Origin of the sequence: Yoonia sp. R2-816, assembly GCF_046762905.1 — a bacterium.
GTDB lineage: Bacteria > Pseudomonadota > Alphaproteobacteria > Rhodobacterales > Rhodobacteraceae > Yoonia.
This window is the reverse complement of record NZ_JBKQXN010000182.1, coordinates 225,569-280,490: the sequence shown is the minus strand read 5'-3', so window position 1 is coordinate 280,490 and position 54,922 is coordinate 225,569. Positions and strand designations below refer to the sequence as shown.

Sequence of the window (54,922 nt, the reverse complement as noted above, 5' to 3'; positions counted from 1 at the left end):
TCGAGGTGCGCCCGGTTGCCGCCTGACGTCAAGCTGATTGCATTTGATACATCGGCGGCGCATTGCGCCGCCGCTTTGCTGTTGGGCGATAGCATCGTGACCCGAGTTGATGAAATGGCCAAGGGACAGGCCGAACATTTGATGCCCATGCTGGAGCAGATGGTGGCAAAGGCCGGGATTGGCTGGGCCGATCTTGACGGCATTGGTGTCGGGACCGGCCCGGGGAATTTCACCGGTATTCGCATTGCGGTTTCCGCCGCCCGTGGGCTGGCGCTTGGTCTGGGTAAACCGGCTATCGGGGTCGATGGGTTTGCGGCGCGTGCCTATGGTGCCACACGGCCCTTCACGGCGATTATTCCGGCCCCGCGCGATCAGGCCTATGTCCAGTTTTTTGACGCAGACGGTAGTGCGTCCAAGCCAGCATTGATGGGTAAGGATGCATTGCCTGCGATGATGTCACTGTCTGCGCCCGCCAAGCTGATCAGCGCGGTGGCCCGGATTGCCGCAGAGCGGTTGGGGGACGATAATCCGCGACCCGCGCCGCTTTATATACGTGATGCGGATGCCGCCCCGCCACGCGATCCGGCGCCCACGATCCTGCCATGACGCCCGAGACACTGGCGACGCTGCACGCAACCGCCTTCAGCGCGACGCGGGCCTGGTCAGAGGCCGAGTTCGCGGCCCTTTTGGCCCAGCCCGGCACAGTGGCGTGTGGTGATGACAGCTGTTTTGCCCTGATCCGCGTGACGCTGGATGAGGCGGAATTGCTCACCCTCGCCACTCATCCCGCGCGCCGGCGGCAAGGTCTGGCCCGATCCGTGTTGAACATGGCAGAGATCGCAGCGGCGGATGCTGGTGCGGCATCCATGTTTCTGGAGGTGGCCGAAGACAACACGGCGGCCAGAGCGCTTTACGATATCGCCGGCTATGCCCAGGTCGGCCGCAGGCCGGGCTATTATCTGCCCAAAGATAGCGCGCCTGTGGCCGCGCTGGTGTTGCGCAAACAACTGATAGGTGATTGACCAAAGGTCAGCCCCCAAATAATGGGCATTTCCGGGCTCGTTCCTGCCTTGTTCACCAAAAACCGGTTGATATTCCCCGCGTAGACAGGCCTTATCCTGTGATGGACCGGCAACGACCGGCTCGACTTTCATCGGGGTGACCGGCAATGGTCACGGGTCACCCTGTAGTTCAACGACCTGGGAGACGATAAATGACCCTTATGCAAAAATTCCTCGGCGCTTCTGCCGCATTGGCCCTGTCGGCCGGTGCCGTTGCAGCCGACCCTGCCATCCTGTTCGATCTTGGCGGCAAGTTCGACAAGTCCTTCAACGAAAGCGCCTATAACGGGGCAGAGCGTTGGGCGCAGGAAACCGGTGGTTCCTATGCCGAAGTGGAAATCCAGTCTGACGCCCAGCGCGAACAGGCGATCCGCCGTTTCGCTGAATCAGGTGCCAACCCGATTGTTATGGCCGGTTTTTCATGGGCGACACCGCTGGCCGAAGTGGCCGCTGACTATCCCGATACCAAGTTTGCAATCATTGACATGGTTGTTGATGCGCCAAATGTCCGCTCCGTCGTGTTCAACGAACATGAAGGGTCTTATCTGGTTGGCATGATGGCGGCGATGGCGTCTGAAACCGGCACGGTCTCCTTTGTTGGTGGCATGGACATCCCGCTGATCCGCAAGTTTGCTTGTGGTTATGCCCAAGGCGTCAAGGCGGTGAATGCAGATGCAAATGTGATCGCAAACATGACCGGCACGACACCGGCCGCCTGGAACGACCCGGTGAAAGGGTCCGAACTGACGCTGGCCCAGATCAGCCAGGGTTCTGACGTTGTGTTTGCTGCCGCTGGTGGTACCGGCGTCGGCGTGTTGCAGACCGCTGCTGACGAAGATATCCTGTCCATCGGTGTGGATGCCAACCAGAACTACCTGCACCCTGGCGAGGTTCTGACATCGATGATGAAGCGCGTGGACAACGCGGTTTATGAAGCCATGTCACAGGGCGCTGACCTTGAAACCGGCTTCAACGTTATGGGCGTGGCCAACGAAGGTGTGGGTTATGCGCTTGACGAATTCAACGCAGAGCTTGTGTCTGACGAGATGAAGGCCGCTGTCGATGCTGCCGCTGCAGAAATGGCGGCCGGTACGCTGGTTGTGCATGACTATTCCAGCGACGAAAGCTGCCCAGCTCTCGACTTCTAAGACTGCCTTCTAGGCCAAGACAACGAAGGGCCGCGCTGGGAACAGCCGCGGCCCTTTGCACAGCAAACGGAGCGATGAGATGGCAGATAGCATAACGATATTTTTCGAAGCATGGGGAATGTCAGATCATGACGCGCGCATTTCAGCCATTCAAAGTGCCGTTGATGCCAAGGCCCTCTACACCGATCCGCGCACCGAGGCACCGCTGTCCGGCCCCGACGCCATCGCCGAATATGTCGGCATGTTTGCAAAATCCGCACCGGGTGCAGTCGCAGAGGTCGCTGACGCGTCTGAGCGCGATGGCGTGACCCGGGCCACGATCCTTTTCAAGATGTCTGATGGCATGCAGCAGACCGGCCAGTATTTCGTGGAACGTGGCGATGACGGGCTGATCACCCGCATGGTGGGCTTTGTCGGAACAGGATTGCCATCATGACCGAACAAGCGCCCGCCATTGAACTGAAAGGCATTTCCAAGGCGTTTGGCCCGGTCCAGGCGAACAAGGATATTTCGATCCGGGTGATGCCCGGCACCATCCACGGCATTATCGGAGAGAACGGCGCGGGAAAATCAACCCTGATGTCGATTTTGTACGGGTTTTATAAGGCTGACGCGGGCGAAATCTTTATCTCCGGTCAGAAAACTGCAATTCCCGATAGTCAGGCGGCCATTGCTGCGGGCATCGGCATGGTGTTCCAGCACTTCAAACTGGTCGAAAACTTCACCGTGCTCGAGAACGTCATTCTCGGCGCCGAGGATAGCGGTCTGTTGCGCCCTTCGCTGACCCGGGCGCGCCGGGAATTGAAGAACCTTGCCCAGGAGTACGAACTGAATGTGGATCCGGATGCGGTCATTCAGGATGTGGGCGTGGGCATGCAGCAGCGGGTGGAAATCCTCAAGGCGCTTTATCGCAAAGCCGATATCTTAATCCTGGATGAGCCGACCGGCGTACTGACCCCCGCCGAAGCCGACCACCTGTTCCGCATCCTTGAAAACCTCAAGCGCGAGGGCAAGACGATCATTCTGATCACGCACAAGCTGCGCGAGATTATGGAAATCACTGACACTGTCAGCGTCATGCGACGTGGCGAGATGACCGCGACTGTCAAGACGTCTGAAACCAGCCCGCCGGAACTGGCTGAACTTATGGTGGGCCGCAAGGTCCTGCTGCGGGTCGACAAGGCCCCGGCCCAGATCGGGCGCAAAATCCTGGAAGTGCGCGACCTGAACGTGACCGACGAAAAGGGCGTGCATCGCCTGAAGGGTATCAGTTTTGATGTGCATGCCGGTGAAATCCTCGGGATTGCCGGTGTGGCTGGGAATGGGCAGTCAGAGCTGCTTGAGGTTTTGGGCGGTTATGAAAGGGCGACCGGGTCCATCAGAGTCAATGGGGAAGAAATTGACCTGACCGGTGCCAAGTCCGACGGCCAAAGCCGCCGCCTGCGCGGGATCGCCCATGTGCCAGAGGATCGGCAGCGCGAAGGGCTGATCATGGACTATACAGCCTGGGAAAACACCGCTTTTGGCTATCACCATGCCGATGAGTATCAGAAATCCCGGCTGTTCATGGATAACGCCGCTATCCGGAAAGATACCGAAGAAAAGATGGCCCGTTTTGATGTGCGCCCGCCCGACCCGAAACTCGCCGCCAAGAGTTTTTCCGGCGGAAACCAGCAGAAAATCGTGCTCGCCCGCGAGATTGAACGCAATCCTGACCTGCTGCTTGTGGGCCAACCGACACGAGGTGTGGACATTGGTGCTATCGAATTTATCCACCAGCAGATTGTTGCACTTAGGGATCAGGGCAAGGCAATCTTGTTAGTTTCTGTGGAGTTAGAGGAAATTTTGTCGCTCTCGGACCGGATCGCCGTTATGTTTGACGGAAAAATGATGGGCGAGCGGATGCCTAACGAAACGAACGAAAAAGAGCTTGGTCTTCTCATGGCAGGGATGACGACCGAGCCGAAGGGGCCATTGCACGAAGCGGTCGAGGGCAAACTTGCCACCGCTGGCAGTGTCGCGGCCAAAGGGGTCTGAGGCATGGATGTGATGCCAAAATGGGCCGATGTCGTCCTGATCCCGCTGATTTCGATCCTTTTGGCGGCGATCCTGTCTGCGTTAGTGATCCTCGCCATTGGTGAAAATCCATGGGAAGCGCTGAAACTAATGGTATCGGGGGCGCTGGGGTCGACCTATGGCTGGGGTTATACGCTGTATTACACGACCAACTTCATCTTTACGGGGCTGGCTGTCGCCATCGCCTTTCACGCCCGCATGTTCAATATCGGCGGTGAAGGCCAGGCGCTGCTGGGTGGCCTGGGTGTGGCGGTTGTCTGTCTGTTCATTCCGTGGCCACATTGGACGCTGGCCTTGCTGGGCTGCATTATCGGTGCCGCTCTTTTTGGTGCTGCCTGGGCTGCGATCCCCGCCTTTCTGCAGGCCAAACGGGGCAGCCATATCGTGATCACCACGATCATGTTCAACTTCATTGCAGCCGCCCTGCTGAACTATTTTCTGATTGGCGCACTCAAGGTGCCGGGATCAATGGAACCGGCCTCTGCCAAATTCCCCGAGGCCACGCATCTGCCATCCTTCCAGGACATGTTCAGCTCTGGCGAAGCCACGTTGTTTCGCGGTGCGCCTGCAAACGTCACGTTCTTTGTGGCTCTGGCGGCCTGCGTTGGCCTTTGGGCGCTGATCTGGCGCACACGGCTTGGCTATGAAATCCGGGCTTTTGGGAATTCGGAATCGGCCGCGAAATATGCGGGCATCAGCCCGACCAAGATCATCATGGTCTCCATGCTTATCTCAGGCGGGCTCGCCGGCATGATGGCCATCAATAACGTACAGGGCGAGGCCGAACGGCTGGTTCTGAACGCAGTCGAGGGCGCTGGCTTTATAGGCATCGCCGTCGCACTCATGGGGCGCAGCCACCCGTTTGGGGTGTTCCTTGCGGCCCTTCTTTTCGGCTTTCTATATCAAGGCGGCGCAGAACTCGCCCTATGGACGTCGATCCCCCGGGAACTGATCATCGTAATACAGGCATTGGTGATCCTGTTCACGGGCGCACTGGATAACATGGTGCGCATGCCGCTCGAGCGGCTATTCCTATCAATGAGGAGAGCAAAACAATGATGGCAGGACCATATAAAATCGGTGTCGAGGATGACACCGGTGCCGATCTGGGCTTTGTGCTCAGTTGTCTGGCACTTGGCATGATCACGATGGACGAATTCCACCAATGGATTCACCACGTGATCGATCAGACCCCCGGCGGCGACGTGCCCCCACATCTGGTGGCCCTCTTGGCCGTCAAGAACCGGACCAATGTCTTTCGCCCCAATCAGGCTGTGATGCGCCGTATTCCGCATGATCCGTTCATCACCGATGACCGGTTCGATGCAATGCTGGGGCTGCAGTTCTTTCTGCGGGTCGATCGCACGCAGGCCAATGACATCACCCAGGCCGAGGCTGAAGATGCGCTGCGACGCAATCCAGAGGTGGCTGACCGGTTCTTTGCCCTGTTCCCGTTCCTGATGGAGAAAGTGGCCTAAATGGACTTTGCGACCCTTCTGCAGATGCTGGACGCCACCGTGCGTCTGGCAACCCCGCTTCTGCTGGCCTGTCTTGCAGGCCTTTATTCAGAGCGGGCCGGTATCTTTGATATCGGGCTGGAAGGGAAAATGCTGGCGGCGGCGTTTCTGTCGGCAGCTATTGCCGCTGTTTCCGGCAGTGTCTGGCTTGGTCTTTTGGCGGGCATTGGCGCGTCGATCATTCTGTCTATTGTGCATGGTCTCGCCTCGATCACGTTTCGGGGCAATCAGCTGATTTCCGGTGTCGCGATAAACTTTCTCGCCGCAGGGCTAACGGTTGTGATTGCGCAAAGCTGGTTCCGTCAGGGTGGGCGCACCCCGCAGCTGGCGGGCGATGCGCGATTTAATCCCATTGAACTGCCCTTTGCCGAGGCGCTGCGTGACGTTCCGGTATTCGGCTCAATCTATTACGAACTGATTTCGGGCCATACGATCCTTGTCTATATTGCAATTTTGATGGTGCCCCTCACCTGGTGGATCCTTTTTCGAACCCGCTTTGGCCTGCGCTTGCGCGCAGTTGGCGAAAACCCGGCTGCCGTCGACACCGCGGGTGTTTCAGTGGTCTTTCTGCGGTACTCGGCCGTCGCGATCTGCGGGATTCTCTGCGGGATTGCCGGGGCCTATCTGGCGACAGCTCTGCAGGCCGGTTTCGTCAAGGATATGAGCGCCGGACGTGGCTTCATCGCGCTAGCCGCCCTGATTTTCGCCAAATGGCGTCCTTGGTATGCACTTTATGCCTGCCTGCTGTTCGGCTTCCTGCAGGCCATGTCCCTGCGCTCTGACGTGATCGAAGGTGTGCTGGGGTTCCAGGTCAATGGTCAGCTTCTGGACGTTCTGCCATACATCCTGACTGTGGTTATCTTGGCCGGTTTCGTGGGCAAGGCGATCCCACCGCGCGCTGGGGGCGAACCTTATGTCAAAGAACGCTGAGGCGCTTGCCGATCAGATCAGGCAGGTGGCGGGCGATGCGCCGGTTCGCGTCGGTCTGATCCTTGGTTCGGGCCTTGGTCATATTGCGGACACTGTCGATGGTGTCGCCATTCCCTATGATGAGTTGCCCGAATTTCCCCATGCTGGCGTGTCCGGCCATAACCCCAATCTGGTGATTGGCGAATTGGAGGGCGTGCGCGTTGCCGTTTTTGGCGGGCGGTCGCATTACTATGAACGAGGGCGGGCCGATGCGATGCGGCTGCCGCTGGAGGTGCTGCGCGCGCTGGGGGCCGATACGGTGATTGCGACCAATGCGGCGGGCTCGATGCGGACTGATATGCCGACCGGGTCGATCATGTGCCTGTCAGACCATATCAATTTCTCCGGCCTGAACCCGCTGATTGGGGAACCGACAGATGCCCGCTTTGTTCCCATGAAAGACGCATATGATCCTGACATTCGGGGCGCCCTACGGGCGGCTGCCGATGCGACGGGTACCAACATGGCAGATGGTGTCTATGCCTGGTATTCCGGGCCATCGTTTGAAACCCCCGCCGAGATTAAGGCGATCGCCATGCTGGGGGCCGATGCGGTTGGCATGTCGACCGTGCCAGAGGTGATCCTGGCTCGGTTTCTCGGCCTGAAGGCCGCTGCAATTTCGACCATCACGAATATGGCCGCCGGGATGAGCGATGAATCCATCAGTCACGAACACACCAAGGCAATGGCACCCATCGGGGCCGCAAAGCTGGAGAAGGTGCTGCGCAGGTTTCTGCAAGACCTGAAGTAGGTCCAGTTTTGCCACAGTGATGACTCCACGTGGCGGAAATGCTGCGATTGCAGCATATTTCCGCGAGCGGGATTTGACAGAACGGTCACAAAGGTCTTTGTTGCGGCCAGCGGCACAAGCGCCCCGGACCAGTTCATGCAGATTTACCTTCCCATCGCCGAGGTCTCGGTGAATGTCTTCCTGTTACTCGGGCTGGGCGGCATTGTGGGCGTATTATCGGGTATGTTCGGCGTGGGCGGCGGCTTTCTGATGACGCCACTCTTGTTCTTTATTGGCATCCCGCCGGCCGTGGCCGTGGCGACAGAAGCCAACCAGATTGTGGCCTCGTCTTTTTCCGGTGTTCTCGCCCACCTGAAACGAAAAACTGTCGATCTCAAAATGGGGACGGTGCTGCTTATCGGCGGTCTGATAGGGTCGGGCTTGGGGATCATTCTGTTCAATTACCTCAAGGCGCTGGGTCAGGTCGAACTGCTGGTCCAGCTTTGCTATGTGGTGTTTCTTGGCATGATCGGCTCTTTGATGTTTATCGAAAGCCTTAACGCGATCCGCAAATCCAAGAAACCGGGGGCGAAACCCACACGGCGCAAGCATAACTGGGTGCATAACCTGCCCTTCAAGATGAAGTTCCGGGTGTCGGGCCTTTATATCTCGATCATTCCGCCGCTGATGGTTGGCGTGCTGGTCGGTGTTCTGGCCGCGATCATGGGTGTCGGTGGCGGCTTTATCATGGTGCCGGCCATGATCTATCTGTTGGGGATGCCCACAAAGGTGGTTGTGGGCACGTCGCTGTTCCAGATCATCTTTGTCACTGCGTTCACCACTTTGTTGCATGCAACGACCAACTATACCGTGGACGTTGTTCTGGCGGTTTTGTTGCTGGTGGGCGGCGTGATCGGCGCACAGATCGGCACCCGCATCGGGGTCAAGATGAAGGCCGAACAGCTCCGCATTCTGCTCGCACTGATGGTGCTCGCGGTTTGTGGCAAGTTGGCATTTGATCTGCTCGTGCAGCCGGCAGAGCTTTACTCCCTGGGAACAGGGGGCCATTCATGATCCGCCTCATCGCTCTGTTCCTGATACTCGCATTGCCCGCCAAAGCCGAAGAGATCGTGCTGGGCCTCAGCCGTGATCAGGTCGCCATCACGGCCACGTTTGAAGGGTCCGAAATTTTGATCTTTGGCGCGATCAAGCGTGAGGCGCCGATCCCTGACAAAAGCGAGCTTGGTGTGATTGTCACTGTCGCGGGTCCTGATCATCCGGTCATGGTGCGCCGCAAGGATCGCAGGGTTGGCATCTGGGTGAACACCGACAGTGTCGAGGTGGATGCCGCCCCATCATTCTACGCAGTCGCCACGACTGCCCCGATGCGGGATGTGCTGCGCGATATTGAAGATCTGCGCTATCGCATCACGATCCCGCGGGCGATCCGGTCTGTCGGGGCCGAAGTGGGCGATAGTGAGGCATTTACACAAGCCCTCATCCGCATTCGTGCGGGCAATGATCTTTATCAGGTTCTTGAAGGTGCGGTTGATCTGGAGGATGAGACGCTGTTTCGGACTGCGATCACCCTGCCAGCAAACCTGACCGAAGGGGATTATGAGGCGCATATCTTTCTGACGCGCAATGGTCGGGTCATTGATGAATACATCGCCGTTATTCCGGTGCAGAAAGTCGGGCTGGAACGCTGGCTTTACAACCTCGCCCATGAAAATGCGCTGATCTACGGTCTGATGTCGCTTTCGATTGCAATTGCTGCGGGTTGGCTTGCGTCGGCCGCGTTTAGCCTGCTGCGCCGTTAACCCCGGCCGATATGTGGCATCTTGGTCGCCATGATCATCATGGATTGCACATTCGCCTCTGGCGGCAAAGACGCCATGTGAAATACGGCCCGCGCCACATCTTCCACTGCCATGCTGGGCAACGGATCAAGCCCCTGGGCGGCGCGTGTTTTTTCAAGAGTTGTCACCAGATCGGTCCGGGCGTTGCCGATATCAATCTGACCGCAGGCGATATTGAAGGCGCGGCCATCAAGCGACAACGTCTTGGTTAGCCCAGAGACGCCATGTTTGGTTGTGGTATAGCAGGTTGACCCCTCGCGCGGGGTATGGGCCGAGATTGACCCATTGTTGATAATCCGCCCGCCTTGCGGCGTCTGATGCCGCATCTGGCGAAAGCCAGCACGGGCACACAGGAACATGCCCGTCAGGTTCACATCGACAACCTTTTGCCAATCAGCCAGCGCGATTTCATCAATCGTTGTCTGCGGGCCGAACATGCCCGCGTTGTTGAACAACACATCCAGATATCCGAACCTGTCGAAAGCCGTGTCGACCGCCGCCTCATCCGTCACATCGCAGGGCAAAGGAACGGCGTTGTCATGCGTGATGTCGCCAAGCACATCCGCACGGCGCGCGATCAACCCCACACGCCATCCATTCGCCAGAAAATGCTCGGCTGTCATACGGCCAATGCCGCTGCTGGCCCCCGTGATGATGATGCTTTTCATATCTCTTCACTCTTCAGTTCCAAGGCGGTCGCCGGTGCTTCCAGATCATCCACCCGCAAGACGCCCTGTGGCCGCGCCAGACGGTTCCGCACAACCCAGCGCAACTGCGTCTCCGCCCGCGTAATGGCCACATAGGCAAGGCGTTTCCACAATGGTTGCCCGGCCTCGACCCGGCCCATGCGTGATGCGGCGTAGATATCAGGGGCGAAGACCTGCACTGTGTCCCATTGCGACCCCTGTGCTTTGTGAATGGTCACTGAGGCGCCGTGCAGAAACGTCGCCCCCATGCGGGCGGCGAAAGGGATGAACGGCTCTTCCTCCCCTTCCTGTTCGATCTTGACGATGCTGGCGACGCCAACCTGCGGGTCTTCGGCACCCATGACAAACAGCTTTGAGAAACCCGGGCGTTTGCCCGGCCCCAGATAGATGACCTGCGCGCCCTTGATCAGTCCGCGCGCCTCAAGGTCGAGCCGCTTCTTGCGATGTTTGAGCGGCAATTCAATGCCGTCGCAAATCAACGGCTCGCCCGCAAGCAATTCGTCAGGCGGGGCACCAAAGGCTGCGCGGAACGCATGGATCAACCGGATACGTGTCGCGTTGCGCCAGACCAGACAGGGGGAACGTGCCATCAGATCAGCCTCGACCCGCTGTGCCATCACGACACGTTCGTCGGATTTGGCGGCATCTTCGACCATGCGTTCGAAGGCATGGAAATCAAGCTGAGGGTCAGCCAGCGCATGGGCCAGATCAAGGATCGGGTTGCCAGCATCCTGCCGGTGAATGCGATTGAGGCTCAGAACCCGCTGTTCCGGCAGGGTTTCAAAAACCATGCCTCCGGTGGACTGAACCGGCGGCAGCTGTGCGGGGTCACCGAACAGCAGCAACGTCGGAAAGATCTCTTTGAGGTCCTCGAACTGCTTTTCATCCAGCATGGAGCTTTCATCGACAAAGCCAATGTCCAAGGGCTCTTCACGACGCTTCCAGCCGGTAATGAAATCACTGCCGCGCAACCCGGCAGCGGCCAACGCCGCCGGAATGGACTTGTTGGTCTGATACGAGGCATGGGCGCGATCAAGGGCGACATCGGTCAGCCCTTCGATTTCGGGCCGGTCGCCATGCCCCGCCAGCCACTCTGCCACCTTTTCATATTCCGGGTCATAGACAGGCGTATAAAGAATACGGTGGATTGTCGTTGCCGGCACGCCACGATTGCGCAGGACGCTGGCGGCTTTGTTCGTGGGCGCAAGGATGGCAAGCGTCCTGCGATCCCGGCGCTTGCGCCCTTCCCAATCGCCGGAGATAACATCGACGCCCGCCTCATCCAGCGCCTGATAAAGCCGGGCCAACAACATGGTTTTGCCCGATCCCGCCTTGCCAATAACAGCCATGACCGAACTCGCATCGGATTGCGGGGGCTGTAGCAGGCTGTCTTCCAGATCGACGCCCGCCTGTCGCAAGGCAACGGCAACACTATCCCAGGCCTCTGCCTGATCGTCAGAAAATGTGATGGTGGGCGCGTTCATGCCGCGACAGTATCTGGACCGTCGCGGCGCTGCCAGTGGATTAGGCGGCCTTCTGCAATTCCAGCACCGACCGTCCGAACGAGCGGTTGAACCAGTGTTCCGAAATCTCGGACGACAGCCCGGCGCGGCGCAGGACCTTGACCCGATCCTCGGCCCGGAACGGCCACAATCCGACACTGATCTTGTCGCGGCCTTCGCCAGCACTGCCCAATATTTCGGGCGAGGCGCCAATCATTGAATAGATGCGCACCATTCTGGGATCAAATACGCCGAGCAGATGGGTTAATGAAAATGCCCGCATCAATTCACCCCCCGCCAGCATCATCGCGGCAGCCACACGCGGGGTGGATTTCTGACCAAGGCAGAAACGGGTACACTCCCAAATGAATGGGCTGCGGATGTCTTCACCATTCAGCAGTTCTGCGAAATGATCATTGACCATGGTCCGCTCTGTTGTTGGCAGGAACCGCATGGATCCGCCATGGGTACCGTCGGGATTGGCCCAGATCACGTAAAGCGGGTTCATATCGTCATATTCGTCACGCTCCCATCCCATTTCATCGACCGTGACAGCCCATTTCAGACGTTCTGAGAATTGGACGGCCCGGTCACGATGCATGGATGCCTGCAGAACCGGAAACTGAGACAACTCATTAGCGTAGATATAACGAAGCATGCTGCTACCCTTTGAACGATTACCGAATGGCAACAAGGTAGGATGCCGGATCACATCAACGGTTAACGGCCCGGGCGCCGTGTTAACGAATCATTAAGGATTGTTAACCAGCCGCAGACTTGGCGATCTTTTCGCCCTCTTCCCGGCCAGGCCAGCCGCCGGCCGCTGCCCGCGCAGCACCGCCGACAACGATCAGACCTTCAGTGATTGCCCGTGCGACTGCATGGGTCGTGTTCAGCGCCCCGAGTTTGAACCGCGCGCTTTCGATATAGGCGCGCAAGGTGTGTTCCGAGATATTCAGCAGATCGGCCACCTGTCCGCGGCTATACCCCATGCCCAGATAGGTCAGCGCATCTGTTTCGCGCGGTGACAGCGCCCTGACCGGTTCTGGTGTCCGACCTTTTTCAAGCTGCAGGGCTTTCTGATTGAGGTAGTGGGCGATAAGAATCCATTCGCGTTGATGGGCTTCCATGAATTCCGCCCATGATTCATCATCGGTGGTATGCGATGCGGTCAACAAGGCAAGTTGCCCATTCGGGCCGCGAATGGGAATGGAAAATCCTTGATTTCCAACACCATGCGCAATTGCATCTTTTCGAAAGGCCTGCGCGGCCTTTGATGACCAGTCCAGCCTTTTCCAGTCCACCGGATCAAAGCGCTGAAAGCAACCGACGATCACCGGATCTATGCGCAAGTATTCCTTTTCGGAGTAGCGCTGTGCCCAAGCCGGATCGTATGTCCCAAATCCGTATTGTTCACCATCCGCGCTGACCCAGTGGTACACCACATGATCAATCTGAAACTGGTCACGCAGCCCCACTGTCAGATCATGGATCTGTTCAAGCGCGTCTGCCTGCTCCAGTGCTTGTAAAAATTGGTCGAGTTCCAGCACAATCTCCTCGCGTCATTGGAGACGTGTTTCCAACCACAGTTGCGATCTCTGCCGACGCGACCAGCGCTGTATCTTCGAGTTGAACTGCCAACAAAGGCAGGTCATTTTGCTTAGCGAAGGATTTCAAGTCGGCGAGAACGTCGATGATCCATTCATGTCCCATTACTAGTCTCTCTATTAATGATTAACGGAGCGTTAACAACTTATAGTAGCATTTAGACTCTGTAATACTTACTCGCATCTTCATACCCCCCAAAAATAGCGAGTAGACAGCTCCGTTGTTCAGAATCGGCCAAATTAACCAATAAATAAGGGGCTCAGGACGTGATATCCTAAGCCCCTGATGCTTTGGCGGCCCGCATTCAGCGGTTTTGCGACGCCTCGACAGTATCCTCAAACGTGCGCAGCCCCACCTGTGGTGATTGCACAAGCACCGCCATATTGCCGGGCTTATGTTCGTTCTTGCGCATCTTGGTGTGGGCCGCTGGAATTTCATCCCAGCTAAAGACTTCTGACATGCACGGGTCCAACCGCCGCTCGACCATCAGGTTGTTGGCCGCACTGGCCTGTCTGAGATTGGCAAAGTGGCTACCTTGCAGCCGTTTCTGATGCATCCACATGTACCGGGCATCCATGGTCAGGTTGTAACCAGTGGTACCAGCGCAAATCACGACCATACCGCCGCGTTTGACCACAAAAGTCGACACCGGGAACGTTGCCTCACCTGGGTGTTCGAACACCATGTCCACATTCACGCCCTTGCCGGTGATGTCCCAGATGGCCTTGCCAAATTTGCGTGTTTCCGTGAACCATTCCTTATATTCCGGGGTGTTCACCGTCGGCATCTGGCCCCAACACTTGAAATCATTCCGGTTGATGACCCCTTTCGCCCCCAGCGACATCACAAATTCCCGTTTGCTTTCGTCGCTGATGACACCGATCGCATTTGCACCTGCGGTGTTGATCAGCTGGATGGCATAAGAGCCCAGACCGCCCGAGGCCCCCCAGACCAGAACGTTCTGGCCCGGCTTGAGGTCATGTGGTTCATGGCCGAACAGCATCCGATAAGCCGTAGCGAGGGTCAGCGTGTAGCACGCGCTTTCCTCCCAGGTCAGGTGTTGGGGGCGTGGCATCAGCTGTTGGGACTGCACGCAAGTGAACTGTGCGAATGACCCGTCAGGTGTCTCGTATCCCCAAATCCGCTGGCTCGGTGAATACATCGGATCACCACCATTACAGTGCTCGTCATCGCCGTCATCCTGATTGCAATGAATGACGACTTCATCGCCCACTTTCCAGCGCTTGACCTTGTCGCCGACCGCCCAGACAATACCGGACGCGTCAGAACCAGCGATATGGTAATCAGCCTTGTGGACATCAAAGGGGCTGATCGGAATGCCCAGACCGGCCCATACTCCATTATAATTCACACCGGCCGCCATGACGAGGACAAGAACCTCGTGACTGTCCGGCTTTGGGCATTCCACCACTTCGACCTCGAACGCTTTTTCCGGCTCACCGTGACGCTCACGGCGGATGGTCCACGCATACATCTCTGCCGGTACATGGCCCAGCGGAGGCATCTCGCCCACCTCATACAGGTCTTTTTGCGGGGCAGTATAAGCTGCCGCCGGGGCAGATTGATCAAGGGCCATCTGTGTCTCCATCACTAGGGTTCCATGTGCATTGCCGCACCGCAGAATCGGGTGCTTTCCAGTTGGATATATGATGGAAGGGTAACTATGCAATCATTTTTGATAGTTTTTTGTAATTTAATTACCCAGCAGTTGCAGCATTTTGGTCCGTTTTTGCTGCATCTGCATCAAAATGATGCGAAATCGAGTTGGCGTAATACACAAGCACGTCTCGTCCCGAGGGTGTCACGGTCAATACCTCACCAGTTTCCTCCACCAGCCCGCGCGCAATGAGGCGATCCAGCGCGTCATTCACGACCTCTTCCGGATCACGACGTGGAAACGGCACCTTTCGATCAGCCAGTGTCGCCACTGATGCGGTCACCTGCTGCGCCAGCCCCGCCCGATCAATGCCATCGTTGGCAAGCAGATGTCGCGATACCAAGGGAACGCCAAGAACCGGGATGACGATATTGATGCGACGCATCAGTTCTTCCGCCACTGCCTCTGTAGGATCGCTGGTTTCGGGACGCACAAATGCTGATAGCTCCAGTGGCTCCCCGAAACTGACCGATGCCGTGCCAAATCCCTTGAAACGGCGCAGCAGACGCTGCACCAGATGACCGCCGACACCGCGAATGACCGTCCAAAGCGGCGGTCGAAACCGGCGATTGGCGTTTTTGTCAGCCGCAATCAGGAACGTATCTTCCAGCACGCGATCATAGTTCAAGGCGACAGGGACAAAAATCACCTCGCGTTTTTCGGGATCAAAGTCGTCAATGATATAATTCAGCAAACCCAGCTTGGGTGGGGCGGTCCTGCCCGTCAGGCTCAAGCCGCCTTCGGGGAATACCGCCTGGCTGACACCACCACGCGTCGCCATCTGCACATAGCGGGCCAGAACCTTGCGATAAAGGGCGCCGCGCGATCTGCGCCGGATGAAATAGGCCCCCATCGCACGGATCACACTGGACAACGGCCAGACCCGCGCCCATTCCCCCACGGCATAGGACAAGGCCCCGGCATTGGCCGCAAGATAAGTCACCAATACATAGTCCATGTTGCTGCGGTGGTTCATGACAAAGATGACGGTGGCATTTGGGTCAATCTCGGCCAGGCGCTTACGGTCCAGTGTTCCCAGCTTGATCCGATAGAGTGATTTTGACAGCCAGCGGGCCAGCCTGATCCCAACGCTGAAATAGGCGGTCGCCGAAAAGGATGGCACGATTTCACGCGCATAGCGGCGGGCCTGTTCAAACGCCACATTCTCGGGCACTTTCTGGGTCTGGGAATGTTCGACAATCGCCTGCGTGACTTCCGGGTCATACAGCAGCCGCTGGATCATGTCATAGCGGCGCGCCAGCTTGAACGGCTCGATCGGGCGCTGCAAACGTTGATTGACCCGTGCGATTACCCGCTCTGCTCGCTTGCGAAAAAACCATCGGACGGATGGAAACAGGAAGTGCGATGCAAAGGTGACACCCGCAAACAAGATAATCAGTACAAACGCCCAAAGAGGCATGGAAACGGTCTGCGTCATAATGGAACCGTGACAGGGAACGTCGCGATGGTAAATCCCGTCATGCCGCAACGCAGCGAATTGACAGCGCCATAAAATGTCCGATAATGGACATCATCGCGCAATTTAGTTGCGCCGCGTGATTCAGGAGACCCCGATATGTCGCAGACGCAGAAAGACCGCCCTTGGCTGTTTCGGACCTATGCCGGGCATTCAACCGCTGCCGCGTCGAATGCGCTTTATCGCGGCAACCTCGCCAAGGGGCAAACCGGGCTTTCCGTCGCGTTCGATCTGCCGACCCAAACGGGCTATGACAGCGATCATGTGCTGGCAAAAGGCGAGGTTGGCAAGGTTGGCGTCCCCATCAGCCATCTGGGCGATATGCGCACCCTGTTCAAGGACATCCCTCTGGATCAGATGAATACGTCGATGACGATCAATGCCACTGCTCCTTGGCTTCTGTCGCTTTATATCGCAGTGGCCGAAGAACAGGGCGCCGATATCAGCGCCCTGCAAGGCACCGTTCAGAATGACATCATAAAGGAATACCTGTCGCGCGGGACGTATATCTGCCCGCCCGAACCATCACTGCGGATGATTACAGATGTCGCGGCCTATACCCGCGAGCATCTACCCAAATGGAACCCGATGAATGTCTGTTCCTATCACCTGCAGGAGGCCGGTGCGACGCCGGAAGAGGAATTGGCATTCGCGCTGGCAACGGCAACGGCTGTGCTGGATGATCTGAAAGGTAAAGTGCCACAGGAGCATTTCCCGGCGATGGTCGGGCGCATTTCTTTTTTCGTGAATGCGGGTATTCGGTTTGTGACCGAGCTGTGCAAAATGCGCGCATTTGTCGAATTATGGGATGAGATTTGTGCGGCACGCTACGATGTCGAAGACGCTAAATACCGGCGTTTCCGTTATGGGGTGCAGGTCAATTCACTGGGCCTGACTGAGCAACAGCCAGAAAACAACGTCTACCGCATTCTGTTGGAAATGCTGGCTGTGACCCTTTCCAAGAATGCCCGGGCCCGCGCCGTTCAATTGCCAGCCTGGAATGAGGCACTCGGGCTGCCCCGGCCATGGGATCAGCAGTGGTCGCTGCGGATGCAACAAATTCTGGCCTATGAAACGGATCTGCTGGAATTTGACGATCTGTTTGATGGCAACCCGGCTATTGACCGCAAAGTCACTGCCTTGAAAGAGGGTGCGCGCGCAGAATTGGTGCAGATTGATGGTATGGGAGGCGCGGTAGGGGCGATCGCCTATATGAAGTCGCGGCTTGTCGAAAGTAATGCGGCCCGGATTAATGCCATTGAAAACGGCGAAACCACAGTGGTCGGCGTGAACAAATGGCAAAGTGGCGAACCATCGCCACTCACTGCTGGTGAGGATGCCATTATGACATCTGATCCCAAGGCCGAAGCCGACCAATTGCGTCGCCTGCGTGAATGGAAAGCGGATCGGGATGGTGAGGCCGTTGTCAAAGCGCTGACAGACCTGCGCCAGGCTGCCCAGGACGGAAGCAACGTCATGCCGTCGTCTATTGCCTGCGCCAAAGCTGGTGTCACAACGGGGGAATGGGCAGATGTGATCCGATCTGTCTTTGGTCAATACCGCGCGCCCACCGGCGTCAGCAGCAATCCATCCAACCGGACCGAAGGGCTTGATGATCTGCGCGAGCAGGTTGATCTTGTCAGCACCGCGCTTGGGCGGCGGTTGAAGTTTCTCGTGGGCAAGCCCGGTTTGGACGGACATTCAAACGGGGCCGAACAAATCGCAACACGCGCCCGCGATTGCGGAATGGATATCTCTTACGAAGGAATTCGGCTAACGCCGGATGAAATTGTGGAGGCCGCGCTGAATGACGACGCCCATGTGATCGGGCTATCCATTCTTTCGGGGTCGCATACTTCGCTGGTGCGCGATGTGATTGCCAAACTGAATGCGGCCGGAATCGGACATATTCCGGTGATTGCCGGCGGAATCATTCCCGATGAAGACGCCGCGGAATTGCGCGCCATGGGTGTTGCAAAAGTCTACACGCCCAAAGATTTTGAGTTAAACAAGATTATGGGTGATATCGTTACCCTCGTGGATCCGCGTCGCGTGGCCGCTGAATAGGCAATAATCTTCCAGTTTTTGCACTTTAGTACAACAGTCTACCGATTTGGGCTGCGGTCACTAATCTCGGCTGCTAAGCCCACAATCAGTTAAAGACTGGAGACTGAAATGAAACCTGATCTGAAATCCATGACCCGAAAAGAGCTTGAAAAGCTCAAATCAGACGTGGAAAAGGCCCTCGCCAAAATCAGTGTAAAGGAAAAGAAAGCTGCCCTTGCCGCAGCAGAAAAAGCCGCCGCGGCCCATGGGTTCAGCCTGGCGGAGATCACGAGTGACGCCCCGGTAAAAGCCAAGACCCGCAAGGCCAAGACCGGCCCGAAAACGGTATCAAAGCCAAAATACCTGAACCCCGATGACAAGAATCAAACCTGGACTGGCAAGGGCCGCCAGCCGGAGTGGTTCAAGTCAGCAATCGCAGCCGGAAAGTCCCCGGACGATATGGAAATCTAAATCGTTGCTTGTTGCTGCAGCCAAATGAATATGGCTGCAGCGCCTCCTGGCTACTCCACCTTTTGATTTCCCCGGCCTAAGGTAGGGTCAAAATCGAGAGGACCCGACCATGACCATCCACATTGGCGCAAAAAAGGGCGATATCGCCCCCACTGTTCTTATGCCCGGCGATCCCTATCGGGCCAAGTGGGCCGCCGAGACCTTTTTGCAGGAGGCCCGCTGCATCAACGAAGTGCGCGGCATGCTGGGTTTCACCGGCACGTGGAACGGACACCCGGTAACGATCCAGGGGTCGGGTATGGGCATGCCCTCCCTGTCGATCTACGCCAATGAACTGATCTCAGACTATAACGCCCAAACCCTGATACGGATTGGGTCCTGCGGTGGCATGCAAGACCATGTGGGCATTCGCGACGTGATCCTCGCGATGACCGCATCCACCCTGTCCACACCATCGCGCGGGATTTTCAAGGAACTGAATTTCGCGCCGTGCGCTGACTATGGCCTCTTGGCTGCCGCACATAAGTCTGCGACCGACAAGGGCGTGCAAACCCATGTGGGTGGCATTTATTCTTCGGATGTTTTTTACGACGAACGGCCCGATTTGAATGAGCAGATGATGCGCCATGGAATCTTGGGTGTCGAAATGGAGGCGGCAGAGCTTTACAATCTTGCAGCCCGACACGGTCGTCGGGCGCTTGCCGTGTTGACGGTGAGCGATCACCTGATCACACATGAGGCATTACCAGCTGAAGATCGTGAACGGTCTTTTGGTGATATGGTTGAAATCGCGCTGCAGGCAGCCTTTGCATGAAAAAGCGCCGGTTAGGATCAACCGGACCGCAGGTTGGAGCCATTGGCCTTGGCTGTATGTCCTTTGGTGGCCTTTCAGGCCCAACCACTGAGGCGAAAAGTTTTACAGCACTCAACACGGCTTGGGACATTGGACTGACCCATTTCGATACGGCGAATATCTATGGCCCGTACATCTCGGAACAGGTTGTTGGCAAATGGATCGCCGCCACCGGAAAAGCGCCCATCATCGCGACCAAGGCAGGCATTCAACGGGACCCGGATCACCCTGTAAACAACGACCCGGCCTATCTTGAGGCCGAGTTGGATCGCTCGCTCCAACGCCTTGGCACAGATCACGTCGATCTGTTCTATATCCATCGCCGCGAACAGGCCGTCCCGGTAGAAGATGTCGCGGGCCTGATGGGACGTCTGATCGACAAGGGGAAAATCGGCGGTTGGGGGATGTCTGAAGTGTCACCAACGACGCTTCGCCGGGCGCATGCAGTCACGCCTGTGCGGGCCATTCAAAACGAATATTCGCTTTGGACGCGCCAGCCTGAACTCGGCATGTTGCAGGAATGTGGGCGTTTGGGTGTTGCCTTTGTCGCCTTCTCTCCGCTGGCGCGTGGTGTCTTCGGTCGGACGATCATCGACCCTGACCACCCGGATTTTGGTCAGTTTCGGGCGCAGATGCCAAGATTTCAGCCGGACAACTGGCCGCATAACAGAAGACGAGCGGAAGCATTCCATCTGTTGGCGAATGAATATGGGGTGGCCCCCGCAGCGCTAGCATTAGCCTGGATACTGGCGCAGGGCGATCACATTATTCCGATACCCGGCAGTAGAACAGCCAATCACATTTCAGACTGGCAAGGGGCGGATGCAATTGACGTGACGCCAGACCTGATGGCCAAGATCGCCGCAATCCTGCCAGTCGGTTGGGCCTGGGGTGATCGCTACAGCGAAAGCCAATCGCGGGCACCGGAACGCTACTGTTAGGCCCAAATAAAAACGCCGCCACGAGGGCGGCGTTTTTTTGTACGCGCGACGGTCTGTCAGACGACCCGCTCGACCATCATCTTTTTGATATGCGCGATCGCCTTGGCGGGGTTCAGACCCTTTGGGCAGGTCTTGGCGCAGTTCATGATGGTGTGGCAACGGTAGAGCTTGAATGGATCTTCCAGCTCATCCAACCGCTCACCCGTCGCCTCGTCGCGGCTGTCGATGATCCAGCGATAGGCATGCAGCAAGGCCGCCGGTCCAAGATAACGGTCCCCGTTCCACCAATAGGACGGGCAGGATGTCGAACAGGATGCGCACATCACGCATTCATAAAGCCCGTCCAGCTTCTTGCGGTCTTCAATGGACTGCTTCCATTCCTTGGCCGGGCGGTTCGTCTTGGTTTCCAGCCACGGCATGATTGATGCGTGCTGCGCATAGAAATGGGTCAGATCAGGGATCAGATCCTTGACCACTGGCATATGCGGCAGCGGGTAAATCTTCACATCACCCTTGATCTCGTCCATGCCGTAGATGCAGGCCAGCGTGTTGATACCGTCGATATTCATCGCACAGGACCCGCAGATGCCTTCACGACAGGATCGGCGGAAGGTCAGCGTTGGATCAATCTCGTTCTTGATCTTGATCAGCGCGTCCAGAACCATGGGTCCGCAGGTATCCATGTCCACGAAATACGTATCCAGCGACGGGTTCTTGCCGTCATCGGGGTTCCAACGATAAATCTGCACCTTGCGCAGATTTGTTGCCCCCTCCGGCTTTGGCCAGGTCTTGCCAACCGTCATGCGGGAGTTCTTGGGAAGTGTCAGCTGTACCATTTTCGTATTCCTTACGTCTGGAGCAGACTTGCCCCGAAATCCTTAAAGTGCCCGCAACCGTGGCGGTCTGATCGGCGGCTGCCCGGTCATTTGGATGACACAAGTCTCGTAGACCTCCAATGGGTCACGACCGCGCAGCAGGTCACCGCTGAGGCTGATATTGCCGCTGGCAAACGGTCCGCCATCGCTGCTTGCCCCGATCGTCACACCGACCTCGGGCGCCTGAGCGGCCCGCGCGCGTTCTTCGCAGCGCTGTGCCGCTTGTTCAGGTGTTGGTGGCGTACAGGCCGCAACCGATATGGCCAAAGCAACCAACGACCAGCGATGCATCATCCGGCTCCCAACAGAAATGCGCCCAGCGCGTTATCGGCAGCACAGCCAAGCGTATCGGGCCGCCGCGCGATATCGAGGATCAGGGTGGATGTCTGCGGGGTCGGCCCCAGAACCGCGGCCTCGGCGATCTGGTAGACCTCGGTGATGCTGGCATTGTCGATGATGCAATCGGTAAGCAATGCCGTGTTGGTTCCGGGAAAGCGATTTTCCAGCACTCCATTCACCACGCCTTTGGCTGTGTCGCGCGCTACGCGATCAGCCTCGCCAGAAACCTCAGTGCAGGCGGCCAGTATCGTCAGACCGGCGGCCATCAGTAGGGGAAAACGCATCAGAATGTCCTTTCTTTTGGAGCAATCTTATCAGCGTTGATCCCCCCCTGCGCCTCTGTCGTCAGCGGATCGGTGATAACTGGCCGATAGCTGAGCTTGACCTTGCCGCCATCGACATTCGCGATGGTATGCACCCGCCATTTTTCATCATCCCGGTTGGCATAATCCTCGTGCGCGTGGGCGCCACGGCTTTCTTTGCGCGCCTCGGCACTGACGATTGTAGCCAGTGCGTTGGGCATCAAGTTCGTCAGTTCCAGCGTTTCCATCAGATCGCTGTTCCAGACAAGGCTGCGATCCGTCACCTTCAGATCGTCCATCTTGCCTGCAATGTCCGTCATCTTCTTGACACCCTCGCCCAGCGTCTTGTCGGTCCTGAATACGGCGGCATCTTCCTGCATGGCCCGCTGCATTTCCAGACGCAGCTCTGCCGTGCCGGTTGTGCCATCTGCATGGCGCAGCCCATCGAACCGGTCAAAACATGCGTCAATGGACGCCTGTTTCAGTGTCGGGTTTGATGCCTCGCGATCGACCACCTTGCCCGCCTGGATAGCAGCCGCACGGCCAAAGACCACAAGGTCGATCAGGCTGTTCGACCCAAGCCGGTTCGCCCCATGGACCGATGCGCAGCCCGCCTCACCCACAGCCATCAGGCCGGGGACCACCCGGTTGGGGTCCTTCTTGGTGGGGTTGAGAACCTCGCCATGATAATTCGTCGGAATGCCGCCCATGTTGTAATGCACCGTCGGTAGAACAGGGATCGGTTCCTTGGTCACATCGACGCCTGCAAAGATACGGGCGGATTCGGAGATGCCTGGTAACCGTTCTGCCAAAGCCTCTTTCGGCAGGTGGTTCAGGTTCAGGTGAATGTGATCACCATTCGCCCCCACACCGCGACCCTCCCGGATTTCCATCGTCATACAGCGGCTGACATAGTCGCGCGGGGCGAGGTCCTTGTAGTTGGGCGCATAGCGTTCCATGAAACGCTCGCCCTCGCTGTTCGTCAGGTAGCCACCTTCACCGCGCGCGCCTTCGGTGATCAGACACCCCGCGCCATAGATGCCGGTGGGATGGAACTGCACGAATTCCATATCTTGCAAGGGAAGCCCCTGACGCGCGACCATGCCGCCACCATCGCCGGTGCAGGTATGGGCGGATGTCGCAGAGAAATAGGCCCGGCCATAGCCGCCTGTGGCCAACACAACTGTCTTGGCGTTGAACACATGCATTGTGCCGTCATCAAGCTTCCACGCAATGACGCCCTGACAGATGCCATCATCCGACATGATCAGATCCAGGGCGAAGTATTCGATATAGAACTCAGCCTGCTGTTTCAGCGACTGACCATAGAGCGTGTGCAGGATGGCATGACCGGTCCGGTCTGCGGCGGCACAGGTGCGCTGCACCGGGGGGCCTTCGCCGAATTCAGTGGTATGGCCGCCAAACGGACGCTGATAAATCTTGCCCTCTTCCGTGCGGGAAAATGGTACGCCGTAATGTTCCAACTCGTAGACAGCCTTTGGAGCCTCGCGGGCCAGATACTCCATCGCGTCGGTATCACCCAGCCAGTCGGACCCTTTCACGGTGTCATACATATGCCACTGCCAGCTATCGGGCCCCATATTGCCAAGCGACGCGGCAATGCCGCCCTGCGCGGCAACGGTATGGGACCGGGTCGGGAAAACCTTGGTAATGCAGGCCGTGCGCAACCCCTGCTCTGCCAGACCCAGCGTGGCCCGCAGCCCAGCGCCGCCCGCCCCCACAACAATCGCGTCATAGGTATGCGTTTCGTATTCGTATGCAGCCATTACTCGATGCTCCGGGAAATCAAAGGGCGATGCGCACGATTGCGAAAATCGCAATGCCAGCAGCAGAATAGGACAGGCAGATCATTGCGATGATCAGCGCCTTGCGGGCGAAACCATGCACATAGTCCTCGATGAGGGTTTGCACACCTTTGCGAAAGTGGACGAAGCCCACCAGCATGGTCAGCGCAGCGATGATCGCGGGGAATGGACGCTGATAGTAAGCGATAACCTCTTCGTAAGGTGATCCCAGCACAGCTCCAAACGTGAAGATAAACAATGGGATCAGGCCGACAAGGGCAACAGAGGTTACCATCATGTGCCAGTGATGATCGGTTCCGGTTTTGGCAGAACCCAGCCCTTCGGCGCGTTTACGGTCAGTCAAAAATGCCATTGTTGCGCCCCTTACAATACGACTGCGGTGAAGATCGTGAACAGAACCGATGCGATGATCATTACCAGACCGGCTGTTTCAGATTGATCGACCTCAAGCATATGGCCGCTGTCCCAGATCAGATGCCTGATGCCGCCAAACATGTGATACCACAGCGCCCAGACAGACAGGAACATGACCAGATCGCCAAACCAGCTTGTGACAAATCCGTTGGCCCGCTCAAAGGCTTCAGGGCCAGTCGCAGCTGCTATGAACCACCAGACGATCATCAACGCGGCCACAATCAGGGCGTTGCCCGTAAGCCGGACGAAAATGGAGGTCATCGAAGTCAATTGTGGACGATAGATTGTCAGGTGGGGTGAGAGAGGGCGATTGCCCCTGTTCACGTCTGCCATGTGTGTTCCCTTCGGTGGCTTTTGCTGCCGATCGCAGCGCCTTTGGTTCGTTTTGCACCATTCCGCTGCCAGAGTCACGCAGACGAAAGTAGATAAACTGTGAAAAAACGACGCGTTGGATCATGTTTCTTCAGTTTGTGATCACAGTAATTTTTTTCGTGATCACAAATCATTGCACCTCATGCAGCTGCATCAAACGCTTTCCCTGACGGTCAGCCTCTGCCTGCATCTCGAACGCGATAAGGTCAAAGTCGAAATCAATTGCTTTCACCTTTGGGGCGGACGGTTCCATCAGCTCCAGAAAGGCCATGCGATAACTGGTGGGCGGATGACTGGCATCCACCCGCGCCTTTTCCTTGGCCGCCTCAGCTTCCAGTGTGGCGCGCTCCTCCTTTGTAGCGTTCTGCACGGCCCCAATCATCACATCGAAGACGCGGGCGTTCTGGTCGCGGTCAAAGGGATAGAGCTGGAAAATCGCCCGGTCCGCGATGGGTGTCAGCGCCAACAGCCGCAGGCCCGAGACAAGTGCACCGCGTCCCGCAACCTGTGCTGCCAGACCATCAGCCAGATATTCGGCACGCTGCGATCGGTTGAACTGCAGCAATACCAGTAGACGTCCAAGACCAAGAACGGGCAGGATCAACAGCCACTGCAAAAGTTCGGCCACCATGCCAACCAAATCCCGCCCCAAAGGATCATCCGCATCAGGCCGCAACAGGAAATCCCAACGCTCCACTGCATGGAGCGCGCCGCCAACAAAACCGCCGCGTGCCGGGTCGCCATTCACGAAATGCGCCAATTCATGCGCGATCAAAGCCACCTGCTGCTGTGGTTCGTACAACCGCCAGAGCGGCACACCGATCTGCAGAAAATGCCGACGGCGAACCAGCCCAACGGTCCGTGCCGATGCGTTAATTTGATAGTCAAACGACAGCCCGTCCGGCACTGGTGCATCCAGCGCATCGGCAACCGCATCCACAAGACGCATCAGTTCAGGCATTTCATCGCGCCCGAATGTCAGTGCGCCGTGTTTGCTTGGGCGCGGTATCAACACATAGGTAATCCACAGCAGCACAAGGCCACCCAAAATGGCGAACATATTCTGCGACTGCCAAAACAACAGCCAGATCGCCAACCCGAAAATCGCCGCTGGTATCAGAAACAAAAGCCCAGCAACGACATAGCACCCGACTAATCCGAGCGTTATCCGGGGTTGCTGCATCAGCGCGCGTTGCGCTTCCAGAAACACTCTTTCAGATTGACTACGATGCACCCTTTCGCGAACACGTTCCAACATCGTCCAGGACTAGCGCAGTTTGTCCAGAACGGTACTAATGGAGGTGTTGTAAGTGAATTCCAGCATCCGGATCTCGCCATCAACCTCGGCCGCGGTAAGGTGCAATGCAAGTGGCACGGCGCTGCCTTTCGGAAAGTAAAGCACGATTTCCTGATAAAACGCGGGTTCCTCGCGCCGTTGCAGGATGGTGCGACACCGGTCATATCCCTGCGGCTCGAACGCATCAAGCGGTCCAAACAAGCCTTTGAACTGCGCATCCATCGTCGGGATGTAGTCATCAACTAAATTCGCAAACGCCCGATAATCAGTTCTGAGAAATGCTGTCTTTGCCTCTTCGAATACCGGGATGTCCGCATCTGTTGAGGGGTCGCAGGATTGTGCCAACGCCGACAAGGGCAGGAATGACAAAAGAAGCAGGCTGAAAATTTTCATAATCGTATCAAGGCGCAATAATTCGGATCAATCAAGACCTTCGATCAGGTCGCCAAGGAGTAATAACGAAGCCATCGAACCGTGGGAACAAACACCTAGGGCAAGTCAAGGCTAGCAACCGCCTGCGTCAGCTCCCGGTATAGTTTTCGAATAATCTGCTCCGGATAGTCGTCAAAGGTCATTGCGGTCACAGCAAACGCCCCGGGTCCCGTGATGACTTCGTTCTCGAAATAAGCTGTCAAACCCGGCTCGCTTTCTTCAATGACCAGCGCATTTACCGTTACATTCGATTTCGCCAAGTCCACCCAGACCGACCGGGGCAATCGCCCTTCGTTGCTTTCGCCGTCTCCCGAAATATCAATGACATGCCGTTTGCATTCCGGCACCGCGCCAAAATAGTCGAGCGACAGTGCCATGGCCTCACCCACCGCGGTTGAGTAGTCCCGCCAAAGACGTCGCTGCAGGGCAACTTGATCGGCAAAGGCCAGCACCTCTTCTTCGCCTTTCATCGTCGTCCAGTTGATGACAACCGCTTGTCGGCCCGAGCCTGTCCATTGCATCATGGCCAGCTCGACCTTGCCTTCGATCAGCGCGGCCATGACCGTGCTATCCAGAAGTGCCGCAGCCAAGCCATCCGCCTGCACCCGGTACTCTTCATTATCGACAGACCCTGACACGTCGACGGCCAGCATCAGCGCCACCTCGCAGGCATCCAAAGGTGCTGCAAAACTGGTCAGGCTGGCAATGAGGACGGCGCGCATGGGATTAGCCTACACACCAATGCCCGCGCCGGCCACAATCCTTCTAAACAGGCATCAGCGCCCAATAATCGAGGTCGAGGAGGACCTCGGGCAGGTATTTGCCATTCTCATCGCGCAAGTGACCCGCTTCCCCTTTTGTCGCAACCAGACGCAAACGGATCGCACCAACGCCGGGTGCGTCTGTTTGTGCTACCTCCAACACTTCGGACCATGCCCGCACGGTATCACCGGCGAAACAGGGGTTGGCATGCGCACCGCCGTTCAACGCGACAATCATCTGCGCGTTGGCCAATCCGTTGAATGACAAGGCGCGAGCCAGCGATATGACATGACCCCCATAGATCAGCCGCTTCCCGTCTTCGCGATTGGTTGCATCAAAATGCACTTTGGCCGTGTTCTGCCAAAGCCGCGTGGCCAGCATGTGTTCGGCCTCTTCGATGGTCACACCATCCACGTGATCGATGATTTCACCAACGGTATAGTCCTGTAACCGGTGCGGCTCTCCCGCCAGGGCAAAATCGTAATTGTCAAATGAAAGACCTGCCGGCACCACCAGATCAGTGGCGGCAACGGCCTTCGGCAGGTCGGGGATGATCGCCTCGCGCGCCGCCCCGTCACCGCGCTTGCGCACCATCACCCAACGCACGTAGCTTAGTACATCCTGCCCATGCTGATTGCGCCCTGTGGTCCGCACCCAGACCACGCCCGACTTTCCGTTGGAGTTCTGCTTGACCCCGATGACCTCGGAAATCGATGTCAGGGTATCGCCCGGATAAACCGGCGCGAGCCAACGCCCATCCGCGTAACCCAGATTGGCCACTGCGTTCAGGGATACATCGGGCACCGTTTTGCCAAAGACCGTGTGAAAAGTTATCAGATCATCCACTGGCGACGCGGGCAAACCACAGGCGCGGGCAAATTCATCCGATGAATACAAAGCACCCCGCGCGGGGTATAGCGCGTGATACATCGCTCGCTCACCACCGGAAATGGTCCGCGGCACCGCATGGGTGATCACATCGCCAACGGCGTAGTCCTCGAAGAACCGGCCCGGATTTGTCTTGGTCATTGCTGGCCCAGCTTCATGTCTTTGGAATAGGGCACATCCACATCCTTGGTCACCGCCTGACCACAGCGCATCACACCATTGGCGTGATCAAAAGCATAAGTGGGATCACCATATAACCCCCAGCCCTGCGACAAAGCTTCGGAAACCTTGTGGCAGAAGGCAGATGTGTCATCTTCGGTCAGCAAACGATAAATCTTGGTCATGTCATCCCCAGGGCGGCACGCCCAGCCAATAGTGAATTCCCATCACAACCACGACGACCACGATGGTCACCACGATCGCGACAATCTCTTTCTTGAAGGGCGCGCGGGGTGGTGGGGTCCACGGCCCCTCCTGCGCATTGATCAGCAAAATCTCGATAATCGCCCAGATCAGCAGGCCGCCGAACAGCACAAAGGACGGCGTATCGCCATTCACCAGCAGGTGCGCGACAGCCCAGATCGAAAACCCGGTCAGTTGCGGATGGCGCACCCTGGTGCCGAGCCAGATCTTGGCCCCCTTTGCCCCGCTGGCTGCGTAGAAGTAGAACGCAATCACCATCAGGATATTGTTGATGCCAACCCACATCGGGTCACGGCCCCAGTAGAAAGCCCCCTCGGCCGAGCGATAGCCGATCACCATCAGGATAATGCTGCCGACCAACAGCAGCGCGACCAGCCCCTTGCCCGGTTCCCCCAGACGTGCTCGTGGACCCGGTGCAATACGTTTGAACAAATGCGCCGCCCACCACAGGGCAACACCAGCGATCAACAGGTTCATGCACTCTCCAATGCGGCGATTGCTTCGGCTTTCGCCAAGGTCGCCCGCGCGGTGACAATATGCAAGTTCTCGACGATGCGGCCATCTACCACGGCGACACCCTGCCCTTCAGCCTCTGCCGCCTCGAACGCGGCTATCTGGCGTTTCGCCAGATCAATCTCATCCTCGGTCGGGCCAAAGGCGGCATTGGCAATCGCCACTTGAGCAGGATGTATCAGTGTTTTTCCGTCAAAACCCATGTCGCGGCCTTCGGCACATTCGGTGCGCAGCCCATCTTCATCCTTGAAGGCGTTATAGACGCCATCCAACGCGACGATGCCTGCCGCCTTGGCAGCCAACAGGCAAATCTGCAGCGAAGTCATCAACGCTGCGCGCCCGCGTGAATTCAGGTCTTTGGCCAGGTCATTGGTACCAAGCACGAACCCCGCCATCCGGGGATGGGCAGCAATGCTCGGCGCATTCAGCACCCCTTGCGGAGTTTCCATCATGGCCCAGATCGGCAGATCGGGAACAAGGGCAGCCAAGGCATCGACATCAGCCGGACTGTTGACTTTAGGCAGCAAGACACCGTCACAATCCATTGCAGCAACGGCTGCGGCATCAGCGGCACCCCATTCGGTGTCCAGCCCGTTGATCCGCACAATCCGCAGCCGCGATCCGTATCCACCATCGGCCAAAGCGCTGTTCAGCGTATCGCGGGCCGCGACCTTGGCATCGGGGGCAACCGCATCTTCAAGGTCAAATAGGATCACATCGACCGGCAGCCCGCGCGCCTTGTCCAGCGCACGATCCTTTGAGCCGGGAATGTACAGGGCCGAGCGAAATGGGCGGTCATACATCGAATCTTCCTCGTAATATTGTTGCGCAAACATGGTCCGAATTTGCCATATCATTCAACCAGAAAATGCCGCAACGCAGCAAACACCCCACCGTCACGGTGTATTAACCAATTTGCGGCAAGTTAGTCGCAAATTTGTTCCACTTGCCGACTGCGACGGACGATCAGCCGCGGTCATCGTCTCTCGCGGAAAGGTGAACCAAATGAAGCGTAATCTATTTCTGATGTCCTTCGGGATCGGCGCCATGATGCTGGCCGCCAACCATGCCAATGCCCAGTCGCGCAATTGCGCGCCACATGCCGCCGTTGTTGAACGGCTCGCTGCAAACTATGGCGAAAGCCGCCAATCCATCGGTCTTGGCAGCGACAATTCTGTGGTTGAGGTTTTTGCCTCCACCGAGACAGGCAGTTGGACCATTGTGGTCACGCGGCCCGGCGGCCCCAGCTGCCTTGTCGCTGCAGGCCAATCGTTCCAGCAAGTGGCAGAGGCGCTGCCAAATACCGATCAGGGCACCTGAAGCCACATCTGCTGGAGCCCGTCCCAGATCAATTTCAGGGACAACAGCAATAGTGCCCAGATCACGAGCCTGAAAAACAGTTTCTCCGGCACGATACGCACCAATCGCACACCGGCCAACACGGCCACGGCGGCGGGGATCATCAGGATCCCCGCCGTTTTCAGGTTCGCGACACTCAACTGCCCCAACAGGTAGTAAGGGATCAGTTTGATGACGTTGATATAGGCAAAGGCGACCGTCACCGTACCGACAAACGCAATCTTGGGCATGCGCAGCGGTAAGGTGAACACCTGATAAGGCACGGCCCCCGAATGGCTGACAAAACTGGTAAACCCCGTAATCGTCCCCCAGAACAGCCCCGGTCGCCAGCGCGGTTTGCGCGGGGGGCCATCTGCTGGGCGACGTAACATCAAACTTAGGGCAAAGACCGCGCCAATCAGACCCAGCAGCAGGGTGATCAATCCTTCCGAGACGATATTGACGGTCAAGTAGCCGATCAGAACACCTGGCGGCATGGCCACCATCATGATCCGCAGGACCGGCCAATCGAACAACTTGCGATAGGCAATCAACCCGAAAACATCCGAAACGATAAAAACCGGCAACAGCAGCCCTGCCGCTGCAACGGGCGAAATGACCAACGCCAGCACCGGGACCGCGAGCGCCGTGATCACCGGCACCCCACCTTTACCCAACCCGACAAAGACCGCTGCCACGAGGGCCGCCAACCAGAATACTGTCCCTTCCACCGGGCGTCCCTTTTGATCACACCTTTCGCTCCTAGACTTGCACCTGCGGCCCCAAAAGACTAGGCACACGGCCAAACCAACCAGGACAGGATTTGATCCCATGGCCAGACCCAAAATTGCCCTTATCGGTGCCGGACAGATCGGCGGCACGCTTGCGCACCTAGCTGCTGTCAAAGAGCTCGGCGACGTCATTCTTTTTGACATCGCCGAAGGCATCCCACAGGGCAAGGCACTCGATATCGCCGAATCTGGCCCGGCGGCCAAGTTTGACGGCAGCTTCAAAGGCACCAATGACTATGCGGATATCGCTGGCGCCGATGTCTGCATCGTCACCGCCGGTGTGCCTCGCAAACCGGGCATGTCGCGCGACGACCTTCTGGGTATCAACCTCAAGGTCATGAAATCGGTCGGCGAAGGCATCGCCGCCCACGCCCCCAATGCCTTTGTCATCTGTATCACCAACCCTCTCGACGCGATGGTCTGGGCACTGCGCGAATTCTCGGGCCTGCCCCATGAAAAGGTTTGTGGCATGGCCGGCGTGCTGGATAGTGCCCGCTTCCGTCACTTCCTTGCCGAAGAATTTGAAGTGTCAATGCGCGACGTCACCGCCTTTGTTCTGGGCGGCCACGGCGACACGATGGTGCCTCTGACACGGTATTCCACCGTCGCCGGTATTCCCCTGCCCGATCTGGTGCAAATGGGCTGGACCACACAGGAAAAACTGGATGCCATCGTGCAGCGGACCCGTGACGGCGGTGCCGAAATCGTGGGCCTGCTGAAAACCGGTTCCGCCTTCTACGCGCCCGCCACATCGGCCATCGAAATGGCCGAAGCATATCTGAAAGACCAAAAGCGGCTTCTGCCCTGCGCTGCCCATGTCGAGGGGGCCTATGGGCTTGATGGTTTCTATGTCGGCGTGCCGACGATCATCGGCGCAGGCGGCATCGAACGCGTGGTCGAAATCAAGATGAACAAGGACGAACAGGCCATGTTCGACAAATCTGTCGACGCGGTCAAAGGTCTGGTCGAGGCCTGCAAAGGGATCGACAGCAGCCTGGGCTAAACCTCGATCAATCCACTATTTTGAGAGGGCGCTCACCTGTGGGGCGCCCTTTTTCTTGCCGCTCTCCGCAAAAAATCATGTAACCCTCTTCCTATTTGCTAATTCGTGAACTATGTTCAATAATATGTTCATATGGAGCCAGATATGCCAAAACCCATTCCCTCACTGATCATTGCATCAGGCCTTGCCCTAGCAGCCCAAACCGCCACTGCCCAGGATTACAGCGCTCAATTCGGTGAGCTTGGCATCACCGGTACAGTCGCCACACTGTCTGACATCGAAAACCCGACACCGTCCGACCGGTTCGCGCTTGGCGGCGCGCTGTTCCTGCAGGGGATCGAGGCGACGTTTCAAGAACGCTACCGTGTCGGCCTGAACGACCTTGATATGGGTATTCCGGGGCTCAGCACCGAACTGAACTTCAACCCTAACCCCGATCCGTTCACACCAGACGTGATCACCAACCTGTTCCAACAGATCGGGACAAGCATGGATCAGGCGCAGCAGGCACTCTCGCCCATCACCGACACTGACGACGTTGCGGTCACACTGGACCTCAACCAGATCTGGTTCGACATCAACGCCAACGGTATCCGCGACGAAAACGAGGATCTGCTGCCTGTCATGGTCCCGCTTTTCGTCAGCCGGTGGCAAGTGCAGGACACGCTCGATGCCTTTGCGGCCGCCGGTGGTGCGCCAACGGTGACCTTTGATACCTCGGACGCCGCGTGGCTCCAGGCCTATACCCACGTCTTCTCAGGCACGGCCGAAATGGTGATTGCATTCGATCCCACCGATGTCATCGCCAAGGTTCAGACAAATGCCGCCACCATCGCAGAATTGCGTAACGGCCCCGCGCCGATGATGTTCATGTCGCCGCAGGACGAAGAACTGGCAGACCTCATCACAATCGTGCTTGGCGTGCTGGAACGGGAACCCGATCCGACCCACACTCGGGCGGCCCTTGATGATTTCCGTGCGGTGATCAGCCACAATCTGGCGTTTTGGGACCGAGTGCGCGCCGAAACCGACAATGATATGGAGTTCATCCCCAACGCTACGCAGGACAGCGCGCTCGGCCTGCTTTTCCCCGACAATATCGACAGCGCCTGGCAGGCCGTTCTGACCGAAGCGTCGATGGTGCTCGAAGGTGAGCTTTTGATCCCCCACTGGCGGACCGGCGACCAGGTTGGGATCAACCTCAACAAATGGCTGGAAAACCCATCTGCCCTAGATGTGATTGGCGTGATCGCAGGCTCTGATCTGGCCCCCTACATGGAGCGTGGACCGCTGGCGACCGGCGATGCCATGACACAATTTGACCGTGTGACAGGTGGCAACTTTGCGCTATTCGCCTTCACTCTGAATTAGAGCGCCGAAACTGGCGCCCTTTCAGCTGCTTCGAAGCCACGAGAATCCACGCCGGTGCAACAGCTCACCTCGTTCGGCCCATAGCCATGCGTCCAAGGCATCGGCCGACAGATCAGGCAATGCACCGGCAAAGCAGGTTCGCATCGCGTCCGCAGGGTCGAACCCTGCGCGCAACACCAACCCGTGATTGTCCAAAGCATCCAGCAAAGCCATATCCGCGACCTTCAGCAGATCATGCAACTCAGTCGCGCCTTTTGGGTCCGCCAGAACGCTTTCCATCTGCTGCTGCCGATGCGGTGGCGCAACCAGACCGTTATGAAAGGCGATCACCTTTGCCATCCTGACCAGCTTGTAGATCCAGTGCAGCGGGGTCAGCCCCTCGAAATGAAGCAACTCCAGCCCTTGCGCACGGGCCGAAATCAGCTCCGCCTCTGAACCCTGTTCTGGGCGCGGACGGTGGATGGAGATATCGAGGCCCCGCCCACACCGGCTGAACGCCTTACCAATCGTGTGGCCGGTCAGACCGCGCAGTGTCGGGCCGTTCCTGATCCCAAAAACCGCACTGCCATCATTCATGTCAGAACTGAACGGGCGGCGGAACACACCGGAAAAGATGCTTTCGCTCTCTGATCCGGCAACAAACATGCGTTCGGCCACCGGTACCGTCAGGCAATCTGCCGTATCTGCAGCCCCCGCAAGACAGTCGGCGACCGATTGAGACGGCCACAAAAACTCATCAGCGTCGATATGCAGCAGCCAATCGCTGCGTGTCTGTCGATAAGCCAGCGTGGCATTGCGGGCCTGCCGCACCTCTTGCTTGAAAGGGCGGCGGCGATCCAACCGCAACCAATGGGCCTCATCGCATCGCGCCACAACCACTTGCGGCTGCCCGGCAAACAGCGATATCGCCGGATCATCAGGCCGGTCAAAGTATACAAAGACTTCCGACGCGCCCAACGACAAATGCCAGGCCACAAACGCCTGCAACAGCGCTGGCGGCTCGTCCACGGTCGCGACCACGGACCATGTTGGGTCTGTTACACTCATCTGCCCTTGCCTATCAGCTTTGCGAATCTCTTCAAACCTTCCAAAATCGGCAGCAATACGCTCACAGTCGATATTTGTGATCACACGATGAAAAAGTGTGATCACAAATGTTCGAATATCCCGACTTCACGGATATTTGGGTTAGAATCCCTTAATTCCTTGTGCTCTAAGCAGATGAAACCGCAGCCATATTGGACCAGTCCTCATGAACATCCACGAATATCAGGCCAAAGCCCTTTTGCGCAGCTACGGCGCTCCCGTTTCCGATGGCCGCCCTGTCATGCGCGCTGAAGAAGCCAAGACCGCCGCTGGCGAACTCGACGGCCCGCTTTGGGTGGTCAAGGCACAGATCCACGCGGGCGGACGCGGCAAAGGCAAGTTCAAAGAGGCGGACGCGGGCGAAGCAGGCGGCGTGCGCCTCGCCAAATCGGTGGAAGAGGCCGCACAAGAAGCCAAGAAAATGCTCGGCCGCACGCTTGTGACGCACCAGACCGGGCCAGCAGGCAAACAGGTCAACCGCATCTATATCGAGGACGGATCGGGGATTGAAACCGAGATGTACCTCGCCCTGCTCGTCGATCGCCAAACGAGCCGCATCGGCTTCGTCTGTTCGACCGAAGGCGGCATGGATATCGAGGAAGTCGCGGCAAGCACCCCTGAAAAAATCCTGAATTTCACCGTTGATCCCGCAACCGGCTACCAACCGTTCCACGGACGGCGCGTCGCCTTTACACTGGGCCTCATCGGCAATCAGGTCAAGCAATGCGTCAAACTGATGGGCCAGCTTTACACAGCCTTTGTCGAAAAAGACATGGAGATGCTGGAGATCAACCCGCTGATCGTCACCGACAAGGGCGACCTGAAAGTGCTCGACGCCAAGGTCGCATTCGACGGTAACGCCGTCTACCGCCACGCCGATGTGGCCGCCCTGCGCGACGAGACCGAGGAAGACCCCAAGGAACTTGCCGCATCCAAGTTTGACCTCAACTACATCGCGCTTGACGGCGAAATCGGCTGCATGGTCAACGGCGCGGGCCTGGCCATGGCGACGATGGACATCATCAAGCTATATGGCGCCGAACCGGCCAACTTCCTCGACGTGGGCGGCGGGGCCACCAAGGAAAAAGTGACCGAGGCATTCAAGATCATCACCTCCGACCCCAACGTCAAAGGCATCCTGGTCAACATCTTCGGCGGCATCATGCGCTGCGACGTGATCGCCGAAGGCGTGGTCGCCGCGGTGAAAGAGGTGGGCCTGCAAGTACCGCTGGTCGTGCGTCTGGAAGGCACAAACGTGCAGCAGGGCAAGGACATCATCAACAATTCCGATGTGGATGTGATCGCTGCGGATGATCTGAAGGATGGGGCGCAGAAGATTGTGAAGGCGGTCAAGGGCTGATGAAGCTTTACGCTGCTTTAGCATTTGCCCTGCTTGTCAGTGCGTCCGCGCATGCTGAAGACGATCCGTCGTCGGAGGAAGCAACAAGGGCAGTCAATGCGCTTGCAATAGAAAGGTTCGGCAACATCTGTAGAGCCAACCTGAGCGATCCAGACGCAGCAAGAGCTGCAGCAGAAGCAGCAGGCTTTACCTTTGTGGGCACAGGAACCGGAATCGACGAAAGAGCAAATCTTACATTTCAGATCAACACTCACCCAACGCGTGCCATTGAATGCATAATTGTTAGAGGGCGTGTAGGTGCAGACTACAGCGCGAGGGATGATTTCTTTCGCAGCCTAGGATTTACACATCAGCGTGGCGTAGCTCAGATCGCAATTGACGGTGAAACATATGTATTCATGCATGTCAAAATGGGCGGCCAAATCTTCACAGTACTCATGGAATAAAAGGAACCTTTATGGCAATCCTCGTAAACGAAAACACCAAAGTCATCTGCCAGGGCCTCACCGGGTCCCAAGGCACGTTCCACTCTGAACAAGCCATTGCCTATGGCACCAAGATGGTCGGCGGCGTCACCCCCGGCAAGGGCGGCACGACGCATCTGGACCTGCCTGTATACAACTCGGTGCACGAGGCGAAGGCCAAGACCGAGGCCAACGCATCAGTCATCTACGTCCCCCCGCCCTTTGCGGCGGATAGTATCCTTGAGGCGATTGATGCCGAAATGGAACTGATCATCTGCATCACCGAAGGCATCCCCGTGCTCGACATGATGCGGGTCAAGCGGGCGCTGGAGGGCTCCGCCTCCCGCCTGATCGGCCCCAACTGCCCCGGCGTCATCACGCCCGACGCCTGCAAAATCGGGATCATGCCTGGCCATATCCACAAACGCGGGTCGGTCGGTGTTGTCTCCCGCTCTGGCACGCTGACTTATGAGGCGGTCAAACAGACCTCTGACAGCGGCCTTGGCCAATCTACCGCCGTCGGCATCGGCGGCGATCCGATCAAGGGGACCGAACATATCGACGTGCTGGACATGTTCCTTGACGACGACGAAACGCATTCGATGATCATGATCGGCGAAATCGGGGGCACAGCCGAGGAAGAAGCCGCCGAATTCCTGACCGAACAGAAAAAGAAAGGCCGCTGGAAACCCACCGCCGGTTTCATCGCCGGCCGCACCGCCCCTCCCGGCCGCCGCATGGGCCATGCTGGCGCCATCGTGGCCGGCGGCAAGGGCGACGCGGAAAGCAAGATCGAAGCCATGAAGAGCGCCGGGATCGTGGTGGCAGATAGCCCCGCGACACTGGGCGAGGCTGTACTGGAAGCGATTGGCTGATCAAAAAGCGAGGCCCCGGATCACGTCCGGGTCGCGTGCAACAGAAAAAACCCGTCCCGGGCTTGACCCGGGACCTCAAACAGGACCCCGCCATGGGACCGCTCGACGCCATCAAGACTTGCCTCGCCAAGTCCTTCCAGTTCAAAGGCCGCGCCTCGCGGGCGGAGTTCTGGTGGTTCATCGCACTTGCATGGATGGCAGTCACGGCCGCAACTTTCGCAGACCAGATACTCTTCCCCATCGGCCTTGGTCAAAAACCTGGTGTACCAGCCTATATTATCGCTCCGATTTTGCCAAAGCCTCTCACTTTCCTGGCCGCTGCCATAGCCATTCCAGCCAGCATCACTGTCAGCGTGCGCAGGCTGCATGATGCAGGTATGTCGGGGGCCTTGGTTCTGATCTCTGTCTTGATGATGCTTGGATATGGGGCAACTTACCGTTGGACATTTAGTGCGACATCAGTTGTGTCCGATGACCCATTTGCGTCCGTCGAAACCCTGACATCGAATTTCGACGTGACTGCTGATCGCCTGCAAACGACTAGCCCGTTTCTCAGATTTGCATCTTGGCTGATCATGGCTCTCCAAATGGCAATTCTCCTTTTATGTATCCGGCCCTCCAAACTTAGCTTGAACAAGTACGGCCCTAACCCCAATGAGGTCCCCCAATGACCGAACAACCTACCAACGACGTCTTCCACGCCTCCTCTTTCCTGCAAGGACACAACGCTGAATATGTCGAACAGCTTTATGCCCGCTACGCCGACAACCCCGGTGCGGTAGATGAACAATGGCAAGCTTTCTTCCGCTCGCTCGGTGACACCCCGGCAGACGCCAAGGCCGAGGCCACCGGCCCCAGTTGGGCCCGCGCGGACTGGCCACCGGCACCTGCGGATGATTTGACTGCCGCTCTTGACGGCCAATGGCCCGCCGAACCCGAGGCGGCGGGGAAAAAGATCAAGGACAAGGCCGCAGAGAAGGGCGTGAAACTTTCGGAAGAACAAGTCCGCGCCGCCGTGCTCGACAGCATCCGCGCGCTGATGATCATCCGCGCCTACCGGATCCGGGGCCACCTGATCGCTGACCTCGACCCGCTGGGCATGCGTGAAAACACGCCGCATCCCGAACTTGACCCGGCCTCCTACGGCTTCACCGCAGCCGACATGGACCGCCCGATCTTTATCGACAATGTCCTCGGCCTCGAAATGGCGACGATGAACGAGATTATCGCCATCGTGCAACGCACTTATTGCGGCACCTTCGCCCTGCAATACATGCATATCTCCAACCCCGAAGAGGCCGGTTGGCTGAAAGAGCGGATCGAAGGCTACGGTAAGGAAATCGCTTTCACCAAGAACGGCCGCAAAGCGATCCTGAACTCCCTTGTCGAGGCAGAGGGTTTCGAAAAATTCCTCCATGTCAAATACATGGGCACAAAGCGGTTCGGGCTTGATGGCGGCGAAAGCCTGATCCCCGCGATGGAACAGATCATCAAGCGCGGCGGGCAGCTGGGGCTTGAGGATATCGTGATCGGCATGCCCCACCGGGGTCGCCTCTCTGTCCTCGCTAACGTGATGGAAAAACCCTACCGCGCGATTTTCAATGAATTCCAGGGCGGGTCGTTCAAACCCGAAGACGTGGACGGCTCCGGCGACGTGAAATATCACCTCGGCGCGTCCAGTGACCGGACATTCGACGACAACACCGTGCATTTGTCACTCACTGCAAACCCCAGCCACCTTGAGGCCGTAAACCCGGTTGTTCTGGGCAAGGTCCGCGCCAAGCAAGACCAGAAACACGACACCGACCGGACAAAGGTTATGGCGATCCTGCTACATGGCGATGCGGCTTTTGCAGGTCAGGGTGTGGTCGCCGAAGGGTTCGGCCTGTCCGGCCTGCGCGGTCACAAGACCGGCGGCACCATGCATATCGTGGTCAACAACCAGATCGGGTTTACCACCGCACCGCATTTTTCGCGCTCATCGCCCTACCCCACCGACATCGCCCTGATGGTCGAGGCGCCGATTTTCCACGTCAATGGCGACGATCCAGAGGCGGTCGTGCATGCCGCCCGTGTCGCCACCGAATTCCGTCAGAAATTCCACAAGGACGTTGTACTGGATATTATCTGCTACCGCCGGTTTGGGCACAACGAGGGTGATGAGCCGATGTTCACCAACCCGTTGATGTACAAGAAGATCAAGAAACAGAAGACGACGCTGACGCTATATACCGAACGACTGGTCAAAGACGGGCTGATCCCCGAAGGCGAGATCGAGGATATGAAGGCCGCCTTCCAGGTGCATCTGAACGAGGAATTCGAGGCCGGCAAATCCTACAAACCGAACAAGGCCGACTGGCTCGATGGCAAATGGTCCCATCTCGACCGCAAGGAAGAGGATTATCAGCGCGGCGCCACTGCCATCGAAGAAAAGACCTTTGATGAGGTGGGCAAGGCGCTTAGCAAAGCGCCTGACAACTTCCCGCTGCACAAAACCGTCGCCCGTCTGCTCGATGCCAAGGCCAAGATGTTCGAAACCGGTGAGGGGATTGACTGGGCCACGGGCGAAGCGCTGGCCTTCGGCTCACTCCTGACCGAAGGGTACCCGGTACGGCTTGCCGGGCAGGACTCGGCCCGCGGCACGTTCAGCCAACGGCATTCAGGACTTGTGAACCAGGAAACCGAAGAACGGTATTACCCGCTCAACAATATCCGCGACGGTCAGGCGCATTATGAGGTCATCGACTCGATGCTCTCGGAATACGCGGTTCTTGGTTTCGAATATGGCTACTCCCTTGCCGAACCAAACGCGCTGACCCTGTGGGAGGCGCAGTTTGGCGATTTCGCCAATGGCGCGCAGATCATGTTTGATCAGTTCATTTCCTCGGGCGAAAGCAAATGGCTGCGCATGTCCGGCCTCGTTTGCCTGCTGCCCCACGGCTATGAAGGGCAAGGGCCTGAACATTCCAGTGCACGTCTGGAACGGTTCCTGACTATGTGTGGCGGCGATAACTGGATCGTGGCCAATTGCACCACACCGGCCAATTATTTCCACCTGCTAAGGCGCCAGCTACACCGGACATTCCGCAAACCGCTGATCCTGATGACCCCCAAATCACTACTGCGGCACAAACTGGCGGTGTCCAAGAAAGAAGAATTCACCACCGGGTCTTCTTTCCACCGGGTGCTGTGGGATGATGCCCAGCACGGTAACTCCGACACCAAACTGGCCGCCGATAGCAAGATCAAGCGGGTCATCATGTGCTCGGGCAAAGTCTATTTCGACCTGCTGGAAGAGCGTGACAAGCGCGGGATCAAGGATATCTACATCCTGCGGTTCGAACAGTTCTACCCGTTCCCAGCCCAATCAGCGGTCAATGAACTCGAACGATTCAAGAATGCCGAAATGATCTGGTGCCAGGAAGAGCCCAAGAATCAGGGAGCCTGGTCGTTCATGGAACCAAATCTTGAGTGGGTCCTGACCCGGATCGGCGCAAAGTACACACGCCCTGTCTATGCAGGCCGCGCCGCTGCGGCGTCGCCCGCCACCGGGCTCGCCAGCCAGCACAAAGCACAACAAGAGGCGCTCGTGAACGACGCCCTGACCATCGAAGGAAACAAGTAATGAGCACCGAAGTCCGCGTCCCCACCCTTGGCGAATCCGTGACCGAGGCCACAGTCGCCACATGGTTCAAGCAACCCGGCGATGCCGTCGCTGTCGATGAAATGCTGTGCGAACTGGAAACCGACAAGGTCACGGTCGAGGTGCCAAGCCCCGTTGCCGGCACCCTGTCGGAAATCGTGGCGGCTGAGGGGGAGACCGTCGGTGTCGACGCCCTGCTTGCCCAAATCGCCGAAGGCGACGCCGCGCCGGCCCCCAAAGCCGAAGCGCCAAAAGCAGAAGCCAAGGCCGAAGCTGCACCTGCCCCTACAAAGGCGGCCAAAGATGTCGAAGACGCCCCATCGGCCAAAAAACTGATGGCCGAAAACGACCTGACTGACGTGCAAGGCACCGGCAAGGATGGCCGCGTGATGAAAGAGGACGTGTTGAACGCGCTGGCTGGCAAATCAGAGGCACCCGCCCCTGCCCCGGCCCCGCGCGCGCCCGTCCCAGCCGATCAGGCCGACCGCGAGGAACGGGTCAAGATGACCCGTCTGCGCCAGACCATCGCCAAGCGTCTGAAAGACAGCCAGAACACCGCCGCCATGCTGACCACCTATAACGAGGTCGACATGACCGAGGTCATGGAATTGCGCAATGAGTACAAGGACCTGTTCCTCAAGAAACACGGCGTGAAACTCGGCTTCATGTCCTTCTTCACCAAGGCCTGCTGCCATGCCCTGAAAGAGGTGCCAGAGGTCAACGCCGAAATCGACGGCACCGATGTGGTCTACAAAAACTACGTCAATATGGGGATCGCCGCTGGCACACCCACCGGGCTTGTGGTCCCCGTGATCAATGACGCCGACCAGATGTCATTCGCCACCATCGAAAAATCCATCGCCGAAATGGGCGCAAAAGCCCGCGACGGCAAGCTGAGCATGGCCGAAATGCAAGGCGGCACGTTCACCATCTCTAACGGCGGCGTCTACGGCTCGCTCATGTCCTCGCCTATTCTGAACCCGCCCCAATCTGGCATCCTCGGCATGCACAAAATCCAGGATCGCCCCATGGCCATCGGCGGCCAAGTCGTGATCCGGCCCATGATGTATCTGGCCCTCAGCTACGACCACCGGATCGTCGACGGCAAAGGGGCGGTCACGTTCCTCGTGCGTGTGAAAGAAGCGCTTGAGGACCCACGGCGGTTGCTGATGGATTTGTAATCAAAAAGGTTGCCAGGTTATGTTCATTCTAAATTATATCGCAGCATTGTTGATACCTGTAGACAATCCACCAACCAATACGAGTGATGCAGAAATTGACCAATTTACTAACGTCGAGAGCTCAGAGGCAGGTGCTGTTGGCTACGTAGTCCCATCCCGGCTAAACCGCCGGACCTGTCCGTCTTCAAACTGTGGTGTTGTTGGACAGCTATTTGGACGCGAAAAAGTGACCATTCTTGAGAACAAGAATGGGTGGGTTAGAATTACCGAATACTATGATGCAAGTTGTAGGAGAGGTATCTCCGAATACGTTGACTCTGGAAATGCAGCCTGCGTGACGGACAACGGCGTTACCGATGGCAGATTTGCGGAGTGGATTTCCGCAGATTTCATCTCTACAGAAATACCGGAAGACCCATCCGACAGTGCTGACAGTTCGGAGGAGCTAGTTGCTCAGTCTGATGACTTTGGCCTATTTCACGAACAATTCGTTGAAGCCGCGAACGAACTGATCGAAAGTGGCCGGTGTTCAAGAGCTGACTTTATCGACGGCGGTGGATGGTTAAAGTCGACCTCTCAGGGACAAAATATTTATTTCGCTTACTGCGGAGAGCTTACAAGGGCTAACCGGCTATATCTTGATGTGTCGAATGGAAGAATCTTCCAATAGTCAATCTTGAGTTGGCACTTCAGACCTGAGCACTTCGTTGGATCGCAATGACCCGCCTCCCCAAACCTATCGCTCTTTTGATCCTGCTCGGCCTCTGCAGCTTCTGCTACACGCAAGTCATGCTCCGCACCGGCTCCGGCACCCCACCACCGATGGCGCCGGCCGAGCAACAGGCCGACGCGATCCTTGTGGACAAGAGCGACCGGCAAATGACCCTCCTGCGGGATGGTGACCCGATCCGTACCTACCAAATCTCCATGGGCGGCAACCCCCAAGGCCACAAAACTCAGGAAGGCGACGAACGCACGCCCGAAGGCACCTACATAATCGACTGGCGCAATCAAGACTCCATCGCGCATCTGTCGCTCCACATTTCCTACCCCAATGCCGATGACATCGCCCAGGCCGAAGCGCGCGGTGTCTCGCCCGGCGGTAACATCATGATCCACGGCATCCTGAACGGCTGGGGCTTCCTCGGGCCGCTGCAAAGCTACTGGGATTGGACAGACGGCTGCATCGCCGTCACCAATGCCGAGATGCGCGAAATCTGGTCGCTCGTGCCCAATGGCACACCGATCACAATCCGGAACTGACATGCGCGCAGCCTACCGACACGCCATCACCAAACGCCGCGCCTTTCGGCTGCCCGGATACAAGACATTGGCCGATGCGGAGATGGAGGGCGATTGGGTCTCACCCATCCAGATGACTTCCGGCAATCCCGACGGCCCAATGTTCATCTCAAAAGACTGGCTCGACTATCCTTCGGCCATCGCAAACCACACGCAGCTACGCAAAACCGGCTACCTGCCTGACAATCCGTTCAACAAGGTCATGGACAAGGTGCTGGCGCGAGCAAACCTGACACGCGCCGATATCTACATCACCCCCGTCTTTCACCTGCTGACCGCGCGGCGCTCCTCGACCATCCCACCCGCCGATGCCCGTGCATCCTTCGAGGCCGTTGTGCGGCACGAACTCATGGGCCGTCGCCCTATCGCTTTGGGAACAGACGCCGCGCGCGTCTTGCACCATTTCGGCATCGCACATATCAAGACATTACACCCGTCTGCCCGGACGGGCAGCTTTGACCAAAAAGCAGATCAGATCAGCGAGGCACTTCTGGCCGCATGACCCCGGAACTCACCGTACTAGCCCTCGCAGCACTGCTGCAGGGCCTTCAATTCGTCCTCATGGCCGTGCCGGCCAATCTGGAACTCGGGCCGGGCAAGACCATGTCGCCCCGCGACCAAAGCAGGCTTGGCAAGCCCATTGGCGAATTGCTCAGCGACAGGACAGGCCGCCTGCTGCGCGCGCTCAACAACCATTTTGAGGCGCTGATCCTGTTCACCATCGCCGTTCTGGTCGTCAGCCTGGGTGACAAGAACACCGGGCTGACCGCCGCCTGCGCGTGGACTTATCTGGGGGCACGTATCCTCTATGTGCCTGCCTACTACTTTGGCCTGATGCCATGGCGCTCGCTTATCTGGTTGGTGGGGTTTCTCTCGACCATGCTCATGATAGTGTCGGCCCTGATTTGACAGATATGCCCGACACAAATCCGACGTTTGTCCGACGCAAGTCCGACACACCAAAATGACTAAAGGAGAACCCATGTCCAGCTATGATGTGATTGTAATCGGTGCCGGCCCCGGCGGCTATGTCTGCGCCATCAGATGCGCCCAACTGGGCATGAAAGTGGCCTGTGTCGAAGGCCGTGAAACGCTGGGCGGCACCTGCCTGAACGTCGGCTGTATCCCCTCCAAGGCCATGCTGCACGCCAGCCATATGCTGCACGAGGCCGAACACAACTTTGCTGACATGGGCCTGAAGGGAAAAGCACCTTCCGTCGACTGGAAACAGATGTTGGCCTATAAGGAAACCACCATCGCCCAGAACACCGGCGGCATCGAATTTCTGTTCAAAAAGAACAAGGTAGACTGGATCAAGGGTTGGGCCTCGATACCTGAGGCGGGCAAAGTCAAGGTGGGTAATGACATCCACGAGGCCAAACATATCGTCATTGCCTCCGGGTCCGAGGCGTCATCCCTGCCCGGTGTCGACGTCGATGAAAAAACCGTTGTGACATCCACCGGCGCGCTGGAATTGCCCAAAATCCCCAAAAAAATGGTGGTGATCGGTGCCGGTGTTATCGGTCTTGAACTTGGTTCGGTGTACGCGCGCCTCGGGGCCGAGGTGCAAGTCATCGAATTTCTTGATCACATCACCCCCGGCATGGACGCTGAAATCGCCAAGACCTTTCAGAGAATGCTGAAAAAGCAAGGCCTTAACTTTACACTCGGCGCCGCCGTCCAGGGTGTTGCCGTTAAAGGCGGCAAAGCCAAGGTGACCTACAAGCTGCGCAAGGATGACAGCGAACATGTGATGGACGCCGACACTGTGCTCGTCGCCACAGGCCGCAAGCCTTACACCCAAGGATTGGGTTTGGACGCTTTGGCTGTTGAGGTGTCGGAACGCGGGCAAATCAAAACGGATGGCCGTTATGCCACGAATATCAAAGGAATTTACGCCATTGGCGATGCGATCGACGGCCCGATGCTTGCCCATAAAGCCGAGGATGAAGGTATGGCGATCGCCGAAGGCATCGCGGGGCAACACCCGCATGTGAATTACGGCGCGATCCCTGGGGTGATCTACACCCACCCCGAGGTGGCCAATGTTGGCGAAACCGAAGAAACCCTGAAGGAACAAGGGCGTGCCTATAAGGTCGGCAAGTTCCCTTTCATGGGCAACGCCCGTGCCAAGGCCAATTTCGCTGGCGAAGGTTTTGTCAAAATTCTGGCTGATAAGGAAACCGACCGAATCCTCGGCGCGCATATCATTGGCCCCATGGCCGGCGACCTGATCCACGAAATCTGCGTCGCGATGGAATTCGGCGCTGCGGCAGAAGACCTCGCGCGGACCTGCCACGCCCATCCGACCTATTCAGAGGCAGTGCGCGAAGCAGCTCTAGCCTGTGGCGACGGGGCCATTCACGCCTAGGGATCGACCCGCGCCGGGGCTTTGTCCTGGCGCGGTTCCTCATTCACTGTCAGCGACTTGCCCGTCTTTATCTTGTTGAAGATATTGCGAAACGGGATGAAATACAGCTTCCAAACAGACGTATATTCGGACTCTTCAACGCCGTAGATCCCGAACTTCACATCCTTGTTGTCCTCAGGCATTTCATAGGTCCGGAACAAAACGTCCCAGAGCGGGAACAGGAATGCAAAATTCTTGTCAAGATGATCGGGATGGCAGCTATGATGCACATGGTGGTGCGCTGGCGAGGGAAACACCATCGACCATCGTCCGGGCCAGCGCAGCCAGATGTGTGAATGACGCAGGTGATAACCGCCGATGTTGAAAAGGAAAATCAACACGGGAATTCCGAGAACAGAGGGCATGTTGGGCAAGTAACCCAAGAAAACATTCACGCTGCCGAGCACGATACCGTAGACAGAGCCAATCCCCAGAGCATAGACCACGTTGTCGAACGGGTGTTCCCTGAAGTTCGATATCGGGTGCATCACTTCGGGGCTGTGATGAACCTTGTGAAACTCCCAAAGAAGCGGGATCTTATGTTGCAGATAGTGAATGTAGAAAGCGGCAAAATCTGTAAAGGCTATCACAACGAACATGTAAGCAAGCGATATCAATATGTCCCAGAATCCTGGAAGCTCCGACCCTATGATAACGCCGACCAAGCTAGTACCGCCAGTCACCCAATGAAACACAACAGCTATAGTTGCACCTGTCAGCCCTACGTAGAGCAGTTTCCCAGTGAATTGATGCACAAGGAAAAATCTCAGATCCAGCCAAGCTGACGGGTGGCCCCAAACAGCCTTTGGCATCAAAAACCGCAGAAACGATCCAAAAGTACGCGGCTCGGTCGCCGTTGTGGATTTGCTGTATCGATAATAGACACCGTAAGCGAATAAAACACCAGAGCACAGATAAAGCCAATAGAGCCGCCCGCCAGAGTCAAACGGCATGTTCAAGAGAGCCCAGAAACGATCTGATAGCACCCCAAAAGTAGCTGAAAAAAGACCGGCGATTGTTTCCATAAAGGCAGATATCCATAAGATATGCGTCAGTACGTTCCTGTATAAGCAACACTATGGCAACATTTCAGCGCAATTGCGGCGAAGGGAAATGATTTCAGACCAAATCGTCGTAGCAACGGGTAGTAATTGCCCTACACAAACACGCAAACAAACACAACTCCGCCACAATTGTTCCTTTAATAAGGCGCGTATCGAGTGAGACGTCTGAGATATAAATGAAAAAACTACTCGCAACTGTGCTTTTCCTGATGGGATCGATCACACCGGCACATGCGCTTTCCCTTGATGATTGGAAAAATTTTGGATTCTCCGACTTCATGGTCGAGGATCTCGAACTCGTTGCGCCCACCAGAATCCCCAGTCGCAGCGAAGGAATGATGTCACTGTGTTATCGCACGCTTGGTTTTCAGATCTTTGATTTTCCGCTTACCAGCGACGTGCAGGGCTACGTACTGGTTGATGAGGGCTGCGAAGGGTCCGAACTGCGCGAATTCAGCACCGATCAAATGGTGACCGCGCAGTCATTGAACCTGATTGACCCCGAGATTTCGCCAGAGGCCCGCAACAGCTTTGAACGAAACCTCCAGACTTACGGCGTTCTGATCGGCATGGCATTGGCCATGATCGCGATCATCATTCGCCGAGTGAAATCGCTCTTGGCACTTGATCCGAACGGACCCCTTCGGAAACGCGCCGCCAAAAAGATACTGTCTGCGCTCTGTCACGCGGCCAAGTGCGATGGCCTGGTCTCCTCCGGTGAGATCAAGATGATCGCCAGAACCATGAAGCGCCTGACGAAACACAATTACAGCCCGACCGAGATCATGCGCTTGTCCGACCGGGTGCATCTTAACCTCAGCACGCAAGACTATATCAATTTCGGCAAAGGGCTGCGCGACAGCGAAAAGGATATCATGCTGCGGGGTGTCCTTTACATCACGATGGCCGGCGGGCGCATGTTGCCGTCAGAATACAAGTTCGCCAGCGAATTGGCCCATGGTCTGGGTATGCCGGGCGAAGACTTCCGGCGTGTCCTGTATCTGGCGTTCAAGGATATGGACGCGCACCCGGTCTAGCCCTTTAGCATTCTGAGGCCCTGTGTCGCGTCACCGCGCACGGCCAGCCGCAACCCTGGTTCGTCCCCCGCCTTAAGGGCGGCAAGGATCATCTTGTGATGATATGGAGGATCCTTGCGGTTCAACCGCCCGTAAAGAGCCCGCATCGTTGGCCCCAGTTGCAACCACACCGTTTCGGTCATCGCCAGCATCGCCGGGGCTTGGGCGCGCAGATACAGCGTGCGGTGAAACTCTAGATTCATCCGGATATAGCCCGTCGCGTCATGCCGGGCGACCATCTGGCTGACCCCCTGATTGATCGCCTCCAGCCGTTCGATCAGGGCAAAATGCGCGCGCGGCAAAGCCCGCGACGCAAGTTCCGGCTCAAGCAAGGCGCGCAGGGTCGCCAGTTCCTCGATCCGTTCATTTGACAGAGCCGTGGTTGAAACGCGGCCTGACGATGACAGGAACAGCGCGCCCTCCGCAACCAGACGGCGCACGGCCTCGCGGGCGGGGGTCATGGAGACATCGTAGGCCTTGCCGATACCTCGCAGCGTCAGCGCCTCACCCGGCCCAATCTCGCCATGCATGATCCGTGTGCGCAGCGCCCGGTAGACACGCTCATGTGCGGCGGTGTTCGGATCGACGGGGCGGGGCTGGATCATCATGTCAGTGTTGTGATCTCTCCGCGCAGAAGGGTCAATCTGCGAACAGTATCCTGTGCAGCTGATCGCCATTTTCGCGCAACCATCGGCGATATGGCGCGTGATCTGGATAAAGCTGCTCAACAAGGTTCCAGAAGGCGGGCGAATGGTTCATCTCAACCAGATGGGCCACTTCATGTGCAGCCACGTATCGCAGCACTTCGGGCGGCGCCATGATCAGGCGCCACGAATACATCAACACACCCTTGCTGGAACACGACCCCCAACGAGATCGGGTATCGCGCAACGACAGGCGACTATAAGATTGGCCCAGTTGAGCAGCATAGATGTCCGACGCCGCCGCCAGTCTGTCACGAGCGAGCGTCTTGAACAGGGCCTGAACGCACGGACCCGCTGTATCGGCCGTTGGTACGATAACCCGATCAGGCTCCAACCGGGCAGAGCGTCCCGCGCCAAGCGTGACAGGAAGATCGCAGCCCTCAAACGGGACTGTCGTGCCAATCCGCACCGGCACGCCGGGTGCCAGCTGGGTCAGGTGACCGCGCAGCCAGGCCTCTCGCGATTTGAGAAAAACCAGACCCTCCCGCTCGGCGGCGCGTGGGGGCAGTGTCAGCGTCACACGCCCGTCCAGCCGTGAGACCCGCAATGACAATCGTTTGGCCCGGGCCGAGCGGCGCAACGTGACCTCAATCGGGGGGTTGCCTTCAAGCGTATGACGGCCCATATCAGCTTCTCGCATTTGAAGTGCCAAAGGCTTTGACACGCAAGGCCGCTTATGGCAGTTGGCACCGATCACCCGCAAGGGGACGTCAGACAGATTTTGAAGGGATGGCCCATGCCTAAGGAAGAGTGGGGCACAAAGCGCCTTTGCCCCGAAACCGGCAAACGCTTTTACGACCTGAACGCGACACCGATCATCAGCCCCTATACGGGTAAAGAGGTGACCGTCGACACATCCAAGACCCGCACCATGGTCGCGGATGCGGAAGATGCGCAAACCAAGAAGATGAAAGACGACACCGAGGACGATCTGGTCCTGGATGATGACGACGATGAGGATGATGTCGATCTGGGCGACGATGTTCTGGAAGATGATGACGATGATGACACCGTCTCGCTCGATGAATTGGCTGATGTCGCCACAAACGACGACGAATAAACAATCGTACCGGGCGCGATTTATGCTTGATCTCGCCCGGTCTGCTGCATAGACAGCAGATCGCAGCGGAAACGCTGCACCCGGCGATTCAGATCGCCACAGATGGGGCCTTAGCTCAGTTGGGAGAGCGCTTGCATGGCATGCAAGAGGTCAGGGGTTCGACTCCCCTAGGCTCCACCATCACTTTACGTTAAGCCACTGTAAAAAAACAGTTTAGTAGATACCGAGAGCGTTGTACCACCATTGGTACCACCACCAAGTCACGACTCACCAGATAGCTGGCACAAGGAGCAGCGTTGCACCCGGGTTCAAATTCCGCCAATAGTTCATAGTTTTTGGCGCGTCTGAGTTTTAGGGCGGCTCCGACTATGTGGGCCACGCGATACAAAAAACGAATTCCTCCTTGCCGCAATCGCCCAGAGCCGCCACTGGAATCAGAATTTGTCGACCTGCCACTTAGTGAGGCATTTAGTTCGCAACGCAGCAACGGAAGTGCTGGTTCTCAAACGGATCGGCACCCATCCGATTTAAGCGTCAGCATCCGATCTTATGCGCATCAGCAGACGCCTTCTAAACGTGATGTAGCTGGTCATCACCAACAAACCGACGCAGGAAACCGCGCTTATTCCGTCGATGTCAGGACATTCTTTAAAGGCCAGATTTGGTGACTTGGTCTACTCCACTTCGTGGGGACAGATCGGCAACACAAACTCCATGGCAGGTTTTGCCGTTCCAAATCAGTTCTTCTGTGCCCTCATCCGGCAACTGCGCCCAATATGTGTAGTTTGGAAGCATTTCCTTCAATCGACTGCAGAACCCGTGTATTTCTTCATCGCTACCAACTTGTGCGAGCCACACGAACAAATAAGGGTGCAGAATGCTACCGCTGTCTGCTTCGTTCCTATAATCATCATCGTTGCTTGCCGGGTGGTTCAAGAGATCGATGTAGTCTCGGTAGGCTGCAGGATAATCGGAATTTGCCAACTGCGCGAAAGTGGTTCGCGCTCCCGCTGACGTTAACGAGGGAAGGAAGCGTAGTACCGAATCGATCAGTTGCGCCAAGTGTCTGTTTATATCCCCCTTTGCCATATTGCCCCATATCGCGGTCAACAGAGAGCAGTTATCCTGATCATCCACGCCCCCTTCCAAGCAAGGAGTGTCTTGGACCAATACTGCGAAATCATGTGGTTTCGCGCAACGAGGATCGGCACGACTGAACGCCTGTGACGATCAGTTCACCCTCATGCCATTTTCGCCAAAACTGTAGGCGCTTTCGGGGTTGAAGCTAAACCGGATCGTCTCTCCCTCGGCGACGGCGTGCTGCCCAAAGAGCCGCGCTGTGATCTGCTGCTGGCCAAACTGCGCGATGACATTGGTATCGCCCCCCAGATGTTCGACATGGCTGACCGTGGTTTCCAGTTTCCCATGTTCATCAATGAAAAGATCCTCGGGGCGGATGCCCATGATATGGCGATCACCCGCGTCGATCAGGCCGGCGGGGAAAAAGTTCATCGACGGCGATCCCAGAAAACCCGCCACGAACTGATTGATCGGATTGTTATATAATTCCATCGGGCTGCCAATCTGCTCGACCCGCCCGTCGCGCAAAACCACGATCTTGTCCGCCAGCGTCATCGCCTCAGTCTGGTCGTGGGTGACATAGATCATCGACGCGCCAAGTTGACGGTGCAGGTTGGCGATCTCGATCCGGGTATTCATGCGCAATGCGGCGTCGAGGTTCGAGAGCGGTTCGTCAAACAGAAACAGCTTCGGCTCACGGACGATGGCGCGCCCGATCGCAACACGCTGGCGTTGTCCGCCTGACAGTTCCGATGGAAACCGGTCCAGATAGGGCGCCAGATCCAGCATATCGGAGGCCTTGCGCACCCGTTCTTCAATGACCGATTTTGGTTGACGTTCCTGCTTGAGCGCGAGGGTCATGTTTCCCCGCACATTCAGATGCGGATAGAGCGCATAGCTTTGGAAAACCATGGCGATCCCGCGCTTCGACGGCGATGTCAGATTGACCATATCGCCGGCGATATGAACCTCACCGGAACTGGCGTCTTCCAACCCGGCGATGACGCGCAAAAGCGTTGACTTTCCGCAGCCGGACGGGCCGACAAAAACGACGAATTCACCTTCTTCGACCTCAAGGCTGATGTCCTTGAGGACATGAACTTCACCAAAGGATTTGTTGACATTGGCAAGTTTCAGGGCAGTCATTTGGTGATCTCCGTGAGCGACACCGGCCGTTCGGTGCGGATGCTTTCATCGGCGGCAAGACAAATGGCAAGCGAGCGTACCGCGTCGCGCATGTGGCGGCTTAGGTCGATATCCTCGGTCATTGCGCGAATGACAAAGGCCTGTTCAGCATCGCACAGAGCCTGATGCCCCGGCTCATCTGGCATGTCGATGTGGCGATCACCATCAGGTGTATGAATAAGGACGCGACCAACCCGGGTATGGCCGTCAATGTCCGATGACGCCCCCTTGTTGCCTTCCGTGATCGAAACCGCCCCATTCGGGCTGATGATATCTTTGACGAAAAACGCTGTCTCGGACATCATCGGCCCCCAGCCAGCCTCGTACCAGCCGACCGAGCCATCAGCGAATGTGACCTGGAACTGACCGTAGTTATACATGTCCGGCGCGATCTCATCGCTGAGCCGCAATCCGATGCCGTGGACCCGGACAGGGGCGGCATCGGTAATCTGGCACATCACGTCCACATAGTGAACGCCGCAATCGACGATGGGCGAGGTCGTTTCCATCAACGCCTTATGCGTCTCCCAAGCGGGCCCTGAAGACTGCTGATTGAGGTTCAGCCGGAAAACATAAGGCCCACCGAGATCACGCGCTTCTGAAATCAGGCGGACCCATGACGGGTGGTGGCGCAGGATGTAGCCGACGACCAGTTTCCGGCCAGTGTCTATAGCTGTGTCGACGACGCGCCGCGCATCCTCTGCAGTCATCGCAAGCGGCTTTTCGACAAAGACATGTGCCCCCGTGCGCATGGCGGCGATGGCGTATTCGGCATGTGTGTCGGTATAGGTCGCGATCACGGCAAGGTCCGGTCTGGTCTGTGCAAGGGCGGTCGCGAAATCGTCGAAAGTTGGATAATGTGCCAGATCAGGATTGTCGATCTTGCCAGTGCGGTTCACCAGACCGACAATCTCGGTCGCTGGATGGGCGTGATGGGCGAGCGCGTGGGACAGCCCCATATTGCCCAACCCTGCAATCAGCACTTTGATCATTTGACAGCTCCGGAGGTCAGTCCGCGGATCAGCTGCCGCGAGAAAATGACATAAAGAACGAGGACAGGCAGGATTGCCATGGACAGCGCCGACAAGACCGCATTCCAATCCGTCACGAACTGCCCGATGAAAACCTGACTGCCCAGCGTCAGCGTTTTTGTTTCTTCGGACGGCGCGAGGATCAGCGGAAACCACAAATCATTCCAGATAGGGATCATGTTGAACACAGCGACGGTAGCCATCGCGGGGCGGACCAGCGGCAGGACAAGCCGGAAAAAGATCGTGTATTCGCTCAGACCATCAATGCGCCCTGCATTTTTCAGATCGTCGGACACTTGCCGCATGAACTCGGACAGGATGAAGACAGCCAGCGGCAAACCCTGTGCCGTGTAGACAAGGATGAGCGCCCAGAGGGTGTTGACCAAACCCGTCGCCACCATCAGTTCAAGTATCGCCACCGTCCCGATGCGGATCGGGATCATGATGCCCAGCGCCAGATAAAGGCCCATCAGCATGTTCCCTCTGAACCGGTATTCGCTGAGCGCATAGGCCGCCATCGCGCCGAAAAGCAGGATGAAGAACAGCGATACCACCGTCACGATCATCGAGTTCTGGAAGTAGAGAAAGAAATCCCCCTGCTTCATCACTGTTTCATAACCGATGGTCGAAAAGCTTTCTGCATCGGGCAGCCCGAGCGGATCGCGAAAGATCGCGCGACGCTCCTTGAAGCTGTTGATCAGGATGATGAAAACCGGAAACAGGGCAATCAGCGTGTACAGGATCAGCGCCCCGTGCATCAACGTGGTGTTTAGCGGATTTGTGCGCGCTTGGTTCATAAATCCGTCCTTACAGCTGATAGCGGCGCATCCGGGTCTGGATCGCAAACAGATAAATGCAGACGCCCAGCAGGATGATGGCGAACATCGCGCCAGCGATGGCCGAACCCATATGCGGATCGCCAAGCTGCAATTGGAAGCCAAAGAAGGTGCGGTACATGAATGTCCCAAGGATATCGGTCGAATAATCCGGGCCAGCCAGCGCACCTTGCGCGGCATAGATCAGATCGAAAGCATTGAAATTGCCCACGAAGGTCAGGATGGAAATGATCCCGATAGACGGCAGGATCAACGGCAGCTTGATCTTCCAGAAAGCCGACATGCCAGTGATGCCATCGACCTCGCCAGCCTCCAGTATCTCTTCGGGGATCGTCAAAAGCGCGGCATAGATCAACATCATCGGAATGCCAACAAACTGCCACACCGACACTAGCGCAAGCGTGGTCAGCGCATATTCCTCTTTGCCCAGCCAGGGCGCAAAGAGCGATTTAAGGCCAATCGCATCAAGCATTGAGGGTGCGATGCCCCAGATCGGTGACAGGATCAGTTTCCAGGCAAAACCGACGATGACAAATGACAGGATCGTGGGGATGAAGATTGCCGACCGATAAAGCGCGGCAAAGCGCAGGCGTGGATGGCTCAGAATGGCGGCAAGTGCGATCCCGATCGGGTTCTGTACCAGCATGTGGATGATAAAGAACCAGAAATTGTTGCCCAGCGCGTTCCAGAACTGTTCGGCCCAGATCGGATCAAAAAACAGGGTTTGAAAGTTCTCAAGACCCACAAAAACGCGTTCCCGTTCAACACGGGTATAAAGCGCGAGCCGTAGCGTATTGAACAGCGGGAAAATCATCACAGCCGAGTAGACGATGACGGCTGGCGCAAGGAACACAGCAATATGCCAGCGGATACGGGCGCGTTTCATGGCTTTTACTCCGGATCAGGGGACCCCCGGGCGCATAGTGACGCCCGGGACCCCGTGCAGCGAAAAGGTGTTACTGCTGCGGTTCGTACC

62 protein-coding genes and 1 tRNA gene (2 of these 63 cut by a window edge) are annotated in these 54,922 nt (G+C 57.3%); 33 read left to right on the top strand and 30 right to left on the bottom strand.

From position 1 onward, the window contains the following. From ACFWW2_RS09425 to ACFWW2_RS09370, 12 genes are all read left to right on the top strand, one after another. Positions 1 to 26, top strand: the 3' portion of a protein-coding gene (locus tag ACFWW2_RS09425) for a NifU family protein (protein WP_393927747.1). 538 nt of this gene lie to the left of the window's left edge; 26 of the gene's 564 nt are visible here — the last part of the coding sequence; its start codon lies off the left edge, out of view; the stop codon is at positions 24 to 26. Beyond that, complete coding sequence (gene tsaB / locus ACFWW2_RS09420) at positions 16 to 606, top strand: tRNA (adenosine(37)-N6)-threonylcarbamoyltransferase complex dimerization subunit type 1 TsaB (protein ID WP_393927745.1); 591 nt, start codon at positions 16 to 18, stop codon at positions 604 to 606. Before ACFWW2_RS09425 ends, tsaB begins: the two co-directional genes overlap by 11 nt. Continuing rightward, positions 603 to 1,022: a GNAT family N-acetyltransferase gene (locus ACFWW2_RS09415; protein ID WP_393927743.1), complete on the top strand. Its 420-nt coding sequence runs from the start codon at positions 603 to 605 to the stop codon at positions 1,020 to 1,022. Before tsaB ends, ACFWW2_RS09415 begins: the two co-directional genes overlap by 4 nt. 191 nt (positions 1,023 to 1,213) lie before the next feature. Further along, positions 1,214 to 2,209, top strand: coding sequence for a BMP family protein (locus ACFWW2_RS09410; RefSeq protein WP_393927741.1), 996 nt, complete (start codon positions 1,214 to 1,216; stop codon positions 2,207 to 2,209). A gap of 79 nt (positions 2,210 to 2,288) precedes the next feature. Then, positions 2,289 to 2,645 carry a molecular chaperone GroEL gene (locus ACFWW2_RS09405; protein ID WP_393927739.1) on the top strand — a complete coding sequence of 119 codons (357 nt, stop codon included), beginning with the start codon at positions 2,289 to 2,291 and terminating at the stop codon, positions 2,643 to 2,645. Beyond that, positions 2,642 to 4,246: an ABC transporter ATP-binding protein gene (locus ACFWW2_RS09400; RefSeq protein WP_393927738.1), complete on the top strand. Its 1,605-nt coding sequence runs from the start codon at positions 2,642 to 2,644 to the stop codon at positions 4,244 to 4,246. Before ACFWW2_RS09405 ends, ACFWW2_RS09400 begins: the two co-directional genes overlap by 4 nt. Positions 4,247 to 4,249: 3 nt before the next feature. Beyond that, positions 4,250 to 5,344, top strand: a complete 1,095-nt coding sequence (locus ACFWW2_RS09395; protein WP_393927736.1) for an ABC transporter permease — start codon at positions 4,250 to 4,252, stop codon at positions 5,342 to 5,344. Next, complete coding sequence (locus tag ACFWW2_RS09390; protein WP_393927734.1) at positions 5,341 to 5,763, top strand: hypothetical protein; 423 nt, start codon at positions 5,341 to 5,343, stop codon at positions 5,761 to 5,763. Before ACFWW2_RS09395 ends, ACFWW2_RS09390 begins: the two co-directional genes overlap by 4 nt. Then, positions 5,764 to 6,732, top strand: coding sequence for an ABC transporter permease (locus ACFWW2_RS09385; protein ID WP_393927732.1), 969 nt, complete (start codon positions 5,764 to 5,766; stop codon positions 6,730 to 6,732). After that, the gene (locus tag ACFWW2_RS09380; RefSeq protein ID WP_393927730.1) at positions 6,716 to 7,522 is read left to right on the top strand and encodes a purine-nucleoside phosphorylase; all 807 of its coding nucleotides are present in this window, start codon (positions 6,716 to 6,718) and stop codon (positions 7,520 to 7,522) included. The genes ACFWW2_RS09385 and ACFWW2_RS09380 overlap by 17 nt, the downstream gene beginning before the upstream one ends. A gap of 135 nt (positions 7,523 to 7,657) precedes the next feature. Next, positions 7,658 to 8,575, top strand: a complete 918-nt coding sequence (locus ACFWW2_RS09375; RefSeq protein ID WP_393927728.1) for a sulfite exporter TauE/SafE family protein — start codon at positions 7,658 to 7,660, stop codon at positions 8,573 to 8,575. Next, on the top strand, positions 8,572 to 9,321 hold the full coding sequence (locus ACFWW2_RS09370) for a TIGR02186 family protein (RefSeq protein ID WP_393927726.1): 750 nt from the start codon (positions 8,572 to 8,574) through the stop codon (positions 9,319 to 9,321). Before ACFWW2_RS09375 ends, ACFWW2_RS09370 begins: the two co-directional genes overlap by 4 nt. Here the strand turns inward: ACFWW2_RS09370 and ACFWW2_RS09365 are convergent. From ACFWW2_RS09365 to ACFWW2_RS09340, 6 genes are all read right to left on the bottom strand, one after another. Next, positions 9,318 to 10,028, bottom strand: coding sequence for an SDR family oxidoreductase (locus ACFWW2_RS09365; protein WP_393927724.1), 711 nt, complete (start codon positions 10,026 to 10,028; stop codon positions 9,318 to 9,320). The two genes, ACFWW2_RS09370 and ACFWW2_RS09365, sit on opposite strands and share 4 nt — an antisense overlap. After that, on the bottom strand, positions 10,025 to 11,551 hold the full coding sequence (locus tag ACFWW2_RS09360; RefSeq protein WP_393927721.1) for an ATP-dependent RecD-like DNA helicase: 1,527 nt from the start codon (positions 11,549 to 11,551) through the stop codon (positions 10,025 to 10,027). The genes ACFWW2_RS09365 and ACFWW2_RS09360 overlap by 4 nt, the downstream gene beginning before the upstream one ends. Positions 11,552 to 11,591: 40 nt before the next feature. After that, positions 11,592 to 12,227, bottom strand: coding sequence for an acyl-homoserine-lactone synthase (locus tag ACFWW2_RS09355; RefSeq protein WP_393927719.1), 636 nt, complete (start codon positions 12,225 to 12,227; stop codon positions 11,592 to 11,594). A 103-nt stretch (positions 12,228 to 12,330) separates the two neighbouring features. Next, complete coding sequence (locus ACFWW2_RS09350; RefSeq protein WP_393927769.1) at positions 12,331 to 13,122, bottom strand: helix-turn-helix transcriptional regulator; 792 nt, start codon at positions 13,120 to 13,122, stop codon at positions 12,331 to 12,333. A gap of 359 nt (positions 13,123 to 13,481) precedes the next feature. Continuing rightward, entirely contained in the window at positions 13,482 to 14,774 is a 1,293-nt protein-coding gene (gene ccrA / locus ACFWW2_RS09345) for a crotonyl-CoA carboxylase/reductase (protein WP_393927718.1), read from the bottom strand. Between the two features lie 121 nt (positions 14,775 to 14,895). After that, a complete protein-coding gene (locus ACFWW2_RS09340; RefSeq protein WP_393927716.1) occupies positions 14,896 to 16,293 on the bottom strand; it encodes a 1-acyl-sn-glycerol-3-phosphate acyltransferase in 1,398 nt (465 codons plus the stop codon). 138 nt (positions 16,294 to 16,431) lie between these two features. On the opposite strand from ACFWW2_RS09340, the gene ACFWW2_RS09335 reads away from it, so the two are divergent. From ACFWW2_RS09335 to ACFWW2_RS09320, 4 genes are all read left to right on the top strand, one after another. Next, positions 16,432 to 18,399, top strand: coding sequence for a methylmalonyl-CoA mutase family protein (locus ACFWW2_RS09335; RefSeq protein WP_393927714.1), 1,968 nt, complete (start codon positions 16,432 to 16,434; stop codon positions 18,397 to 18,399). 108 nt (positions 18,400 to 18,507) lie between these two features. Next, positions 18,508 to 18,849 carry an H-NS family nucleoid-associated regulatory protein gene (locus ACFWW2_RS09330; protein WP_393927713.1) on the top strand — a complete coding sequence of 114 codons (342 nt, stop codon included), beginning with the start codon at positions 18,508 to 18,510 and terminating at the stop codon, positions 18,847 to 18,849. Positions 18,850 to 18,958: 109 nt separating this feature from the next. Further along, positions 18,959 to 19,663, top strand: a complete 705-nt coding sequence (gene deoD, locus ACFWW2_RS09325; protein WP_393927712.1) for a purine-nucleoside phosphorylase — start codon at positions 18,959 to 18,961, stop codon at positions 19,661 to 19,663. Next, positions 19,660 to 20,643, top strand: coding sequence for an aldo/keto reductase (locus ACFWW2_RS09320; RefSeq protein ID WP_393927711.1), 984 nt, complete (start codon positions 19,660 to 19,662; stop codon positions 20,641 to 20,643). The genes deoD and ACFWW2_RS09320 overlap by 4 nt, the downstream gene beginning before the upstream one ends. A 56-nt stretch (positions 20,644 to 20,699) precedes the next feature. Here ACFWW2_RS09320 and ACFWW2_RS09315 read toward each other — a convergent pair whose 3' ends face one another. From ACFWW2_RS09315 to ACFWW2_RS09255, 13 genes are all read right to left on the bottom strand, one after another. Next, positions 20,700 to 21,479, bottom strand: coding sequence for a succinate dehydrogenase iron-sulfur subunit (locus tag ACFWW2_RS09315; protein WP_393927709.1), 780 nt, complete (start codon positions 21,477 to 21,479; stop codon positions 20,700 to 20,702). Between the two features lie 42 nt (positions 21,480 to 21,521). Continuing rightward, positions 21,522 to 21,809, bottom strand: a complete 288-nt coding sequence (locus ACFWW2_RS09310; RefSeq protein WP_393927708.1) for a hypothetical protein — start codon at positions 21,807 to 21,809, stop codon at positions 21,522 to 21,524. Next, on the bottom strand, positions 21,809 to 22,141 hold the full coding sequence (locus ACFWW2_RS09305) for a succinate dehydrogenase (protein WP_393927706.1): 333 nt from the start codon (positions 22,139 to 22,141) through the stop codon (positions 21,809 to 21,811). Before ACFWW2_RS09305 ends, ACFWW2_RS09310 begins: the two co-directional genes overlap by 1 nt. Further along, positions 22,141 to 23,946, bottom strand: coding sequence for a succinate dehydrogenase flavoprotein subunit (sdhA, locus tag ACFWW2_RS09300; RefSeq protein WP_393927704.1), 1,806 nt, complete (start codon positions 23,944 to 23,946; stop codon positions 22,141 to 22,143). The genes ACFWW2_RS09305 and sdhA overlap by 1 nt, the downstream gene beginning before the upstream one ends. A gap of 19 nt (positions 23,947 to 23,965) precedes the next feature. Then, a complete protein-coding gene (sdhD, locus tag ACFWW2_RS09295; RefSeq protein WP_393927703.1) occupies positions 23,966 to 24,337 on the bottom strand; it encodes a succinate dehydrogenase, hydrophobic membrane anchor protein in 372 nt (123 codons plus the stop codon). Between the two features lie 11 nt (positions 24,338 to 24,348). Further along, positions 24,349 to 24,732, bottom strand: coding sequence for a succinate dehydrogenase, cytochrome b556 subunit (sdhC, locus tag ACFWW2_RS09290; protein ID WP_393927702.1), 384 nt, complete (start codon positions 24,730 to 24,732; stop codon positions 24,349 to 24,351). Positions 24,733 to 24,901: 169 nt separating this feature from the next. Further along, positions 24,902 to 25,954: a M48 family metallopeptidase gene (locus ACFWW2_RS09285; RefSeq protein ID WP_393927701.1), complete on the bottom strand. Its 1,053-nt coding sequence runs from the start codon at positions 25,952 to 25,954 to the stop codon at positions 24,902 to 24,904. A gap of 84 nt (positions 25,955 to 26,038) precedes the next feature. Further along, positions 26,039 to 26,461, bottom strand: a complete 423-nt coding sequence (locus ACFWW2_RS09280) for a hypothetical protein (protein ID WP_393927699.1) — start codon at positions 26,459 to 26,461, stop codon at positions 26,039 to 26,041. Positions 26,462 to 26,556: 95 nt separating this feature from the next. Continuing rightward, positions 26,557 to 27,222, bottom strand: a complete 666-nt coding sequence (locus ACFWW2_RS09275) for a DUF1194 domain-containing protein (RefSeq protein WP_393927697.1) — start codon at positions 27,220 to 27,222, stop codon at positions 26,557 to 26,559. Positions 27,223 to 27,265: 43 nt separating this feature from the next. Continuing rightward, the gene (locus ACFWW2_RS09270) at positions 27,266 to 28,291 is read right to left on the bottom strand and encodes a MaoC family dehydratase (RefSeq protein ID WP_393927696.1); all 1,026 of its coding nucleotides are present in this window, start codon (positions 28,289 to 28,291) and stop codon (positions 27,266 to 27,268) included. Further along, entirely contained in the window at positions 28,288 to 28,494 is a 207-nt protein-coding gene (locus tag ACFWW2_RS09265; RefSeq protein WP_393927694.1) for a DUF1737 domain-containing protein, read from the bottom strand. Before ACFWW2_RS09265 ends, ACFWW2_RS09270 begins: the two co-directional genes overlap by 4 nt. Position 28,495: 1 nt before the next feature. Then, entirely contained in the window at positions 28,496 to 29,050 is a 555-nt protein-coding gene (locus ACFWW2_RS09260) for an NnrU family protein (RefSeq protein ID WP_393927692.1), read from the bottom strand. Then, on the bottom strand, positions 29,047 to 29,889 hold the full coding sequence (locus tag ACFWW2_RS09255; RefSeq protein ID WP_393927768.1) for an HpcH/HpaI aldolase/citrate lyase family protein: 843 nt from the start codon (positions 29,887 to 29,889) through the stop codon (positions 29,047 to 29,049). Before ACFWW2_RS09255 ends, ACFWW2_RS09260 begins: the two co-directional genes overlap by 4 nt. A gap of 202 nt (positions 29,890 to 30,091) precedes the next feature. On the opposite strand from ACFWW2_RS09255, the gene ACFWW2_RS09250 reads away from it, so the two are divergent. Beyond that, positions 30,092 to 30,406, top strand: coding sequence for a hypothetical protein (locus ACFWW2_RS09250; RefSeq protein ID WP_393927690.1), 315 nt, complete (start codon positions 30,092 to 30,094; stop codon positions 30,404 to 30,406). On the opposite strand, the gene ACFWW2_RS09245 is transcribed toward ACFWW2_RS09250, so the two are convergent. Continuing rightward, on the bottom strand, positions 30,394 to 31,155 hold the full coding sequence (locus ACFWW2_RS09245) for a sulfite exporter TauE/SafE family protein (RefSeq protein WP_393927689.1): 762 nt from the start codon (positions 31,153 to 31,155) through the stop codon (positions 30,394 to 30,396). The genes ACFWW2_RS09250 and ACFWW2_RS09245 overlap by 13 nt on opposite strands. Positions 31,156 to 31,255: 100 nt before the next feature. Between ACFWW2_RS09245 and mdh the strand changes: the two genes are divergently transcribed. Further along, a complete protein-coding gene (gene mdh / locus ACFWW2_RS09240) occupies positions 31,256 to 32,218 on the top strand; it encodes a malate dehydrogenase (protein WP_393927688.1) in 963 nt (320 codons plus the stop codon). 144 nt (positions 32,219 to 32,362) lie between these two features. Beyond that, entirely contained in the window at positions 32,363 to 33,589 is a 1,227-nt protein-coding gene (locus ACFWW2_RS09235) for a hypothetical protein (RefSeq protein ID WP_393927687.1), read from the top strand. Between the two features lie 21 nt (positions 33,590 to 33,610). Here ACFWW2_RS09235 and ACFWW2_RS09230 read toward each other — a convergent pair whose 3' ends face one another. Beyond that, positions 33,611 to 34,636 (bottom strand): glycosyltransferase family 2 protein, encoded by a 1,026-nt coding sequence (locus ACFWW2_RS09230; RefSeq protein ID WP_393927686.1) that lies wholly within the window; start codon positions 34,634 to 34,636, stop codon positions 33,611 to 33,613. Positions 34,637 to 34,841: 205 nt separating this feature from the next. Between ACFWW2_RS09230 and sucC the strand changes: the two genes are divergently transcribed. The 11 genes from sucC to lpdA all read left to right on the top strand — a co-directional run bounded on the left by sucC (position 34,842) and on the right by lpdA (position 45,871). Next, positions 34,842 to 36,035, top strand: coding sequence for an ADP-forming succinate--CoA ligase subunit beta (gene sucC, locus ACFWW2_RS09225; protein WP_393927685.1), 1,194 nt, complete (start codon positions 34,842 to 34,844; stop codon positions 36,033 to 36,035). Continuing rightward, positions 36,035 to 36,481, top strand: coding sequence for a hypothetical protein (locus ACFWW2_RS09220; RefSeq protein WP_393927683.1), 447 nt, complete (start codon positions 36,035 to 36,037; stop codon positions 36,479 to 36,481). The genes sucC and ACFWW2_RS09220 overlap by 1 nt, the downstream gene beginning before the upstream one ends. Before the next feature lie 11 nt (positions 36,482 to 36,492). Continuing rightward, entirely contained in the window at positions 36,493 to 37,374 is an 882-nt protein-coding gene (sucD, locus tag ACFWW2_RS09215) for a succinate--CoA ligase subunit alpha (RefSeq protein ID WP_393927681.1), read from the top strand. 92 nt (positions 37,375 to 37,466) lie between these two features. Next, positions 37,467 to 38,045, top strand: coding sequence for a DUF805 domain-containing protein (locus tag ACFWW2_RS09210; RefSeq protein ID WP_393927679.1), 579 nt, complete (start codon positions 37,467 to 37,469; stop codon positions 38,043 to 38,045). After that, positions 38,042 to 40,999, top strand: coding sequence for a 2-oxoglutarate dehydrogenase E1 component (locus tag ACFWW2_RS09205; protein WP_393927677.1), 2,958 nt, complete (start codon positions 38,042 to 38,044; stop codon positions 40,997 to 40,999). Before ACFWW2_RS09210 ends, ACFWW2_RS09205 begins: the two co-directional genes overlap by 4 nt. Next, positions 40,999 to 42,198: a 2-oxoglutarate dehydrogenase complex dihydrolipoyllysine-residue succinyltransferase gene (gene odhB, locus ACFWW2_RS09200; protein ID WP_393927676.1), complete on the top strand. Its 1,200-nt coding sequence runs from the start codon at positions 40,999 to 41,001 to the stop codon at positions 42,196 to 42,198. The genes ACFWW2_RS09205 and odhB overlap by 1 nt, the downstream gene beginning before the upstream one ends. Positions 42,199 to 42,217: 19 nt before the next feature. Next, a complete protein-coding gene (locus tag ACFWW2_RS09195) occupies positions 42,218 to 42,868 on the top strand; it encodes an SH3 domain-containing protein (protein ID WP_393927674.1) in 651 nt (216 codons plus the stop codon). Between the two features lie 47 nt (positions 42,869 to 42,915). Then, entirely contained in the window at positions 42,916 to 43,461 is a 546-nt protein-coding gene (locus ACFWW2_RS09190; protein WP_393927673.1) for a murein L,D-transpeptidase family protein, read from the top strand. Between the two features lies 1 nt (position 43,462). After that, positions 43,463 to 44,002, top strand: a complete 540-nt coding sequence (locus ACFWW2_RS09185) for a hypothetical protein (RefSeq protein ID WP_393927671.1) — start codon at positions 43,463 to 43,465, stop codon at positions 44,000 to 44,002. After that, positions 43,999 to 44,409 (top strand): MAPEG family protein, encoded by a 411-nt coding sequence (locus ACFWW2_RS09180; protein ID WP_393927670.1) that lies wholly within the window; start codon positions 43,999 to 44,001, stop codon positions 44,407 to 44,409. Before ACFWW2_RS09185 ends, ACFWW2_RS09180 begins: the two co-directional genes overlap by 4 nt. A gap of 73 nt (positions 44,410 to 44,482) precedes the next feature. Beyond that, positions 44,483 to 45,871, top strand: a complete 1,389-nt coding sequence (lpdA, locus tag ACFWW2_RS09175; protein ID WP_393927669.1) for a dihydrolipoyl dehydrogenase — start codon at positions 44,483 to 44,485, stop codon at positions 45,869 to 45,871. On the opposite strand, the gene ACFWW2_RS09170 is transcribed toward lpdA, so the two are convergent. Further along, positions 45,868 to 46,935, bottom strand: coding sequence for a sterol desaturase family protein (locus ACFWW2_RS09170; protein WP_393927668.1), 1,068 nt, complete (start codon positions 46,933 to 46,935; stop codon positions 45,868 to 45,870). The genes lpdA and ACFWW2_RS09170 overlap by 4 nt on opposite strands. 215 nt (positions 46,936 to 47,150) lie before the next feature. Here ACFWW2_RS09170 and ACFWW2_RS09165 point away from each other — a divergent pair, with 215 nt between their 5' ends. Continuing rightward, positions 47,151 to 48,011 carry a TerB family tellurite resistance protein gene (locus ACFWW2_RS09165; protein WP_393927667.1) on the top strand — a complete coding sequence of 287 codons (861 nt, stop codon included), beginning with the start codon at positions 47,151 to 47,153 and terminating at the stop codon, positions 48,009 to 48,011. Here ACFWW2_RS09165 and ACFWW2_RS09160 read toward each other — a convergent pair. Continuing rightward, on the bottom strand, positions 48,008 to 48,658 hold the full coding sequence (locus ACFWW2_RS09160) for a GntR family transcriptional regulator (RefSeq protein WP_393927666.1): 651 nt from the start codon (positions 48,656 to 48,658) through the stop codon (positions 48,008 to 48,010). The two genes, ACFWW2_RS09165 and ACFWW2_RS09160, sit on opposite strands and share 4 nt — an antisense overlap. A gap of 31 nt (positions 48,659 to 48,689) precedes the next feature. Next, positions 48,690 to 49,379, bottom strand: coding sequence for a M48 family metallopeptidase (locus ACFWW2_RS09155; RefSeq protein WP_393927767.1), 690 nt, complete (start codon positions 49,377 to 49,379; stop codon positions 48,690 to 48,692). Positions 49,380 to 49,490: 111 nt separating this feature from the next. Here ACFWW2_RS09155 and ACFWW2_RS09150 point away from each other — a divergent pair, with 111 nt between their 5' ends. Together ACFWW2_RS09150 and ACFWW2_RS09145 are read left to right on the top strand one after the other, a co-directional pair. Beyond that, a complete protein-coding gene (locus tag ACFWW2_RS09150) occupies positions 49,491 to 49,814 on the top strand; it encodes a TIGR02300 family protein (protein ID WP_393927665.1) in 324 nt (107 codons plus the stop codon). Positions 49,815 to 49,918: 104 nt separating this feature from the next. Continuing rightward, positions 49,919 to 49,994 (top strand) — tRNA-Ala (locus ACFWW2_RS09145). 468 nt (positions 49,995 to 50,462) lie between these two features. Here the strand turns inward: ACFWW2_RS09145 and ACFWW2_RS09140 are convergent. The 6 genes from ACFWW2_RS09140 to ACFWW2_RS09115 all read right to left on the bottom strand — a co-directional run. Next, positions 50,463 to 50,951 carry a hypothetical protein gene (locus ACFWW2_RS09140; RefSeq protein WP_393927664.1) on the bottom strand — a complete coding sequence of 163 codons (489 nt, stop codon included), beginning with the start codon at positions 50,949 to 50,951 and terminating at the stop codon, positions 50,463 to 50,465. Between the two features lie 93 nt (positions 50,952 to 51,044). Continuing rightward, entirely contained in the window at positions 51,045 to 52,040 is a 996-nt protein-coding gene (locus ACFWW2_RS09135) for an ABC transporter ATP-binding protein (RefSeq protein ID WP_393927663.1), read from the bottom strand. Next, positions 52,037 to 53,071 (bottom strand): Gfo/Idh/MocA family protein, encoded by a 1,035-nt coding sequence (locus ACFWW2_RS09130; RefSeq protein ID WP_393927662.1) that lies wholly within the window; start codon positions 53,069 to 53,071, stop codon positions 52,037 to 52,039. Before ACFWW2_RS09130 ends, ACFWW2_RS09135 begins: the two co-directional genes overlap by 4 nt. Next, a complete protein-coding gene (locus ACFWW2_RS09125; RefSeq protein ID WP_393927661.1) occupies positions 53,068 to 53,907 on the bottom strand; it encodes a carbohydrate ABC transporter permease in 840 nt (279 codons plus the stop codon). The genes ACFWW2_RS09130 and ACFWW2_RS09125 overlap by 4 nt, the downstream gene beginning before the upstream one ends. Positions 53,908 to 53,917: 10 nt before the next feature. After that, entirely contained in the window at positions 53,918 to 54,832 is a 915-nt protein-coding gene (locus tag ACFWW2_RS09120; RefSeq protein ID WP_393927660.1) for a carbohydrate ABC transporter permease, read from the bottom strand. Between the two features lie 70 nt (positions 54,833 to 54,902). Further along, positions 54,903 to 54,922: the final stretch of an ABC transporter substrate-binding protein gene (locus ACFWW2_RS09115; RefSeq protein ID WP_393927659.1), read on the bottom strand. The gene runs 1,234 nt beyond the window's last position; 20 of the gene's 1,254 nt are visible here — the last part of the coding sequence; the start codon falls outside the window, past its right edge — the gene reads right to left on this strand; its stop codon occupies positions 54,903 to 54,905.

What these genes read in the sequence shown, in the direction of transcription:
- ACFWW2_RS09230 (WP_393927686.1), bottom strand. Translation starts at nt 34,636, where the DNA reads ATGAGTGTAACAGACCCAACATGGTCCGTGGTCGCGACCGTGGACGAG.
- ACFWW2_RS09250 (WP_393927690.1), top strand. Translation starts at nt 30,092, where the DNA reads ATGAAGCGTAATCTATTTCTGATGTCCTTCGGGATCGGCGCCATGATG.
- ACFWW2_RS09180 (WP_393927670.1), top strand. Translation starts at nt 43,999, where the DNA reads ATGACCCCGGAACTCACCGTACTAGCCCTCGCAGCACTGCTGCAGGGC.
- ACFWW2_RS09185 (WP_393927671.1), top strand. Translation starts at nt 43,463, where the DNA reads ATGCGCGCAGCCTACCGACACGCCATCACCAAACGCCGCGCCTTTCGG.
- ACFWW2_RS09265 (WP_393927694.1), bottom strand. Translation starts at nt 28,494, where the DNA reads ATGACCAAGATTTATCGTTTGCTGACCGAAGATGACACATCTGCCTTC.
- ccrA (WP_393927718.1), bottom strand. Translation starts at nt 14,774, where the DNA reads ATGGCCCTTGATCAATCTGCCCCGGCGGCAGCTTATACTGCCCCGCAA.
- ACFWW2_RS09315 (WP_393927709.1), bottom strand. Translation starts at nt 21,479, where the DNA reads ATGGTACAGCTGACACTTCCCAAGAACTCCCGCATGACGGTTGGCAAG.
- ACFWW2_RS09370 (WP_393927726.1), top strand. Translation starts at nt 8,572, where the DNA reads ATGATCCGCCTCATCGCTCTGTTCCTGATACTCGCATTGCCCGCCAAA.
- ACFWW2_RS09310 (WP_393927708.1), bottom strand. Translation starts at nt 21,809, where the DNA reads ATGCATCGCTGGTCGTTGGTTGCTTTGGCCATATCGGTTGCGGCCTGT.
- ACFWW2_RS09340 (WP_393927716.1), bottom strand. Translation starts at nt 16,293, where the DNA reads ATGACGCAGACCGTTTCCATGCCTCTTTGGGCGTTTGTACTGATTATC.
- ACFWW2_RS09210 (WP_393927679.1), top strand. Translation starts at nt 37,467, where the DNA reads ATGGGACCGCTCGACGCCATCAAGACTTGCCTCGCCAAGTCCTTCCAG.
- ACFWW2_RS09360 (WP_393927721.1), bottom strand. Translation starts at nt 11,551, where the DNA reads ATGAACGCGCCCACCATCACATTTTCTGACGATCAGGCAGAGGCCTGG.
- mdh (WP_393927688.1), top strand. Translation starts at nt 31,256, where the DNA reads ATGGCCAGACCCAAAATTGCCCTTATCGGTGCCGGACAGATCGGCGGC.
- ACFWW2_RS09155 (WP_393927767.1), bottom strand. Translation starts at nt 49,379, where the DNA reads ATGGGCCGTCATACGCTTGAAGGCAACCCCCCGATTGAGGTCACGTTG.
- ACFWW2_RS09415 (WP_393927743.1), top strand. Translation starts at nt 603, where the DNA reads ATGACGCCCGAGACACTGGCGACGCTGCACGCAACCGCCTTCAGCGCG.
- ACFWW2_RS09385 (WP_393927732.1), top strand. Translation starts at nt 5,764, where the DNA reads ATGGACTTTGCGACCCTTCTGCAGATGCTGGACGCCACCGTGCGTCTG.
- ACFWW2_RS09330 (WP_393927713.1), top strand. Translation starts at nt 18,508, where the DNA reads ATGAAACCTGATCTGAAATCCATGACCCGAAAAGAGCTTGAAAAGCTC.
- ACFWW2_RS09130 (WP_393927662.1), bottom strand. Translation starts at nt 53,071, where the DNA reads ATGATCAAAGTGCTGATTGCAGGGTTGGGCAATATGGGGCTGTCCCAC.
- ACFWW2_RS09410 (WP_393927741.1), top strand. Translation starts at nt 1,214, where the DNA reads ATGACCCTTATGCAAAAATTCCTCGGCGCTTCTGCCGCATTGGCCCTG.
- ACFWW2_RS09275 (WP_393927697.1), bottom strand. Translation starts at nt 27,222, where the DNA reads ATGCGCGCCGTCCTCATTGCCAGCCTGACCAGTTTTGCAGCACCTTTG.
- sucC (WP_393927685.1), top strand. Translation starts at nt 34,842, where the DNA reads ATGAACATCCACGAATATCAGGCCAAAGCCCTTTTGCGCAGCTACGGC.
- sdhC (WP_393927702.1), bottom strand. Translation starts at nt 24,732, where the DNA reads ATGGCAGACGTGAACAGGGGCAATCGCCCTCTCTCACCCCACCTGACA.
- ACFWW2_RS09125 (WP_393927661.1), bottom strand. Translation starts at nt 53,907, where the DNA reads ATGAACCAAGCGCGCACAAATCCGCTAAACACCACGTTGATGCACGGG.
- ACFWW2_RS09160 (WP_393927666.1), bottom strand. Translation starts at nt 48,658, where the DNA reads ATGATGATCCAGCCCCGCCCCGTCGATCCGAACACCGCCGCACATGAG.
- ACFWW2_RS09260 (WP_393927692.1), bottom strand. Translation starts at nt 29,050, where the DNA reads ATGAACCTGTTGATCGCTGGTGTTGCCCTGTGGTGGGCGGCGCATTTG.
- sucD (WP_393927681.1), top strand. Translation starts at nt 36,493, where the DNA reads ATGGCAATCCTCGTAAACGAAAACACCAAAGTCATCTGCCAGGGCCTC.
- ACFWW2_RS09335 (WP_393927714.1), top strand. Translation starts at nt 16,432, where the DNA reads ATGTCGCAGACGCAGAAAGACCGCCCTTGGCTGTTTCGGACCTATGCC.
- ACFWW2_RS09365 (WP_393927724.1), bottom strand. Translation starts at nt 10,028, where the DNA reads ATGAAAAGCATCATCATCACGGGGGCCAGCAGCGGCATTGGCCGTATG.
- deoD (WP_393927712.1), top strand. Translation starts at nt 18,959, where the DNA reads ATGACCATCCACATTGGCGCAAAAAAGGGCGATATCGCCCCCACTGTT.
- ACFWW2_RS09255 (WP_393927768.1), bottom strand. Translation starts at nt 29,889, where the DNA reads ATGTATGACCGCCCATTTCGCTCGGCCCTGTACATTCCCGGCTCAAAG.
- ACFWW2_RS09135 (WP_393927663.1), bottom strand. Translation starts at nt 52,040, where the DNA reads ATGACTGCCCTGAAACTTGCCAATGTCAACAAATCCTTTGGTGAAGTT.
- odhB (WP_393927676.1), top strand. Translation starts at nt 40,999, where the DNA reads ATGAGCACCGAAGTCCGCGTCCCCACCCTTGGCGAATCCGTGACCGAG.
- ACFWW2_RS09355 (WP_393927719.1), bottom strand. Translation starts at nt 12,227, where the DNA reads ATGCTTCGTTATATCTACGCTAATGAGTTGTCTCAGTTTCCGGTTCTG.
- ACFWW2_RS09270 (WP_393927696.1), bottom strand. Translation starts at nt 28,291, where the DNA reads ATGACCAAGACAAATCCGGGCCGGTTCTTCGAGGACTACGCCGTTGGC.
- ACFWW2_RS09150 (WP_393927665.1), top strand. Translation starts at nt 49,491, where the DNA reads ATGCCTAAGGAAGAGTGGGGCACAAAGCGCCTTTGCCCCGAAACCGGC.
- ACFWW2_RS09305 (WP_393927706.1), bottom strand. Translation starts at nt 22,141, where the DNA reads ATGCGTTTTCCCCTACTGATGGCCGCCGGTCTGACGATACTGGCCGCC.
- ACFWW2_RS09120 (WP_393927660.1), bottom strand. Translation starts at nt 54,832, where the DNA reads ATGAAACGCGCCCGTATCCGCTGGCATATTGCTGTGTTCCTTGCGCCA.
- ACFWW2_RS09380 (WP_393927730.1), top strand. Translation starts at nt 6,716, where the DNA reads ATGTCAAAGAACGCTGAGGCGCTTGCCGATCAGATCAGGCAGGTGGCG.
- ACFWW2_RS09400 (WP_393927738.1), top strand. Translation starts at nt 2,642, where the DNA reads ATGACCGAACAAGCGCCCGCCATTGAACTGAAAGGCATTTCCAAGGCG.
- ACFWW2_RS09165 (WP_393927667.1), top strand. Translation starts at nt 47,151, where the DNA reads ATGAAAAAACTACTCGCAACTGTGCTTTTCCTGATGGGATCGATCACA.
- ACFWW2_RS09395 (WP_393927736.1), top strand. Translation starts at nt 4,250, where the DNA reads ATGGATGTGATGCCAAAATGGGCCGATGTCGTCCTGATCCCGCTGATT.
- ACFWW2_RS09205 (WP_393927677.1), top strand. Translation starts at nt 38,042, where the DNA reads ATGACCGAACAACCTACCAACGACGTCTTCCACGCCTCCTCTTTCCTG.
- ACFWW2_RS09320 (WP_393927711.1), top strand. Translation starts at nt 19,660, where the DNA reads ATGAAAAAGCGCCGGTTAGGATCAACCGGACCGCAGGTTGGAGCCATT.
- ACFWW2_RS09375 (WP_393927728.1), top strand. Translation starts at nt 7,658, where the DNA reads ATGCAGATTTACCTTCCCATCGCCGAGGTCTCGGTGAATGTCTTCCTG.
- ACFWW2_RS09405 (WP_393927739.1), top strand. Translation starts at nt 2,289, where the DNA reads ATGGCAGATAGCATAACGATATTTTTCGAAGCATGGGGAATGTCAGAT.
- ACFWW2_RS09235 (WP_393927687.1), top strand. Translation starts at nt 32,363, where the DNA reads ATGCCAAAACCCATTCCCTCACTGATCATTGCATCAGGCCTTGCCCTA.
- ACFWW2_RS09280 (WP_393927699.1), bottom strand. Translation starts at nt 26,461, where the DNA reads ATGAAAATTTTCAGCCTGCTTCTTTTGTCATTCCTGCCCTTGTCGGCG.
- ACFWW2_RS09170 (WP_393927668.1), bottom strand. Translation starts at nt 46,935, where the DNA reads ATGGAAACAATCGCCGGTCTTTTTTCAGCTACTTTTGGGGTGCTATCA.
- ACFWW2_RS09285 (WP_393927701.1), bottom strand. Translation starts at nt 25,954, where the DNA reads ATGCAGCAACCCCGGATAACGCTCGGATTAGTCGGGTGCTATGTCGTT.
- ACFWW2_RS09220 (WP_393927683.1), top strand. Translation starts at nt 36,035, where the DNA reads ATGAAGCTTTACGCTGCTTTAGCATTTGCCCTGCTTGTCAGTGCGTCC.
- sdhD (WP_393927703.1), bottom strand. Translation starts at nt 24,337, where the DNA reads ATGGCATTTTTGACTGACCGTAAACGCGCCGAAGGGCTGGGTTCTGCC.
- ACFWW2_RS09195 (WP_393927674.1), top strand. Translation starts at nt 42,218, where the DNA reads ATGTTCATTCTAAATTATATCGCAGCATTGTTGATACCTGTAGACAAT.
- lpdA (WP_393927669.1), top strand. Translation starts at nt 44,483, where the DNA reads ATGTCCAGCTATGATGTGATTGTAATCGGTGCCGGCCCCGGCGGCTAT.
- sdhA (WP_393927704.1), bottom strand. Translation starts at nt 23,946, where the DNA reads ATGGCTGCATACGAATACGAAACGCATACCTATGACGCGATTGTTGTG.
- ACFWW2_RS09190 (WP_393927673.1), top strand. Translation starts at nt 42,916, where the DNA reads ATGACCCGCCTCCCCAAACCTATCGCTCTTTTGATCCTGCTCGGCCTC.
- ACFWW2_RS09390 (WP_393927734.1), top strand. Translation starts at nt 5,341, where the DNA reads ATGATGGCAGGACCATATAAAATCGGTGTCGAGGATGACACCGGTGCC.